The 46580-nt window shown below is 61.2% G+C and carries 46 protein-coding genes, 1 tRNA gene and 1 pseudogene; 23 read left to right on the forward strand and 25 right to left on the reverse strand.

Annotated elements, in window-relative coordinates; genetic code table 11:
• Both ACTCHC_RS08380 and ACTCHC_RS08385 read left to right on the forward strand, forming a co-directional pair.
• Positions 1–375 (forward strand): SDR family NAD(P)-dependent oxidoreductase (locus tag ACTCHC_RS08380; RefSeq protein WP_463022030.1); only part of this gene is annotated, 375 nt, incomplete at its 5' end.
• A 36-nt stretch (positions 376–411) separates the two neighbouring features.
• Positions 412–1218, forward strand: coding sequence for an SDR family NAD(P)-dependent oxidoreductase (locus ACTCHC_RS08385; RefSeq protein ID WP_463022031.1), 807 nt, complete (start codon positions 412–414; stop codon positions 1216–1218).
• Positions 1219–1244: 26 nt separating this feature from the next.
• Here the strand turns inward: ACTCHC_RS08385 and ACTCHC_RS08390 are convergent, their stop codons facing one another.
• From ACTCHC_RS08390 to ACTCHC_RS08420, 7 genes are all read right to left on the reverse strand, one after another.
• Positions 1245–1997, reverse strand: a complete 753-nt coding sequence (locus tag ACTCHC_RS08390) for an SDR family NAD(P)-dependent oxidoreductase (RefSeq protein ID WP_463022032.1) — start codon at positions 1995–1997, stop codon at positions 1245–1247.
• A gap of 33 nt (positions 1998–2030) precedes the next feature.
• Entirely contained in the window at positions 2031–2492 is a 462-nt protein-coding gene (locus tag ACTCHC_RS08395; protein ID WP_463022033.1) for a MaoC family dehydratase, read from the reverse strand.
• Positions 2492–3667, reverse strand: a complete 1176-nt coding sequence (locus ACTCHC_RS08400; protein WP_463022034.1) for an acetyl-CoA C-acyltransferase — start codon at positions 3665–3667, stop codon at positions 2492–2494. Before ACTCHC_RS08400 ends, ACTCHC_RS08395 begins: the two co-directional genes overlap by 1 nt.
• On the reverse strand, positions 3668–4588 hold the full coding sequence (locus tag ACTCHC_RS08405) for an SDR family NAD(P)-dependent oxidoreductase (RefSeq protein ID WP_463022035.1): 921 nt from the start codon (positions 4586–4588) through the stop codon (positions 3668–3670).
• Positions 4589–4678: 90 nt separating this feature from the next.
• Positions 4679–5953 carry a TetR/AcrR family transcriptional regulator gene (locus ACTCHC_RS08410; RefSeq protein WP_463022036.1) on the reverse strand — a complete coding sequence of 425 codons (1275 nt, stop codon included), beginning with the start codon at positions 5951–5953 and terminating at the stop codon, positions 4679–4681.
• A gap of 48 nt (positions 5954–6001) precedes the next feature.
• Positions 6002–7780 carry an acyl-CoA dehydrogenase gene (locus ACTCHC_RS08415; protein WP_463022037.1) on the reverse strand — a complete coding sequence of 593 codons (1779 nt, stop codon included), beginning with the start codon at positions 7778–7780 and terminating at the stop codon, positions 6002–6004.
• An 804-nt stretch (positions 7781–8584) separates the two neighbouring features.
• Complete coding sequence (locus ACTCHC_RS08420; RefSeq protein WP_463022038.1) at positions 8585–8908, reverse strand: hypothetical protein; 324 nt, start codon at positions 8906–8908, stop codon at positions 8585–8587.
• A 211-nt stretch (positions 8909–9119) separates the two neighbouring features.
• Between ACTCHC_RS08420 and ACTCHC_RS08425 the strand changes: the two genes are divergently transcribed.
• Genes ACTCHC_RS08425 through ACTCHC_RS08445 form a run of 5 tightly spaced genes read left to right on the forward strand, consistent with a single transcriptional unit; the run spans position 9120 to position 14278 of the window.
• Positions 9120–11498: a TonB-dependent receptor gene (locus ACTCHC_RS08425; RefSeq protein ID WP_463022039.1), complete on the forward strand. Its 2379-nt coding sequence runs from the start codon at positions 9120–9122 to the stop codon at positions 11496–11498.
• A 32-nt stretch (positions 11499–11530) separates the two neighbouring features.
• Positions 11531–12214: a Fe2+-dependent dioxygenase gene (locus ACTCHC_RS08430; protein WP_463022040.1), complete on the forward strand. Its 684-nt coding sequence runs from the start codon at positions 11531–11533 to the stop codon at positions 12212–12214.
• A gap of 1 nt (position 12215) precedes the next feature.
• Positions 12216–12995 (forward strand): tonB-system energizer ExbB, encoded by a 780-nt coding sequence (exbB, locus tag ACTCHC_RS08435; RefSeq protein WP_463022041.1) that lies wholly within the window; start codon positions 12216–12218, stop codon positions 12993–12995.
• A gap of 9 nt (positions 12996–13004) precedes the next feature.
• Positions 13005–13457 carry a TonB system transport protein ExbD gene (gene exbD, locus ACTCHC_RS08440; RefSeq protein WP_463022042.1) on the forward strand — a complete coding sequence of 151 codons (453 nt, stop codon included), beginning with the start codon at positions 13005–13007 and terminating at the stop codon, positions 13455–13457.
• Positions 13454–14278 (forward strand): energy transducer TonB family protein, encoded by an 825-nt coding sequence (locus ACTCHC_RS08445; RefSeq protein WP_463022043.1) that lies wholly within the window; start codon positions 13454–13456, stop codon positions 14276–14278. The genes exbD and ACTCHC_RS08445 overlap by 4 nt, the downstream gene beginning before the upstream one ends.
• A 184-nt stretch (positions 14279–14462) precedes the next feature.
• Here ACTCHC_RS08445 and ACTCHC_RS08450 read toward each other — a convergent pair.
• From ACTCHC_RS08450 to ACTCHC_RS08470, 5 genes and pseudogenes are all read right to left on the reverse strand, one after another.
• Positions 14463–14597, reverse strand: a pseudogene (locus ACTCHC_RS08450) (IS3 family transposase); the annotation flags it as partial.
• Positions 14598–14607: 10 nt separating this feature from the next.
• Positions 14608–14823, reverse strand: a complete 216-nt coding sequence (locus ACTCHC_RS08455; protein ID WP_463022044.1) for a hypothetical protein — start codon at positions 14821–14823, stop codon at positions 14608–14610.
• Positions 14824–15035: 212 nt separating this feature from the next.
• On the reverse strand, positions 15036–17483 hold the full coding sequence (locus ACTCHC_RS08460; RefSeq protein WP_463022045.1) for a CaiB/BaiF CoA-transferase family protein: 2448 nt from the start codon (positions 17481–17483) through the stop codon (positions 15036–15038).
• Positions 17484–18115: 632 nt separating this feature from the next.
• Positions 18116–18201: transfer RNA gene (locus tag ACTCHC_RS08465), tRNA-Leu, on the reverse strand.
• Positions 18202–18317: 116 nt separating this feature from the next.
• Positions 18318–18884: a tetratricopeptide repeat protein gene (locus ACTCHC_RS08470; RefSeq protein ID WP_463022046.1), complete on the reverse strand. Its 567-nt coding sequence runs from the start codon at positions 18882–18884 to the stop codon at positions 18318–18320.
• Positions 18885–18969: 85 nt separating this feature from the next.
• Here ACTCHC_RS08470 and ACTCHC_RS08475 point away from each other — a divergent pair, with 85 nt between their 5' ends.
• Complete coding sequence (locus ACTCHC_RS08475; protein ID WP_463022047.1) at positions 18970–19710, forward strand: rhomboid family intramembrane serine protease; 741 nt, start codon at positions 18970–18972, stop codon at positions 19708–19710.
• Between the two features lie 2 nt (positions 19711–19712).
• Here ACTCHC_RS08475 and ACTCHC_RS08480 read toward each other — a convergent pair whose 3' ends face one another.
• Positions 19713–20501 (reverse strand): inositol monophosphatase family protein, encoded by a 789-nt coding sequence (locus tag ACTCHC_RS08480; RefSeq protein WP_463022048.1) that lies wholly within the window; start codon positions 20499–20501, stop codon positions 19713–19715.
• Positions 20502–20607: 106 nt separating this feature from the next.
• A complete protein-coding gene (locus tag ACTCHC_RS08485) occupies positions 20608–21513 on the reverse strand; it encodes a LysR family transcriptional regulator (protein ID WP_463022049.1) in 906 nt (301 codons plus the stop codon).
• Between the two features lie 99 nt (positions 21514–21612).
• On the opposite strand from ACTCHC_RS08485, the gene metF reads away from it, so the two are divergent.
• A complete protein-coding gene (gene metF / locus ACTCHC_RS08490) occupies positions 21613–22479 on the forward strand; it encodes a methylenetetrahydrofolate reductase [NAD(P)H] (protein ID WP_463022050.1) in 867 nt (288 codons plus the stop codon).
• Between the two features lie 3 nt (positions 22480–22482).
• Positions 22483–22974, forward strand: a complete 492-nt coding sequence (locus tag ACTCHC_RS08495) for a PaaI family thioesterase (RefSeq protein ID WP_463022051.1) — start codon at positions 22483–22485, stop codon at positions 22972–22974.
• On the opposite strand, the gene ACTCHC_RS08500 is transcribed toward ACTCHC_RS08495, so the two are convergent.
• From ACTCHC_RS08500 to ACTCHC_RS08510, 3 genes are all read right to left on the reverse strand, one after another.
• The gene (locus ACTCHC_RS08500; protein WP_463022052.1) at positions 22971–24050 is read right to left on the reverse strand and encodes a DUF2235 domain-containing protein; all 1080 of its coding nucleotides are present in this window, start codon (positions 24048–24050) and stop codon (positions 22971–22973) included. The genes ACTCHC_RS08495 and ACTCHC_RS08500 overlap by 4 nt on opposite strands.
• Positions 24037–26334, reverse strand: coding sequence for a xanthine dehydrogenase family protein molybdopterin-binding subunit (locus tag ACTCHC_RS08505; RefSeq protein ID WP_463022053.1), 2298 nt, complete (start codon positions 26332–26334; stop codon positions 24037–24039). The genes ACTCHC_RS08500 and ACTCHC_RS08505 overlap by 14 nt, the downstream gene beginning before the upstream one ends.
• Before the next feature lie 175 nt (positions 26335–26509).
• Positions 26510–27106, reverse strand: coding sequence for a VPLPA-CTERM sorting domain-containing protein (locus ACTCHC_RS08510; RefSeq protein WP_463022054.1), 597 nt, complete (start codon positions 27104–27106; stop codon positions 26510–26512).
• Positions 27107–27350: 244 nt separating this feature from the next.
• Here ACTCHC_RS08510 and ACTCHC_RS08515 point away from each other — a divergent pair, with 244 nt between their 5' ends.
• From ACTCHC_RS08515 to ACTCHC_RS08540, 6 genes are all read left to right on the forward strand, one after another.
• Positions 27351–30368: a valine--tRNA ligase gene (locus ACTCHC_RS08515; protein WP_463022055.1), complete on the forward strand. Its 3018-nt coding sequence runs from the start codon at positions 27351–27353 to the stop codon at positions 30366–30368.
• A 137-nt stretch (positions 30369–30505) separates the two neighbouring features.
• Positions 30506–32452, forward strand: a complete 1947-nt coding sequence (gene thrS, locus ACTCHC_RS08520; protein WP_463022056.1) for a threonine--tRNA ligase — start codon at positions 30506–30508, stop codon at positions 32450–32452.
• A gap of 206 nt (positions 32453–32658) precedes the next feature.
• Complete coding sequence (locus ACTCHC_RS08525; protein ID WP_463022057.1) at positions 32659–32949, forward strand: BufA1 family periplasmic bufferin-type metallophore; 291 nt, start codon at positions 32659–32661, stop codon at positions 32947–32949.
• 59 nt (positions 32950–33008) lie between these two features.
• Positions 33009–33863, forward strand: coding sequence for an MNIO family bufferin maturase (bufB, locus tag ACTCHC_RS08530; protein WP_463022058.1), 855 nt, complete (start codon positions 33009–33011; stop codon positions 33861–33863).
• Positions 33860–34621: an HvfC/BufC N-terminal domain-containing protein gene (locus ACTCHC_RS08535; protein WP_463022059.1), complete on the forward strand. Its 762-nt coding sequence runs from the start codon at positions 33860–33862 to the stop codon at positions 34619–34621. The genes bufB and ACTCHC_RS08535 overlap by 4 nt, the downstream gene beginning before the upstream one ends.
• Positions 34618–35184, forward strand: coding sequence for a DoxX family protein (locus tag ACTCHC_RS08540; RefSeq protein WP_463022060.1), 567 nt, complete (start codon positions 34618–34620; stop codon positions 35182–35184). Before ACTCHC_RS08535 ends, ACTCHC_RS08540 begins: the two co-directional genes overlap by 4 nt.
• Here ACTCHC_RS08540 and ACTCHC_RS08545 read toward each other — a convergent pair.
• Complete coding sequence (locus ACTCHC_RS08545; protein WP_463022061.1) at positions 35163–35477, reverse strand: ArsC/Spx/MgsR family protein; 315 nt, start codon at positions 35475–35477, stop codon at positions 35163–35165. The genes ACTCHC_RS08540 and ACTCHC_RS08545 overlap by 22 nt on opposite strands.
• Positions 35478–35694: 217 nt before the next feature.
• On the opposite strand from ACTCHC_RS08545, the gene ACTCHC_RS08550 reads away from it, so the two are divergent.
• On the forward strand, positions 35695–35901 hold the full coding sequence (locus tag ACTCHC_RS08550) for a cold-shock protein (RefSeq protein WP_463022062.1): 207 nt from the start codon (positions 35695–35697) through the stop codon (positions 35899–35901).
• A gap of 6 nt (positions 35902–35907) precedes the next feature.
• Here ACTCHC_RS08550 and ACTCHC_RS08555 read toward each other — a convergent pair whose 3' ends face one another.
• The 3 genes from ACTCHC_RS08555 to thyX form a co-directional block, all read right to left on the reverse strand.
• Positions 35908–36204: a hypothetical protein gene (locus ACTCHC_RS08555; protein WP_463022063.1), complete on the reverse strand. Its 297-nt coding sequence runs from the start codon at positions 36202–36204 to the stop codon at positions 35908–35910.
• A gap of 72 nt (positions 36205–36276) precedes the next feature.
• Complete coding sequence (locus tag ACTCHC_RS08560) at positions 36277–36576, reverse strand: hypothetical protein (protein WP_463022064.1); 300 nt, start codon at positions 36574–36576, stop codon at positions 36277–36279.
• 172 nt (positions 36577–36748) lie between these two features.
• Complete coding sequence (gene thyX / locus ACTCHC_RS08565; RefSeq protein WP_463022065.1) at positions 36749–37657, reverse strand: FAD-dependent thymidylate synthase; 909 nt, start codon at positions 37655–37657, stop codon at positions 36749–36751.
• Positions 37658–37856: 199 nt separating this feature from the next.
• Here thyX and ACTCHC_RS08570 point away from each other — a divergent pair, with 199 nt between their 5' ends.
• Genes ACTCHC_RS08570 through ACTCHC_RS08580 form a run of 3 tightly spaced genes read left to right on the forward strand, consistent with a single transcriptional unit; the run spans position 37857 to position 40727 of the window.
• Complete coding sequence (locus ACTCHC_RS08570) at positions 37857–38879, forward strand: hypothetical protein (protein WP_463022066.1); 1023 nt, start codon at positions 37857–37859, stop codon at positions 38877–38879.
• A gap of 4 nt (positions 38880–38883) precedes the next feature.
• Positions 38884–40242, forward strand: a complete 1359-nt coding sequence (locus ACTCHC_RS08575; protein WP_463022067.1) for a surface lipoprotein assembly modifier — start codon at positions 38884–38886, stop codon at positions 40240–40242.
• Positions 40243–40298: 56 nt separating this feature from the next.
• Positions 40299–40727, forward strand: coding sequence for a VOC family protein (locus ACTCHC_RS08580; protein WP_463022068.1), 429 nt, complete (start codon positions 40299–40301; stop codon positions 40725–40727).
• Between the two features lie 12 nt (positions 40728–40739).
• Here ACTCHC_RS08580 and ACTCHC_RS08585 read toward each other — a convergent pair whose 3' ends face one another.
• Together ACTCHC_RS08585 and ACTCHC_RS08590 are read right to left on the reverse strand one after the other, a co-directional pair.
• A complete protein-coding gene (locus ACTCHC_RS08585) occupies positions 40740–41237 on the reverse strand; it encodes a MarR family winged helix-turn-helix transcriptional regulator (protein WP_463022069.1) in 498 nt (165 codons plus the stop codon).
• A gap of 71 nt (positions 41238–41308) precedes the next feature.
• Positions 41309–41569, reverse strand: coding sequence for a succinate dehydrogenase assembly factor 2 (locus ACTCHC_RS08590; RefSeq protein ID WP_463022070.1), 261 nt, complete (start codon positions 41567–41569; stop codon positions 41309–41311).
• Positions 41570–41679: 110 nt separating this feature from the next.
• On the opposite strand from ACTCHC_RS08590, the gene ACTCHC_RS08595 reads away from it, so the two are divergent.
• On the forward strand, positions 41680–42882 hold the full coding sequence (locus ACTCHC_RS08595) for a pyridoxal phosphate-dependent aminotransferase (protein ID WP_463022071.1): 1203 nt from the start codon (positions 41680–41682) through the stop codon (positions 42880–42882).
• Positions 42883–42888: 6 nt separating this feature from the next.
• The gene (locus ACTCHC_RS08600) at positions 42889–43299 is read left to right on the forward strand and encodes a hypothetical protein (RefSeq protein WP_463022072.1); all 411 of its coding nucleotides are present in this window, start codon (positions 42889–42891) and stop codon (positions 43297–43299) included.
• An 18-nt stretch (positions 43300–43317) separates the two neighbouring features.
• Here ACTCHC_RS08600 and ACTCHC_RS08605 read toward each other — a convergent pair whose 3' ends face one another.
• The gene (locus ACTCHC_RS08605; RefSeq protein ID WP_463022073.1) at positions 43318–44673 is read right to left on the reverse strand and encodes an MATE family efflux transporter; all 1356 of its coding nucleotides are present in this window, start codon (positions 44671–44673) and stop codon (positions 43318–43320) included.
• 62 nt (positions 44674–44735) lie between these two features.
• Complete coding sequence (locus tag ACTCHC_RS08610; RefSeq protein WP_463022074.1) at positions 44736–45512, reverse strand: SDR family oxidoreductase; 777 nt, start codon at positions 45510–45512, stop codon at positions 44736–44738.
• Between the two features lie 155 nt (positions 45513–45667).
• On the opposite strand from ACTCHC_RS08610, the gene ACTCHC_RS08615 reads away from it, so the two are divergent.
• A partial coding sequence (locus ACTCHC_RS08615) for an ATP-binding protein (RefSeq protein WP_463022075.1) occupies positions 45668–46580 on the forward strand: 913 nt, incomplete at its 3' end.

A 46580-nucleotide genomic window follows, 5' to 3' on the forward strand; every position in this document is an offset into this window, starting at 1 on the left:
CCCCATATGCGCGAGCGGAAATTCGGACGCATCATCAATACCAGCTCGGTCGCCGCGCTGGGTTCGATCGCCGGGACCAGCTATTGCGCGGCCAAGGGAGCCATCGAGGCGATGACCCGCACGGCGGCGGTCGAACTGGCGCGTCACGGCATCACCGTCAATTGTATTGCGCCGGGGATCGTCAACACCGGCATGTTTCAGGCCCAGCCCGAAAAGGCCCGCACCCATATGATCGACCGAACCCCGATGCGCCGCGGTGGTGAGCCGATGGAAATCGCTGCGGGCTATCGTTTTCTGGCCTCGGCCGATGCAAGCTTTGTCACCGGCCAGACACTGTATATCTGCGGCGGCGTTTCAGTCGGAGACTTCAATTGAACGGCCGCCTTTGGCCTGCCGGCGCGGGGATCAACGATGCTTGATTATGGCCTGAAAGGCGCGGCGATAATCATTGCGGGCGGCGCATCCGGCATTGGCCGCGCGATTGCCGGCCTTGCGGTTCAGCAGGGCTGCAAGGTCGGGCTGATCGACGTCAATGCCGCCAACCTGAAAACTGCCCTGGCCGAACTGGCCACAGGCGGCGCGACCGTGGCGGGACATTGCCTGGATGTCCGTGATGAGGCTGCCATTTGCGACGTGATCGCGCTGTTTGAAACCGAACTGGGGCCAATCGATGGCTTCGTGAATTCTGCGGGGATAAGCCGTCCGCGCCCGGCGGTCGATCTTACAGCCGACGATTGGGCGGCGGTGATGGATGTCAATTTGGCGGCATCATTTTTTTTATCGCGCGAGATCGGCCGACGCATGATCCCGCGTGGCAAAGGGTCGATCATTATAATTTCATCGATCGACGGGTTTGGCGGCCATGCCGCCCGCACGCATTATACGGCTTCGAAATACGGCATATTGGGGCTGGTGAAATCGCTGGCCATCGAATGGGGCCGCTTTGGCATCCGGGTGAATGCCCTGTGCCCCGGCATCGTTGATACACCGCTGCTGCGCGGTAATATCGCGGCCGATCATATTGAAAAGGTGATGGAGGACCGCATTCCCATGGCGCGCCTGTCCACAGCCAGCGATCAGGCCAAGGCCGCGTTATTTCTGCTGTCAGACGCGGCCGGCTATGTCACTGGAACCAGCCTGCTGGTCGATGGCGGGCTGACAGCGGGATATCTGACGCATCTTAACGGTGCCGATTGGGGAAACGGTGCGCCGGTATGATGATACCGCCGCGCTGAACCGCGGGCCTATAACGACGACAAAAGATGCCCACCATCCACCGGTAGATCAATGCCGACAATATGGCTGCCCGCATCCGAACACAGCAACAGCAACGGCCCTTCAAGCTGGCTCAGAACACCCAGTTTCTTGACCGGAACGCGGTCAATCATCGCCTTGCCCTCATCCGTTTCGAAATAGTCTCCTGACATCTCGGTTTCGAAATATCCGGGGCACAGGGCATTCACCCGAATGCCAAAAGGGGCCAGATCCAGCGCCATGATCTTGGTCATCTGAGACAGTCCTGCCTTTGATGCAGAATAGGCCACCAGACCATGGGACGCCCGCAACGCGGTTATCGACGAAATATTGACAATTGCCCCCTTGCGGCGGTCGGCCTTCATCTGTTTGGCGACGGTCTGTGCCACAAAAAACGCGCCACGCAGGTTCGTGTTCAGGGTCTTGTCCCAATCTTCTGGCGATACGCGCAGCGAATTGCCCAGCGTGGCCACACCTGCATTGTTCACCAGAATGTCGATGCCCCACGGCACCGACGCGATGGCGGCCTCTATGGAATCGGTATCCGTCACATCCAGCTTGATGGCCACAACCTCGGCCCCTGCCTGCGCCAGTTCGGTGCGCAGATTTTCCAACGCATCAACCCGCCGGGCGGCGATGGCGATACGGGCACCATACCGCGCGAACACCCGCGCAAAGCTGGCCCCCAGCCCGCTTGACGCACCCGTAATCAGCACGGTTTTACCTTTTATATCCTCAAACATCTGCGTCCTCTCAATTTTGTGCCGCCAGAACGCCTAGACGAACAGCAATATCAGCCACTCTGCGACCAATGCGGGCTTTTCCTGGCCTTCGATTTCGACGGTGACCCCAAGCACAAGCTGAACCTGATCCGCACCACGTTTGCTTAATGCCTTCAGGTCGAAATGCCCCCGGATTTGCTTGCCGGTTTGCACAGGCGAAAGCATCCGAACCGAATTGAAACCATAGTTCACCGACATATCGGCGCCCTCGATCTGCCCGACGGCATCGTCCAGCAGAAATGACAACATCGACAGCGTCAAAAACCCATGGGCGATGGTGCCCCCGAACGGCGTTTGCACCGCGCGTTCGGGATCGGTGTGAATATACTGCCAGTCATGCGTGGCATCGGCAAAACGCGACACGGTATCCTGATCCAGCAAGAACCACGACGACACCCCCAGTTTCTGACCGACCAGCGCCGTCAGCCCCGCGGCATCCAGACCCCTGCCCGCCATTACAGCACCTCGAACAGGCCAGCCGCGCCCATTCCGCCGCCCACGCACATGGTCACGACAACATATTTGACGCCGCGCCGCTTGCCTTCGATCAGCGCGTGGCCAACCATCCGCGCGCCCGACATCCCATAGGGATGGCCAATGGAAATTGCGCCGCCGTCAACATTCAGCAATTCGTCCGGAATGCCCAGCCTGTCGCGGCAATAGATCACCTGCACGGCAAATGCCTCATTCAACTCCCACAGGCCGATATCGCCGATGCCCAGCCCGAACCGTTTCAGCAATTGCGGCACCGCGAAAACCGGACCGATGCCCATTTCATCCGGTTTGGTCCCCGCAACCGCCATACCGACATAACGCCCAAGGGGTGCCAGCCCCCGCTGTTCGGCCAGCTTGGCCTCCATCACCACGCAGGCCGAGGCACCATCCGAAAGCTGACTGGCGTTGCCCGCAGTGATAAAGCTGTTTTCGCCCCGCACCGGCTTTAACCCAGCCAGGCCGTCCAGTTTCGTATCGGGGCGATTTCCTTCATCGGTGTCCAGTGTGACCTCTTGCTGCGACACAGCACCAGTGGCCTTGTCGACGACGGTCTTGGTCGTGGTAACCGAAATAATCTCATCGTGCAGCCGTCCGCCAGCCTGGGCGGCGGCGGTGCGTTGTTGTGATTTCAGGGCATATTCGTCCTGCGCCGCGCGGCTGATACCATAGCGCGCGGCCACGATTTCGGCGGTGTCGATCATGGGCATGAACATGTCGTCATGCATCGCCACCAGTTCCGGGTCCATATCCACACGCAGCCCGTCGGTCTGGACCAGCGATATGGATTCCACACCCCCCGCCAGCACGACATCCATGCGATCGACGATCACCTGTTTGGCGGCGGTGGCAATGGCCATCAGTCCCGATGAACACTGGCGGTCCATCGTCATACCCGGCACTGTGACAGGCAGCCCCGCCCGCATCGCCGCTGTGCGGCCTATCGTATGCTGAAACCCCTGCGGCAAGGCGGCACCGATGATGCAATCGTCAATCTCATCTGGCTGTATGCCGGCCCGCGCGACGGCGGCGCGGATCGCATGGGCCGCAAGACTGGGGGCCGGTGTTGCGTTAAAGGCGCCGCGATAGGCCTTGCCGATCGGCGTGCGGGCCGTAGAAACGATAACTGCATCGCGCATTCACATATCCTCTGTGCCAATGTTAAACCCGGCCTTGGCCAGCTCATGTTTGCTTTGGAACAGGGCATCGCCCGGCACGAACTGCCCCGACGCATCCTGTAGTTGCGCTAGATGCGCCAGAATTTTTTCACCCACATCGTCACCGGCACCAAAATGGGCGCCCTGCGTCAGCGTGATCTGCGAAATTTCGAAACTTCCCGCGCCCGCGCAAATGACAGTTTTCGAGGGCGCACCGTCCGACACCATCGCCAGAACCGCGGGGCTGACCAGCGACGGATCAAGCGCATCCAGCTGATCCTGCGGGATAACACCTTCCATCATGCGCGTGGCGGCGGTTGGCGCCAGGCAATTTACCTTGATGTTATATTTGGCACCTTCCAGCGCCAGCGTATTCATAAGGCCAACCAGTGCGGCCTTGGCCGCCCCGTAATTCGACTGGCCGAAATTGCCGAACAACCCCGACGACGACGTCGTGAAAACAATGCGGCCATAATTACGCGCGCGCATCCCGTCCCAGACCGCCTTGACGCAATGTACGGATCCCATCAGGTGCACATCGACAACCGCCCTGAAATCTTCAAGCTCCAGCTTGGCGAAGGTTCTGTCGCGCAGGATGCCCGCATTGGCCACCAGAATATCGACACTGCCCCAACGGCTTTCCGTTTCCGCCATCATCGCGGCCACCTGTTCGAAATCCGTAACCGATGCCCCATTGGCGACCGCGATACCGCCCGCGGCTTCGATTTCCGCAACAACGGCCTGTGCCGCCGAAACGGACCCACCGCGCCCGTCAACCGCGCCGCCCAGATCGTTGACAACCACTTTGGCCCCGCGCCGGGCCAGCAACAACGCGTGCTGTCGGCCAAGCCCGCCGCCCGCGCCGGTGACAACGGCAACCTTTCCGCTCAGGTCAATCTTCATACCATCCCCCCACTTTGCCGCCCCGGCGTCAGAACCACGTCGGAATCCACTGCAATTTCCCATTGCAATACCTGCTGTGTCGGACTCAAGTCAACTTTTTTGTTTATTGGTACCACTTTTCCAATAGGTGCGATTGACCAGCGCGGCAAGGTCACGCGCGAATTCGCGCCGGACCTGCGCAAGGTCGGCGGTGTTCGATCCTGTGGCCAAAATCCGGATCAATTTTCCAATGAAAAGCGCCTGTGCAAGCAGCCCGTCCAGCGGCCCGGCCCCGGCATCAAGCATCTGAAATACCCGCTGCCATGCGCGCGCCTGATCAGCGATGGCCGTCCAGACCTGCCCGCGCAGCGCGGGTGACCGGGATGCCTCCAGCCAGATCGCATAGCTTGCAATATTCTGCGGCCCGAACTCGGTCACTTCGCGCATAAAGATCGTGGCGGTGACGTCTATAAGTTGGTCCAGATCCAGCGCGCTCAACACATTGCCGGTGATGGTCTGCCGATAGCGCTCCTTGGAACTGGCAAACAGCGCAATTTGGGCTTCACGCAGCAGCGCCGCTGGCGTGTCAAAATAATAGGCAGGTGCTGCAGGCGTCAGACCCGATCGCCTGGCGATCAGGCGATAGCTGACAGCGCCGGGCCCCTCTTCCAGCAGAATGCCGATTGTTTCGTCGATAATGCGCTGTCGTGTCGCCTGCGCCTTGGGTGTGGCACGGTGCGGGCTGGGCTTGCCCTGTGCGGGCAGCGCGTCGGGTCGCGCCCAGCGCGTGAACGGGTCGGCATCATCTTGCAAAACCGCGTCCACATCGTCTGGATCAAGCTCCAGCGCCAGCACCATCAACAACAGGCCGATCGCCAGATCAATGCCCGAACGCGCGGTCGCGCCGGGGTCATGTTCACCATGTGCCTTTGCGATATTGGCCCAAAGCCTGTCCAGCATGGACGACCATTGCCGCGCCAATTGCATATTCTGTGGTTGGCGGACGGCATCCAGCAGGATTTCCATCCAGGCCAGATTGCCCGACCTGTGGCGGCCTGCCGAATTACGGATCAACCGCGCCATGAAATCCTGAAAATCCCGCGCACCTTTCGGCACGGCCCCGGCGCGATCTGCGGCCCTGGTCAGCAAATCCACATAGCTGTCCAGAATTGTGTTCGAAACATCGGCCACAATGTCGAATTTGCTTTTGTAATAATAGGTGGTAGCGGCAAGGGATACCCCCGCATCCTGCGCGACAGATCGATGCGTCAGCCTTGCAAGCCCCTGATCCGCAATTACTTTTGTTGCGGCGCCGACGATATTACGTCGGGCTTCGTGCGATCTGCCCTGCGTCGCGGCGCGCCCGCGCACCGGCAAATTCTGCATGCCGCGGGTCATATCGGCACAACGTTGCCCCGCAGGGGCGCGCCCCAGTCAGGGCCGAAACGCAAGGCAGGTATCGTCCAGCGCGGCAACCAATGCGAACTTCTGCACCGCCCCGGGCAGTTCATACCGAAAGAAATACCGACACGCGGCCAGCTTGCCACCATAAAACCCATCGCCCTGTTCCGCGCCCTCCGGTTGGCGCATCGCGATGGTTGCCTGCCACAGCCACAGCCACCCGACAACCACTTGCCCAAACGCGTCCAGATAGAGTGTTGCATTGGCAAGCCCCAGATTAAGATCATCACAGGCCGCCACGACCTGCGTGGTATTGCGAAGGGCGGCAATCGCGGCCTCCAGGTCGTCAGCCTCGCGCGACAGCCCCGGCACAGATCGGGCCTGCGCAATCGTCGCCTGAACACGGCCAAGCAGAATATCAACCGCCGCGCCATCCTTTGCCCGAACCTTGCGGGCCAACAGATCAATCCCCTGAATCCCATAGGCACCTTCGTGGATATGGTTCAGCCTGTTGTCGCGATAATATCGTTCAACCGGATAGTCGCGCGTGTATCCATACCCCCCCAGAACCTGAATGGCATATTTATTGGCTTCCAGACAATATTCCGATGGCCAGCTTTTGACGATGGGCGTCAGCAGATCCAGCAGCAATCCCAGTTCTGCCCTTTCAGCCTCGGTCTTGGCCACCTTTTGGCCATCCACCAGCAAGGCGGCAAACGCCACCAGCGCCTGCCCGCCCTCGGCCCAGGCCTTTTGTGCCAAAAGCATACGCTTGACATCGGCATGTTCAAGAATCGGCACCTGCGCCGACAGCGGGTCTTTGTTCTGCGGGTGCCGGCCCTGCGGTCGTTCACGCGCATATTCCAGTGAATGCAGATACCCAGCCTGCCCCAGCACAACCGCCCCGTGCCCCACCAGAATGCGCGCCTCGTTCATCATATGAAACATATAGGACAGGCCCTTGCCGGGCTCGCCCACGATTTCACCGATACACGCGCCACCCTCACCGAAATTGAGCAGACAGTTGACGGTGCCGCGCTGACCCATCTTGTGGTTCAGGCCGGCCAGCGTGACGTTGTTCCAATCGCCCAGACTGGCGTCTTCGTTCACGCGGTAGCGCGGCACCACAAACAGTGAAATTCCCTTTACACCCGGCGCACCCCCGGGAATTTTTGCCAGAACAAGATGCAGGATATTATCGGAAAGCTCGTGATCGCCGCCCGATATCCACATCTTGCTTCCGCTCAGGTCATATCGCCCGTCGCCGCGCGGCACGGCCTGGGTCGTGATATCTGACAGCGATGAACCGGCCTGCGGTTCGGACAGGCACATGGTTCCGAAACACCTTCCATCCAGCATGGCGGGCAGGAACCGCCGTTTTTGATCGTCGGAACAAAAGGTGCTGATCAGATTGGCATTGGCTGCGGTCAGAAAAGAATAATTGGCCAGGCTGATATTGGCGCCGCTGAACATGCCATTCGCCAGCGCGGTGATGATATAGGGAAGTTGCAGCCCGCCCGCATCTTCGTCCAGACCGCAGGCAAACATGCCCGCGTCGGCATAGGCCTGAATGGCCGCGCGCGCCTCGGGGATGATATCAACCTTTCCATCCCTGAATTTCGGCTCGTTCGCGTCCAGCTTGGCCGCCAGTGGCAAATAGTGTTTTTCGGCAAGATTCTGCGCTAAATCCAGCAGCGCGTCAAAGGTTGTACGGTCATGCTGCGCATAGCGCGGATGGGCTGTCAGGCTGTCGATCTCAAGCATTTCATACAGCAGAAAATCAAGATCGCGACGGTTTACAAAGGCTGACATAATCCCCCTCCGGTGATGAACGGCATTGCCTCGGATAAATCATCACTGCGGATCGCGCAAGTTTTTATGTATATGTACTACTTTTTCCGCCGCCGGACATTGCCCGGTGACGGCGCAAAATTCGTCACGAACCGTACGGCGGCAGACGCCATCACGTTGCAAAGACCTGCGCCACCCGGGGGATGCAAACTATGTCTGATCATCGCCCGTATAAAAGCGCGGATCGACCCGCTTTATCACCGGTCCGTCAAGCGCGAGCGCCAGACAGGACCCATAATGCGGCGGCTGCTCGGCAGTTTGCTGCTTCCATCGTCCTGGCGGCACCCCGATCTGGCATGTGAGCACACGGGACCCAGCAAGGGTCAATCTCAGCCGGCATTGTCATCTTCCGGTCTGCCTTCGTGCCCGATCTAGCCGGCAAAACGACATTCCTGTCCGCCTTGACGACAATCCCATCCGGCAAAATGGTCGGGTTTCTTGGCAAATTCCATCCCTGCACGTTGGTCACCTTGCGCCACCGGAGGGCCGAAAAACTACAATAATACATATATTATATTTATTTATCAAAGTATTACTTAGAATTTCGCCTGCATTTCTGGCGAGACCGGCTCGCTCTGGACTGGCTCCACAGCCAAGCACTTCCTGATTTCACCGCCGGTCCATGGTCACGCGCAATAGTCGCTTGCTTTCGGGCGTTTAGCGAGGTGCAGTTCCCTCGCGGACACATGGCGGGGTCGAAAAGCGCCCTAATACGGGCCCAAGCCTCTGTTTACGATTCCGGCGGTACGCGTATGTGCCTGCGTATCAGAGTGCTGCAAACGCCACGCGCTGCTCTGACCAGAGCGTGGGGAAGCCCGTCTTGATCAAATAGCCCGATGTCAGCCCCTCGGGCTGCTTGCCCGCCACAATCGCGTCAAGAATATCCGAGGCCAGCAGCGCGAGATCCACCACATCCTGCATACGCCGCTTTAATGTTCCCTCACGCTCTGCGATCTCGCCAAAGCTCTTGCCGCCAGTGATCATCGCCAGCCGGTGGCGGGCTTTGGCGATATTGCCGATCGGGCTTGCATCAATTGCGGCGAGGCTCTCCCCCAGATGCAGTTTCAGCTCGACGCCGCGCCGGCGCATCCGGAACGGGGCATCAATGCAATTGTCGCTATCGAGATCAATGAGCCCATCGCCAAAAACATTCTTGACTGTATTAGTCGGCTTTAGTAGTTCCGGTATCGAAGCAAGGTAATCCCCAGCCAGAACTTAGAAAACGCGCGAAGGCTCTGGCGGCCTGAAAGGATTACTTATGTCCAGTACGAAGATCCCCGTTTCCCTGCGGGGCGCAAACATGCCTGCGAGCAGCTCACGCCGATTTGCCCTGGTTGCGGCGGCGTCGATCAGTGCGGCCGCGCCAGTGGCAGCGCAGGATACAGCCAACACCGGCGTTATATTGCTGCCAACGGTCGAGGTGGAAACCTCCGAACCCGTACCCGCCCCCGGCGCAACGGCGCCACGGCAGGCGCAGACGGTCGCGCCCCGAACGGCCGCCGCGCAGCCCGACCCCGCGGCCCAATCCCAGCAGACGGCCACGCCGAAGGCGGGCACCGGCGGGCGGTCCGCCTATGCCGATCCCGAAGCACCTTACAATGCGCAAAGATCAGGAAATTCCCTGCTGCCGCAACCATTGGCCGAAACTGCACGCACTGTCACCGCCGTGACCCAGCAGGCGCTTGAGGACAAGAACGCCACATCTGTCCGGGAACTGGCGCGCACGACACCGGGCATCACGCTGGGAACTGGCGAGGGGGGCAATGCCTTTGGGGATGTCTTCTTTATCCGGGGTTTCCGCGCCTCGAACGACATGTTCGTCGATGGCCAGCGCAATGCCGGCGTCAGTGTCAGCGAAACCTTCAACGCCGAGCAGGTCGAAGTGACCAAGGGCCCGACAGGATCAATCGCCGGGCGCGGCACCACCGGGGGCGCGATCAATGTCGTGTCGAAATCGCCGCAGCATGAGGATTTCATCAACGCCAAGACGACCGTCGGATCGGCGGATCTGTGGCGGCAGACCTTCGATATCAACCATGTCTGGAACGACAGCCTGCGGACACGGCTGAACCTGATGGCACAGAAATCGGGCGTGGCCGGCCGCGACAACGTCAAGGATGACCGCAGCGGTATCGCCCTGGCCGCCGAATATGACGCAAGCGACCGGCTGATGTTTTCGCTGGATGTATCGCATACCGAATTCAGCGGCATTCCCGACTGGGGTGTTCCGTGGGATCCGACGAACGGCATTCCCTTTACCGAACCCGCTGCCGGTCGGCCAAAGCTGGATCGCAGCACCTTTTATGGCAATCCGGCGCGCGATTTTCACGATGCGACCCAGTCAGTTCTGACGCTGGGGGCGGAATATCAGCTGACACCGCAAATGCTGCTGACATCCAGGCTGCGCACGGCGCGCTCGGTCAATGACTATGTTGTGTCTGCCCCCGAACGCCCCGACACCACCGCGGCCGATCCTGCGCTCTGGACGCTGCAGGCCTCACCCAAGAACCGCAAGCAGACCAATGATATTCTGTCCAGCCAGACAGAGCTGTCCTTTGATGCGCAGTCGGGCCGCGTTCGGCACGAACTGGTTCTGGGTCTTGATGCAACGGCCGAACGGGTTGACCAGCAATCCTATCAGGGCCTGTCAACCGAGGTCGGCGGCGGCACCGCGCCCGATGTGGGCAGCCTGCAAAGCTGCACGGTGACCATATATGATCCCGATATCGGCAGCTGCGTCGTGCAGGCGCCGGTTCTGGCGCCGGACCTGACGGAAACCGATGTGAATTCGTTGTCGCTCTATCTGAACGATACGATGACCCTGCGCGATGATCTGATCCTGAACATGGGATTGCGGCTTGATCACTATGAGATCCAACGCAGCCGCGCATCGGGCGGGACGACGACGGTGCTCAGCCGGTCGGATACGTTCGTGAACGGCAATGTCGGGCTGACTTGGAAGTTGCGCGAAAACGGCATGGTCTATGCCTCTGTCGCGACATCGACCGACCCGATGGGGCAAAGTCTGGATGCGGGTGGCGGCAGCTATGGCGGCCTGGATTCGGCCAATGTCAACTTTCCGCCTGAACAGAACCTGGCGTTTGAACTGGGCACCAAGTGGACGCTTGGCGAACTGCTGCTGTCGGCGGCGGTGTTCGAAACGGTCAAGCGCAATGCCATCGAGACATCTGGCCGCGGCGCAACGGCCACGGCAAGCGCCACCGGCAAATACGCGATACGCGGGATCGAGCTGGGCCTGTCCGGCAATCTTACCGAACGGCTGAGCCTGTTTGGCGGCGCCAGCGTGCTGGACAGCCGGATCCTTGCCAGTTCCGATCCGGCCAATCTGGGGCTTGATCTGGCCAATATCGCCCATCAGCAGTTCAACCTTCTGGCCAAATATCAGATGAATGACCGCTGGAGCATCGGCGGACAGGCAACATGGCGCGGGCGCATCAAGGGCGGGACCATGGCCGCCAGCAACGGCAATACCCTGCCCGGCTATTGGCGTTTTGACGCCTTCACCGAACATGAACTGGTCGACAATGTCTTGCTTGCATTGCGCGTCGATAACCTGTTCGACACGACCTATTACGATGCGCTCTACCGCTCGGGCAGCCCGTTTGTCTATGTCGCGCCGGGGCGGTCCGTATCGGCCTCGATCAGCTTTACCTTCTGACCATTCCCGCAACAGCCACCGAAAGGGTCGCCATGCTGATCACAATTCCCGACATATTGGATACCGCTGAACTGCGTGGGATCCGAGAGATCCTTGATCAGGCCGAATGGCGCGACGGGCGCGAGACCGCCGGCACCCAATCGGCGCAAGTAAAGCGCAACCTGCAAATCCCGCTCGATTCACCTGTTCTGCCGGAATTGCAGGGGCGTCTGGTGCGCGCGCTGACATCCCACCCCACCTGGATGTCGGCCGCGCTTCCGGCGCAGATCCTGCCGCCGCTGTTCAACCGCTATGAAGGCGGACAGGATTTCGGGATTCATGTGGACAACGCAATACGGGTGGTGCCCGGCGAAGGGCGTCAGATCCGCACGGACGTGTCCTGCACACTGTTCCTGTCGGAACCCGAAGATTATGACGGCGGCGAATTGATCGTCGAAGGCCATTATGGCGCGCAAAGCATCAAGCTGCCCGCAGGCCATGCCGTCGTCTATCCCGCCACCAGCCTGCACGAGGTCACCCCCATCACGCGCGGGGTGCGGATCGCCTCGTTCTTCTGGGTTCAATCAATGGTGCGCGACGCCGCCCGGCGCGAATTGCTGTTTGATCTTGATTCGTCGATCCAGTCATTGACCCGCACATTGGGCACCAACGCGGCCGACGTCGTGCGACTGACCGGGATCTATCACAACATGATCCGCCAATGGGCAGAGGTCTGAGATGGCAGATGCATCAAGCAATGAGGCGATCATCGGCTGGAGCCGGGATCTTGGGTTGAACGGGCTGGCCGCCAGGATGGAAGCCGCAGCGCAAGGCGATGCCTTGACGCCGTTGTCGATGTTCATGGACGCCGACTGGGTGGTGAAGTCTGTCATGCTGGGCCTGTTCGCCGCATCAATTCTGGCCTGGGCGATCTGGTTTGCCAAGCTGGGCCAGCTTGCGCTGGCCAACCGAAACCTGGCGCGATGCTATGGGGCATTGGACACAGGCGGCACGCTCGACAGCGCAAACGCCACACGGGGTGCGATCGGGCGGATGATCGCCGCCGCGCAGGGCGAAAGATCCCTGGCCAGGGATCTTCCGGCCGAGGGTATCAAGGAACGCTGCGCGCTGGAGTTGACGCGGATCGAAGCCGGCGCAGGGCGCGCCATGCAATCGGGTGCCACCGTGATCGGCACCATTGGCGCCACGGCACCGTTCATCGGGCTTTTCGGAACGGTCTGGGGCATCATGAATGCCTTTGTCGGCATTGCGCAAAGTGGCACCACCGACTTGTCGGTCGTCGCACCCGGCATCGCCGAGGCCCTGCTGGCCACGGCCATCGGGCTCGTCGCGGCCATCCCGGCGGTCATCCTGTACAATCACCTCACGCGCGTGATCGCAGCCTATCGTGCCCGTTTGGGGGATGCCGCGGCGCTGGTATTGCGGTGCCCGTCGCGTGATCTGGACCGGGAACGCCACGCCCAGCGTCCCCAGCACCTGCCCCTGGCTGCCGAATAGGAACGCGCAATGGCTGTCAAACTTGCCGGTGCCGACGATGATCTGCCCGCGAATGCCGATATCAATATCACGCCTTTTATCGACGTGATGCTGGTGCTTTTGATCATCTTCATGGTCGCAGCCCCATTGTCGACCGTCGATGTGCCGGTCGAATTGCCGGTTTCCTCTGCCCAGGCTGCGCCTCGCCCGCAGGAACCGGTCATCGTCACGGTGACAAAGGATCTGAACATCCTGGTTGGCGAGCAAGAGGTCACGCTTTCAGACATGCCGATGGAACTGGATATCGTAACCGGCATAGATCGCGATTCCCGTATCTATATATCGGCCGACCGCGCGGTATCCTATGGCGACATGATGGCGGTCATGAATGCCATGCGCGGCGCCGGATATCTGAAGATCGGGCTGGTGGGATTGGCGGATGATCAGCCTGACAAGGGTCCGGCACAGGCGGTGCTGGAATGACTTTGGCCTATCGCTATGGCGCCGCTAGCGGCCCTGCCCTGATCGCGGGCGTGGCGCTCAGCCTGGGGGTACATCTGGCCGTGGCGAATTACGGCATTGGCGATGGGCCCCTGCCCGAGCCGGACCACCAAAGGCCCAACCTGCAAGGGCGCGAATTCATTGATCTGGCGCCGGTCGAAATGCTTGCCGCCGCACCGCAAAACGACCTGCCTGAGGGCCCGCCCGCCGATGACAGTCAGGCCGCCATTCAAAGCCCGGAAGAAACCGCCCGGGTCAAGGCCGCGGATACACCATTGCTGGCGCAGACCCCCTATCAGCCCGATGACCCGGAACTGAGCTTTCGTATCGCCACCCCGACACAAGAGGATGAAGAAAACCACGAGGCCACCCAGATCCCTACCGAAATTCAGGAAGAAACAGTGGATCAGGGCGCAGTCGAAAGCCGGGCCGCCGCCCCGGCGGCAAGCGCCGGGCAAGATCGCAAATCCGGCGCCACCGAAGAGGAAATCGGACTGTCCGCGCAGGACACGGCCCGGATCAACGCCTGGCAGAAAGAGCTGGTGCTGGCGATTGCCGCAGCCAAGACCTATCCCCGCGCCGCACGAACCGCGCGGGCTTCGGGCACTGTGACGGTGGCGTTCACGCTCGACCAGCGCGGCAGCATCCTTGGTGCAAGCATTCTGGAAAGCTCGGGATGGCCAGTGCTGGACAGCGCGGCCCTGGCGCTGGTGGACGGATTTGACCGATTGCCCGCGCCGCCTGCGGCGATGGGCCCCGGCCCCTTCGACCTGCGCATGCCTGTCAGCTATGTGTTTCGGTGATAACATGATCCGGCGCATCGCGCTCTTGTCGATCAGATCGCGCGCATCCGGGTGACATCTTTTGCGGCAAGACGGTTCGCAGAAACGGGTTTTCTGCGTTCCTTTTCTGATGGTTGTGGTCTTCTTCAGACATTCTTCATGGACTGGCAATAATGAACGATCGAACATAGGCACCGCCGCTGACCAGCCGTCGCATCTCGTCCGGCAGCAGACCGCCGTACTTGTTCTTCCAATTGAGACAGGTCGCCTGGCAGATCCACGCGAGGGGGCTGCCCTCTTCTGCTTGCTTCAGGCCAAACGCCTTTCGCGCTTGCTTCAATCCCTATCCTTCATGCGATTTCGCTCATCTCCCAGCCGAGAAATCCAAGCGGGAAAGTCCAGTTCCAGGCGGTCCAGCTTTCAGGGGACACATCACCCCATACAGGCCCGGCTTCAAGCTCTACGATCTTCTTGGACACCTCATCGGAAAATCTGACTTCAGTCAGCCCATCGGCTTTCAGGTTTTCCAGATTGACAACCTCTGCGGCTTCATAAGTCTCAAGCACCTTGTTGAGAGACCCGGGAACGTCGCGGGCCAGCAGATCCTGGTACTGCTGCGGCAGGCCGTCGTGGGCGGCTTGTCCTTACCCATCAGTTCATAGCCAGAAAACAGCAAACACTGTTGCAATATCCACCATGATGTTTTCGGCCGGGTGAGTGCGATAGACCGAAGCGATCAGTCTTTGACCAACTGATCGCTTCGGTTCATGGTGATTTTTCAGGTTCTGCGCGCCACCGGTTCTACAGCGAACGGCGCCGCATGGTTGAGCTTTTCAACGATGTGCTTTGTCGGCTGCAGCCCGCCAACAAGCGTCGGCTTGTCCAGATCGATCTTGCCCCAGAAATCTTTCGACTGCGGGGTGTTCAGGATCGGCGCTTCGCCGATTGCAACGACTTTCTCGCGCAACAGCTCTCCTATGCGGGGCTCGAACCCATGTTCGGACAGCACGTCCAGAGTGTCCATGCCGGGGCGACGCGCTGCAAGGACAGTCGCCGGCCGCTGAGAGGACTCGTATACCTTTAGGCCAATGCCAAAGGCGCGCCCGATCCCCGGATGTTCGACCGCGGCGATATAGCCATGTTGCGCCACATAGGCGTCATTCGCCAGCTCGGACAGACTATGGTGCCGCTGTGCACCAATGCCAGCCTCATTCAGGGCCGCCACACAGTCTTGTGCCGGTATCGTTGCGAACCTGGCCTCCAGCCAGGGTTCAAGGTCGCGCTCATCCGGCAAGGCCGCCCCGTCAAAGAGCGTGCAGTTTTCAAGCAGCCGCCTGCCGTCTGCACGTCTGGCCGACATATAGAACCACGCATCCGACGCGCGGTAGAGTCGGTTGAAAAGGTGCCAGCCGCGCGCCGCCGGTCCAGCCGGTTCATCCCAGACCCGGCCAGCATAGCCAACCATGAACGGCAGCTGGTGCAATGTGGCCGTGCGCGACAGGGCGCTGTTCACATCCTGACCTTCGCCGGTGCGATAGCGGTCCAGCAAGGCCAGCATGACGCCGAATGCATGCAGATGGCCCGAGGCATTGTCATTCAGATAGGTCGAAACAACCTGCGGATCGCCATCGCCCCCTGCACGGTGGCCCATCCCGGTAACCATCTGGCCCAGCATGTCATGCCCGCGATATTCGGCACGGAACCCTCCGCGCGAATGAAGGGACATGGTGGACACGATCACCGACGGATTGAACTTGCGCAATGTTTCGCTTGCCAGCCCCAGCTTTGCGGCTGCGGGCGGGGTAAAGTTATGGTGGACGATATCCGCATCCTTCGCCAGCGCATGCAGGACTTCCTGCCCCTTGGGGTTTTTCAGGTCCAGGAACATCATGCGCTTTCCGGCGCTGACGGTGCGCATGCCGATAAAGGCCACCTCGTCATCCGACAGCGGATCGAATTCGCTGTTCGCCACCTCGACGCGGTCGATCTTGATCACCTCGGCGCCATATTGCGCCAAAACCCGCGCGGTTGTGGGGCCCGCCAACAGGCTGGAACAGTCCAGAACCCGGATCCCGTCCAGCGGCAAGCCCAAGGCGCCCGTGGCCAGTTTCGGGTCCGCCAGCGGCGGTGCCAGCCAGTCAACTTTGGTGCCCGGGGCAGGGTCATTTTTTCCACGTCCCCACCGCACGCTTGGCCGGGTGCGCGACAGCAGCGCCGGATAGCCAGCCTGCACAGTGGGGCCGAATTCGGCATCGTCAACCTTGACCAGGGTCTCGCTTTCAAGGGCGTGCTTGTCCGACAGCCAGTCGGGCAGGCTTTGCACCAGACCGAAAGCACCCTTGATTTCCTCCTGGCAGATCCGCTCCCATTCGATGCCGGGTTTTTGCAGGATCAGCGCGTCAAGCTCTTTCGAAACCTCTGCCAGTTCTGCCGCGCTCATTTTCAGCAGTTTGCGACCGGGCAGATACCGGTCCAGCAATGCCTGTAGCCCGCGCAGAGGTGAATCAAAGTAAATATAGTTGCCGTCGGCCGCGCGGCGCATTTTCATGATTGGCGCAACGCGCGCCAAAAGCGCGCCATCAAAGCCGCGCGAGGCGGGCATTTCGGCATAAAAGCCGATGCCCTGAAAACAGGCCTCATACAGTGACGCCTCGATGATCTGACCGCGCCCGCTTTGAACGCGTGACAGCAACGCCGCCGCAATACGGTGCGCGGCGACGAAGGCGCCATAGTTTGACGCCAGCGGCAACGCGGTAAACACCGGATCGCCCGCCGCGAAATTCGGGCTTGGATAAAGGCCCGCGGCCGAGGCGACCACGCCTTCCCAGGCTGGCATATCCGCGCGCGGGTCATCGGATGCAAAGCCCGGCATGGCGCACCAGATCAAGCGCGGATTGGCGTCAAGAAAGCTTTCTGCGCCCAGCTTCAGCCTGTCCATCACGCCGGGGCGAAAGTTTTCGACCACTATATCGGCGGTTTCGACCAGTCGGCGCGCTTCGGCCCGTCCGGCATCTGTTTTCAGGTCAAGCGTGATAGACCGCTTGCCACGATAGAGCGCGGCATTCGCCGGATGATCCCAGCGCGGCCCGCCAGGAGGGTCGATGTGAATGACATCGGCGCCATTATCGGCAAGAAACATGGCGACCATCGGCGCTGCAAGGTACTGGCCGAAATCGACCACCCTGATCCCGTTCAATGCGCCCAATGTGGAACGACCGTCTTTCATATATACTCCCCCCTTTTTTCAAACATGGCCCGGCCTATACCGCCGCGTATGTGCGATCTATCCAGTTTCGGAATCGCGCAATCCAATGATGGAATCCCATTCCGATGTGAAACATGACAAGAACCGCAACAGATAGCAATGTTGGCTTGGCCAGCCGCTTCAACTGATGGTTTTCTGACGGTCCTCTGTCTTCCATAATCAACTCAAGTTACTGACAGCGCTTGAGATTATGGAAGACATTCGTGACGCCCCCGCCCGTATGAAACACAGCTTTCCCGCCCGCAAGTTGTGCCGGAGTATCTCGACGCGGCTGGGTGCCGGTGTTGACAGGTATTCCGGTCCAGGGTCTCGAAATCATGTGCACCCGTCGCCAAGGCCCTGTCTATTGCAAGATTGGCCGCAGCGTTCGTTATATCGTGATGGATTCCGGCCAATGGCCGCGCATGGTTCCAATGTCCACTGTCGGGAAAGGCGCAAACTTTGCAAAGCATGCCTCTGTCCATATCTGCCGCTCGATCAAGCCGCAGCGGACGACAGAATTCCGCCGTTGGGAACTCATCCGCGTTCGATCAGACCTTTGGCAAAGTCGAAGGCAGCCGTATCGACAACATGTTGTTTGAATGTGATTATGTTGGTGCGGGCGGTGGGACTCGAACCCACACGGGCATACGCCCCTCAGATTTTAAGTCTGGTATGTCTACCATTCCATCACGCCCGCACGGCGCCTTCGGCCCGCATGGGGCCGAGTAATGTCCTAGCGGGCGGTGCCTGGGATGACAATTCGCTTGTCGGGTCAGGCGTCGTTTTTCAGACGGCGGGAACCGATGCCGGGGCTCAGATATCCTTGTCTCTGGCTGGCTGCAGCAATCTGCGTTCGGGCAGCCAGGGGTTCAGCGCCAGCGCGCTGCGCAGCATGCCCTGTGCGGCCTCGTTGCGACCGGCGCTCATCAGGCTCAGCGCCAGCCCGGCCCGCGCGGCGAAGTGGTCAGGGCGAAGTTCCAGTGCACGCTCCAGATCGGGGATGGCGGCGGCATAGTCGCCGCGCAGAAAGCTGATAAAGGCGCGCTGGTTATATCCTTCGGCATAATCGGGACAATAGGCCACCAGATCATCCATGGCCTGCGCCGCAGCCGCCAGATCATGGGCCGCGCGGCGTTCCATCCCGCGATCCAGCAGCGCCTGCGCGTGGGGATCGGGGGCCAGCGTCCATAATTGCCACATCTGGTTGGTCAGGGCGCGTGCCGCTTCTTCGTCGGTGGCATTGCGCAGCGCCTGCAGGATCGGGCCAGCCTGTTCTGCGATCGGGGAGGCAGCGGGGCATGTCTGTTGCGGGGCGGTGTCGGCCAGCGCCGCCGTGGCGATCAGCATCGGACAAAAGACATATGCGATCCAGCTTTGCATGGGTTTATGCAGCCATGCCGGTTGTGTTTGGTCAAGCCTGACATTGGTCACTTGACCCGAATGTGATTGTGGGCAAGCGTGGCGCATGTTTCCGATCCGTGACCATAACCCATCGCTGCGCCGGCCCTATGTCACCTATGGGCTGATCGCGGCGAATATACTGGTCTTCCTGTCCTATTGGCCGCTTTTCGCGGACCAGGCCCAGCTTGGCAGCTTTTTCAGCAACTGGGCGCTGATCCCGGCAGCCCTGTCGCAGGGCCAGATGTGGCATGGGCTGGTCACCTCGATGTTCCTGCATGGGGGGCTGATGCATCTGGGCGGCAACATGCTGTTCTTGTGGATCTTCGGCGACAATCTGGAGGACGAACTGGGCCACCTGCCTTTTTTGGGCTTTTATCTTGCCTGCGGCATCGGCGCGGGACTGGCGCAATATCTGGCGGCCCCGTTTTCGATGATCCCCACGGTGGGGGCATCGGGGGCGATTGCCGGGGTCATGGGGGGCTATCTGCTGATGTTCCCAAGGGCGCGGGTCGATGTGCTGTTCATCTTCATCATATTCTTCCGGATTTTCCCGCTGCCGGCCTGGGTGATGCTTGGCGTGTGGTTCGCGCTGCAACTGTTCAGCGGCGCAGGCAGCAGTGCCGATGTCGGAGGCGTGGCCTATTGGGCGCATGCGGGCGGCTTCGTAATCGGGCTGGTTCTGATGCTGCCGACATGGCTGCGCAGGGGCGGGCCCGCCTATTGGGGCCGCACCCATGGCCATCCGCCGCATCCAGATGCGCGGTATCGGCGCACGACGATCCCGGTGATTCCGCGGCGACGCTAGGTTCAGCTGTTGCGAATGACCGCCGCAAAGGCATCATGCATGCCGGAATTCGCGGCAATCACACCGCCATCCTCGATTACGCTGGCGCCTTCGCGGATCGGGCTGACAAACCCACCAGCCTCGCGCACGATCAGGATGCCGGCGGCGATGTCCCACGGTTTCAGCCCGCGTTCCCAATATCCGTCATAGCGGCCGGCGGCGACATAGGCCATATCCAGCGCCGCTGATCCCCAGCGCCGCACCCCGGCACAGCGTGGCATCAGCCGGGCCATATCCTGCAGGGTATGGGGCAGATCGGGCCGCCCGCCAAACGGCACGCCCGTGGCGAAGATACATTCGATCATGGTTTTGCGCCCTGATACGCGCAGGCGTGTATCGTTGAGCCAGGCCCCCGCCCCCTTTTCGGCGATGAACATCTCGTCCTTGGCGGCGTCGAAAATCACACCGGCGACGATTTCGCCCTTATGTTCCAGCGCGATGGAAATCGCCCAATGCGGCAGGCCGTGCAGGAAATTGGTGGTGCCATCCAGCGGATCGACGATCCAGCGGCGGGTGGGGTCGGACCCGGCAACCGGTTCGCTTTCCTCGCCCAGCCAGCCATAGGTGGGGCGTGCGTCCATCAGCATGTCGCGGATGATCTTTTCGGCGGCGATATCGGCGCGGCTGACGAAATCGCCCGCGCCCTTGGAAGATACCTGAAGGTTCTCGACCTCGCGGAAATCCTTGACCAGGCTGCGCCCGGCCTTGCGGGCTGCGCCAATCATGACGTTAAGGTTGGCACTGCCTTGCATCGGGGTCTCCTGTGGTCAGGCAGCGCGTATACGCCGTGATGGCCCCGTTGCCAAGACCGGGCCGCCGGGGTCAATCCCGATTTTTCTGCGAAAAATCGCAACCCCGTCAGGCGCGTTGCAGTTTCACCGGTTCGGTTCGTGCCAGGCGGATGAAATGCGCGATGAAGGGCTTGGTGGCATCTTCGTCGCGGGTGGCGGCATACATGCGCCGGGTGATGCCCTGCGCGGTCAGCGGGCGGGTGATGAAATCGCTGTTGTGGCGCGCATCGCGCACTACCCAGTCGGGCAGCACGGCCACGCCCCGCCCGGACGCCACCAGCATCAGGATCACCGCCGTCAGTTCCACCTGCCGGACGGCACGCGGTTCGATCTTGGCGGGGGCCAGCAATTCGCTGAACACATCCAGGCGCGCGCGGTCCATCGGATAGGTGATCAGCGTCTGGTCGGCGAAATCCACGGCGTCGACAAACGGCTTGGCCGCCAGCGGATGGTTTGCGGCGGCCACGAACACCGGCGCATAGTCAAACAGCGGCGTAAAGGTCACGCCGTCGATGTCTTCGGGATCGGATGAAATCACCAGATCCAGCTCTTCGCGTATCAGCGCGGGCAATGCGCCAAAGGACAGGCCGGGGCGGATATCGACATCAACCTCGGCCCAGGATTTGCGAAACTCCTCAAGCACCGGCAGCAACCAGTCGAAACAGGCATGGCATTCCATCGCGATATGCAACCGCCCCGATTTACCCGAATGCAACGACCGGAATTCTTCCTCGGTCGCCGCCACCTCGGGCAGCACCCGTTCGGCCAGCCGCAGCAGCTTCATCCCCGCCGCAGACAGCTTCAGCGGCTTGGATCGGCGCACGAACAGCTCCATTCCGACCTGATCTTCCAGCCCCTTGACCTGATGCGACAGCGCCGATTGCGTCATGTGCAGCTGATCGGCGGCGCGGGCCAGCCCGCCCGCCTGATGGATGGCCCGGATCGTACGCAGATGCCGAAGTTCCAGGTGCATATCGCCGCCATTTTCATATTGGTGTTGAGAATTATGAATTTGTTTCACATCTAATTCCATGCGACAAGGCATGTCAGAAAAATCAGACCGGATGATAGTATGCCCGCGCCGCGCGTTTCCTTTGAATTCTTTCCACCTCAGTCGTTAGAGGCCAGTTTCCGGCTGTGGGATACCGTGCGCGCGCTGGCGCCGCTGCGTCCGGAATTCGTGTCGGTGACCTATGGCGCGGGCGGCACCACCCGCAAGCTGACCCATGACGCCGTGGCCACGATTCACGCCAATTACGGGTTGAATGTCGCCGCGCATCTGACCTGTGTCGATGCCAGCCGGGCCGAAACGCTGGATATCGCCCACAGCTATGCCGATGTCGGCGTGACCGAGATCGTCGCCCTGCGCGGCGACCCGCCCAAGGGCCAGGGCAGCTTTACCCCCCATCCCGACGGATTCGCGGATTCGGTCGAGCTGGTGGCCGCGCTGGCCGAAACCGGCAAGTTCAAGATTCGCGTCGGCGCCTATCCCGACCCCCATCCCGAAGCGCGCGCGCCGGGGGATGATGTGCGCTGGCTGAAACGCAAGATTGATGCGGGTGCATCATCCGCGATCACCCAGTTCTTTTTCGATACCGATGCGTTTTTCCGGTTCCGCGACGCCTGCGCCGCCGAAGGCATCGCCGCGCCGATCATTCCCGGCATTCTGCCCATCGAAAGCTGGACCGGCGTGCGCAAATTTGCCACTCGCTGCGGCGCGCTGATCCCGGCCAAGCTGGATCAGGCTTTTGATGATGCGATCGCCAAGGGGCGCGAGGCCGAACAGGCCATGGATTTCGCCACCGACATGTGCACCCGCCTGATCGCTGGCGGCGTTCAGGATCTGCATTTCTATACGCTGAACAAGCCACACCTGACCACGGCCCTGTGCAAGGCCCTGGGCGTCGAGGTCGATAAATCCGTTGAAAGGGTGGCCTGAACCATGACTGATCGCCCCATCGCCAAAGGCGTCGAAGACCTGCTTGGGGAAGAGGAACGCCGCGCCCTGACCGGGCTGGAATATCTTCAGGCAAACCTGCGCGGTGAATTGCCCGCCGCGCCGATCTGCACGCCCATGGGGTATCGTCTGACCGCAGCCGAAGAAGGCCGCGTCGTTTTTTCGGGCGCGCCCGGGTTTGATCACATGAACCCCAAGGGCGCGGTTCATGGCGGCTGGTATGGTGTGCTGCTGGACAGTTGCATGGGTTGCGCGGTGATGTCGCGCCTGCCGGCCGGCACCGGGTTCACCACGCTGGAATACAAGGTCAATATCATCCGCGCCATTCCTGCCGGAACCAGCGTCGATGCGATCGGCATCTGTGATCATGCGGGCCGGTCCACCGGCGTGGCCACCGGGCAGATCGTCGGGGCCGATGACGGGCGGCTTTACGCCACCGGATCGACCACCTGTCTGATCGTGAAGGGCCGGTTCTAGGCCCGGCTGGGCCCCGCCAGATCGGGATGCGGGTCGATCTGCCCCGCATCGCCATCAGGCCCACGCACCGAAGAGTGCAAGGATTCAGACGCATCCAGCCCGACCTTGCGCCGGCGGCGCAGCAGAAAAAACTTGCCCCAGCCACGCATCGTGCCCACCGACGGCGCGGTTACATCGCAGGGAAAGCGCGAGCGCCAGCCAGTGGGCAAAGGCACATTGCAGCTTTCCAGCCGCTCCAGCATCCAGACCAGCGAAATATTCGCAAGCGGGCGCGCCGCATCGAAACCAAGGATATGCCCGCCCACATCACCATGAGTGCCGCGAAACCAGACCTGTTCCAGCCGCCCCTGCCAGCCGGGGCGGCTGTGCCACATCACCGGTGCGAAGACCACGCGGGTTTCATCCAGGGCCAGCGCATGAAATCCGTGGCGCACATTGCTGCTCAGATCATGGCTGTGGAAGGCATGGTTGGGTTCGGTCAGCCGCCACAGCAACGGCAATCGCAGCCCCAGCGCCTTGACCGTATCCCACAGGCCGATCATCTCGATCTCGGTGCGGGGATAGCAAAAGGCGGCTGAAAACGCTGCCGAGGCCGCGCTGTGGGCACCGGCCTGATAGTGACGATAGGCCTGCACCACATTTCGTTCGGTCGCATGGCGGGTCTGCAGCAGGCCCACCATATCAATCACCCCCGCCAGCGAGCGCGCGGCATAGGCCCCGCGCGAAAAGCCCATCAGCACGATCCGGTCGCCGGGATGATAGCGCGACGCCAGATAACCATAGGCGCGCCGAATCTGCCGGTTGATGCCACGCCCGACGATCACGTGATGGGCGTGGCGCCAGTCCAGCCATTGAATGCCCGCCTCGTAATAGACTGATACATCAGCCTGAGGTGGCAATTCGCAAAGCAGTTTATAGGTCTGGCCGGCATGGGTTTCCATGCCCTCTTCCAGGGTCGACATGGTGCCGTCCAAAATCACGACATGGGTGATAGGATCGCGGGTAACAACGCGCCGGCGGGTTTCGGCGCGTCGTCTGCGCCGCAGCCAACCCCATATCCGTTCAGTCAGCCCCACCTTTCGCCTCGTTCAGCATCGCCCAGACCCGGCTTGGGGTGAACGGCATATCGGCCACGCGCACGCCTTCATCCCACATCGCATCCAGCGCCGCATTGGCCACCGCCGCCAGCGCCCCCACGGTACCGGCCTCGCCGCAGCCTTTCATGCCCAGTGGGTTGGCCGTCGATGGCACCGGTTCGGTCGTGAATATGACCGGCGGCATATCGGTGGCGCGCGGCATCGCGTAATCCATGAAGGTCGCGGTCAGCAACTGGCCTTCATCGTCGAACACAGCGCGTTCGCAGATCGCCTGGCCGATGCCCTGGGCGATACCGCCATGAACCTGACCCTCGACCAGCATCGGATGCACCAGATTACCGAAATCATCCGTGACGGTATATTTCACCACCTGCGTTTCACCGGTTTCCGGATCCACCTCGACCTCGGCCACGTGGCCGCCATTCGGATAGGAACGGCCCGGCAAGGCATAGCGCGCCTGATGCACCAACAGATCGGCGCGGTCTTGCGCGCGCGCCATTTCGGCGGCTTCCAGCAGGGACGGTGTCTGGTTGGACCCATCCGCGCGGAAGCTGCCTTCGTCGAATGAAACCGCCTCTGGAGTCACCCCCAGTTGTTCGGCAACAAACGGGGTAAAGGCCGCGACCATCTGCTCCACAGTGACCAGCGTGGTATTGGCCTGCGTGGTGACAGACCGCGACCCGCCCGTGCCGCCCCCGCGTTCAATCCGGTCGCTGTCGCCCTGCACGATCGTGATCCGATCCACCGGTATCCCGGTGCGATCGGACAGGAACTGCGCATAAACGGTTTCATGCCCCTGCCCGTTCGACTGGGTGCCGACATAAAGGTTCACACCGCCATCGTCACGAAATTCGATCTTGGCCCCCTCGGTGGGGTCGCCCAGAATGGATTCCACATAATAGCTCAGCCCGATTCCGCGCAATTTTCCGCGTTCTGCCGATGCGGCCTTGCGTGCGGCGAACCCTTCGACATCGGCTGTCTTTTCCAGCGTGGCCACGACGCGGTGAAAATCACCCACATCATACAGTTGATCCGAAACGGTGCGATACGGGAAGGCATCGCCCGCGATGAAATTCCTGCGGCGCAATTCCCACGGCGACACGCCCAACTGGCGCGCAGCATAGTCCATCATCCGCTCCAGCGTATAGATCGCCTCGGGGCGGCCAGCCCCGCGATAGGCGCTGGTCGGATTGGTATTGGTATAAACGCCTTTGACCCCCAGGAATGCATCCTGAATGTCATAGGTGCCTGTCAGCACCATCGAGAACAGATAAGACTGGATCATCTGCCCGTAGCCGGAATTATACGCGCCAAGATCAGACAGGTTTTCAACGCGATAGCCGATGATCTTAAAGTCTTTGTCAAAGGCCAGCGCCGCGTCGGACACAAGCGCACGCCCGCCGTAATCGCTCAGCATCGCCTCGGTCCGATCAGACATCCAGCGCACCGGGCGGCCCAGCGCGCGCGCCGCCAGCGCGACCGAAAAAAATTCGGGATAGGGCGAGGCCTTCATTCCGAAACCGCCACCCACGTCATTCGTGGTCACGCGGATATCTTCGGGGTCCATTTTCAGGTGCATCGCAAGGGCGGCCTTGATCGCCCAGACCCCCTGCCCGCCGAATGACAGATGCAGCCGCTTGCCATCCCATTCGGCAAAGGCGCCGCGCGGTTCTAGCGCGTTCACGATGATCCGGTGATCGTCGATACGGGCCTTGACCACGTGCGCGGCGCGGGCAAAGGCCGCGTTCACGGCCTCTTCGTCACCCAGCGCAAAATCATAGGCGACATTTCCCGGCGCCTCGGGGTGAATTGTCGGGCCACCGGGGTTCAAAGACAGCGATACATCCAGATCGTCATAGTCGAATTCGATCAGCTCGGCCGCGTCCTTGGCCTGCGCCAGCGTGTCGGCCACGATCAGGGCAATCGGTTCGCCCACATGGCGCACACGGTCGACAGCCAGGAAGGGGCGCATCGGCGCCGCGCCCTTGGTGCCGTCGCGATTGGTGTTCAGCGTTCCGGGCATGTTCAGTTCCGCGCCCATGTCCAAGGCATCCCGCGCCGTCAGAACCATATGCACGCCGGGGGCTGCACGCGCGGCCTCTACATCCAGCGTGGTGATCTGCCCATGCGCCACCGGCGAGCGAAAGACGAAGCCGAACAGCGCCCCTGCGGGCACGGTATCGTCAATATATTGCCCCCGGCCCGTCAGCAGGCGGTTGTCTTCAAAGCGGGTGGTTGTCTGGCTGTTTCCGAATTTGTTCATGATGACCTTCGCACTTTTCCGAAACCGACACTAAGGCATGACCGCGCCCTGTCCAGCCCCTGAAAACCTGATCATGTGAATTGGCGGCAATATTCCGGCGATGAAGGATCCGACCGGGCAAAACAAAAAGGCCGGGCAATGCCCGGCCTTCTGTATACCTGCTGGAAGCCTAATATCAGGCGGCCTTGCGGCGGCGACGGATCGCAGCCAGACCACCAAGCGCACCGACCATCAGAAGGCCGGCAGCCGGCAGCGGAACAGCCGACAGGGTGATTACGCGGATGTAATCGCCCGGGGTGCTGGCCCACAGATTGACCGACAGCGTGTTGCCATTAACGGCATAGCTGTCAACACGCTCCAGTCCGCGCTCCAGAATACCCAGATAAGTAACAGCCGGGGCACCCAGGAAATCCGACGCGCCCAGCGGCAGCGTTGTCGAGATCACACCCAGAATTTTGCTCGAGAATGTCACCGAACCGACGACCCGGGTATAGGCCAGCGGATCGACAAATACGTATTGGCTGGACACACGGGTGCCGGCCGAGATCACGCCGCCATCGACAGCCAGATCAGACGCAAGCGTCACACCGGCCTGTTCGTTCAGCGCGTAAAGGTTGTTGGTGTCGAAGTTATCCAGACCGATGGTCATCGGAGTGGCCGAGTTCAGCTCGACAAAGCTGCCACCCTGGGTAACGACGCCGCTTACAACTGACGCATCCGCCGCCGAGGCGAGGGCTGCAGCAGCAGCAACGACTGCAAGAAACTTTTTCATTTCACACTCCAAAAGCAGGTATTTCCTATGCCTCAATAGATACGCGGTTCTTCGCGCATTGAAAAGGGCTCAATACAATTATGGCGGTATTTTGACGTAAGAATGGCACAGGTGTTTCTGGCCGCACAACAATCGCGCAGATTGTTTGTAACTGTTCCATGAACCCCCTGAATCCTGCGGGGTCTTGGCCTGCGCGCCACGATTCGTTACAGCAAAGCGGCAATTATGTGGAACGGAATACCCGATGCCGATGGAAAAGACTTTTGACGCCACCGAAGCCGAGCCGCGCCTGTATCAGACCTGGGAACAGGCAGGCGCCTTTGCTGCCGGGGCCAATGCCTCGCGCCCCGAAACCTTCTGCATCATGATCCCGCCCCCGAATGTGACCGGTTCACTACATATGGGGCATGCCTTCAATAACACCCTACAAGATATTCTGGTCCGCTGGCACCGGATGCGCGGCTTCGACACGCTGTGGCAGCCCGGGCAGGACCACGCGGGCATCGCCACCCAGATGGTGGTGGAACGCGAACTGGCCCGCGCCGGCAACCAGTCGCGCCGCGAGATGGGGCGCGAGAAATTCCTGGAAAAGGTCTGGGAATGGAAGGAACAGTCGGGCGATACGATCATCAACCAGCTCAAGCGCCTTGGTGCCACCTGCGACTGGTCGCGCAACGCCTTTACCATGTCGGGCAACTTCCCCGATGCGGTGGTGAAGGTCTTTGTCGATCTTTACAACAAGGGGCTGATCTATCGCGGCAAACGGCTGGTCAACTGGGACCCGCATTTCGAAACCGCCATTTCCGATCTCGAGGTCGAGAATACCGAGGTTGACGGCCATATGTGGCATTTCAAATACCCGCTGGCGGGCGGGGCCACCTATGAATACATCGAAAAGGACGCGGACGGGAACGTCACCTTCCGCGAGGTGCGCGACTATATTTCCATCGCCACCACCCGCCCCGAAACCATGCTGGGCGACGGCGCGGTCGCGGTTCACCCCGGTGATACCCGCTATGCCCCCATCGTGGGCAAGCTGTGCGAAATCCCCGTGGGGCCCAGGGAACATCGCCGCCTGATCCCGATCATCACCGATGAATACCCCGATCCCACCTTCGGCTCTGGCGCGGTCAAGATCACCGGCGCGCATGACTTCAACGACTATGCCGTGGCCAAGCGCGGCAATATCCCCTGCTATCGGCTGATGGACACCCGCGCGCAGATGCGGACCGACGGCGCGCCCTATGCGCAGGCCGCCGAAATTGCGATGGCGGTCGCCAAGGGCGAAAAGACCCTGACCGAGGCCGAGGTGGACACCATCAACCTGGTCCCCGACGATCTGCGCGGGCTGGACCGGCTCGAGGCACGCGACAAGGTGGTGGAACAGATCACCGCCGAAGGTCTGGCGGTGATGGTCGATGAAACCACCACCGATAAAGAAACCGGCGAAGAAATCACCCGCCCGGTTCCCTTTGTCGAAGCCAAGAAGATCATGCAGCCCTTCGGGGACCGGTCAAAGGTGGTGATCGAGCCGATGCTGACCGATCAGTGGTTCGTCGACACTGCCAAGATCGTGCAACCCGCCATCGACGCCGTGCGCGACGGCACCGTGACGATCATCCCCGAAAGCGGCGAAAAGACCTATTACCACTGGCTGGAAAATATCGAGCCCTGGTGCATTTCCCGCCAGTTGTGGTGGGGGCATCAGATTCCGGTTTGGTATGGGCCGGGAAAAGAAGAAGTAGCAGATTGGAACGCAACAAGCTCTGGACAGAAGAAGCTTTTCTGCGCAGCTTCCGAAGAAGATGTGATTGCGTTAGCTAAAGACTACTATGGGCAAAGCGTTGAAATTGGCTTCCTCCGAACCGACGCCACTTCCAATGAACTGTCGCGCGGCGGAATGTATGGGATAGGCACTTCCGGCGATGCCGTTTCGTCAGTCGACTTGATCCGCGACCCCGACGTACTCGACACCTGGTTTTCCTCGGGCCTTTGGCCCATCGGCACTCTCGGCTGGCCCGAGCAAACCGAGGAGCTGAAGAAATACTTCCCCACCGATGTCCTCGTCACCGGGCAGGACATCCTGTTCTTCTGGGTCGCCCGGATGATGATGATGCAGCTTGCCGTGGTGAACGAAGTGCCCTTCCACACCGTCTATCTGCATGGGCTGGTGCGCGACGCCAAGGGCAAGAAAATGTCGAAATCCCTGGGCAACGTCATCGACCCGCTGGAAATCATCGACGAATACGGCGCCGATGCGCTGCGCTTTTCCTCGGCGGCAATGGCGGGGCTTGGCGGGGTGCTGAAACTCGACACCGCCCGCATCGCCGGCTATCGCAACTTCGGCACCAAGCTGTGGAACGCCGCCCGCTTTGCCGAGATGAATGGCGTCTATGACGGCACCACCGGCGCGCGCCCCGACGCCCGCCAGACCGTCAACAAATGGATCATCGGCGAGGTCGCAAAGACCCGGCAAGACGTCGACGCCGCCCTGACCGCTTACCGCTTCAACGACGCCGCCGATACGCTTTACAAATTCGTCTGGGGCAAGGTCTGCGACTGGTATGTCGAATTTTCCAAACCCCTGCTGCTGGACGGTGATACCGAAACCAAGGCCGAAACCGCCGCCACCATGCGCTGGGTCATTGATCAATGCCTGATCCTGCTGCACCCGATCATGCCCTTCATCACCGAAGAACTGTGGGGCGGTCTGGCGCAGCGCCCCAAGATGCTGATCCATGCCGATTGGCCCGATTATACCGCCGCCGATCTGGTCGATCCCGACGCGGACCGCGAAATGAACTGGGTGATTTCGCTGATCGAAGGCATCCGCTCGGCCCGCGCGCAGGTCCATGTGCCCGCCGGGCTGCATCTGCACATGCTGCAACTGGATCTCGACGCCACCGGCCAGGCCGCCTGGGCGCGCAATGAAACCCTGATCAAGCGTCTGGCGCGCATTGAAAGCCTGACCCCGGTCGACGCCTTGCCCAAGGGCTGCATCACCATCCCGGTCGAGGGCGGCACCTTCGCCCTGCCGCTGGCCGATGTCATTGATGTTGCCGAAGAAATCTCGCGCCTGCAAAAGACGCTGGACAAGCTGGCCAAAGAGTTGGGCGGTCTGACAGGCCGGTTGAAAAACCCCAAATTCGTCGAAAGCGCCCCCGAAGAGGTGGTCGAGGAAACCCGCGACCTGGCCGCGCTGAAGGAAGACGAGGCCGAAAAGCTGCGCGCCGCGCTGGCCCGTCTGCAAGAGCTTGGCTGATCTTCTTCTTGGCCTAAATATCCATTGCAACGGCGCCACCCGCGCGCCGTTGACAAATCGCCCCCAAAACCGCATTTCAACCAGACATAACCCGCAACCGGGCGTTCCGTAGGCGCCAAACAGACGAGGAGGCCGACATGGTCCAGATCTCCCTGACCTTCCCCGATGGCAATGCCCGCCAATACGATGCCGGGATTACCCCCGCGCAGGTCGCCGCCGATATTTCCACATCCCTGGCGAAAAAGGCGATCTCGGCCAGCGTCGATGGCAAGCACTGGGATCTGCAATGGCCGATCCCCGCCGATGCCGCCATCGCCATCCATACCATGCAGGATACAACGCAGGCGCTGGAACTGATCCGCCACGATCTGGCCCATGTCATGGCCCGCGCCGTGCAGCAGCTTTGGCCCGATGTAAAGGTCACCATCGGCCCGGTGATCGAAAATGGCTGGTATTACGATTTCGACCGGGCGGACCCCTTCACCCCCGAAGATCTGGGCGCGATTGAATCGGTGATGAAAGAGATCATCGCCCGCCGTGACCCCGTCACGACCGAGGTCTGGGATCGCGCCCGCGCTGTCGAATTCTATCGCGCCAATAACGAACCCTATAAAGTCGAACTGATCGACGCCATTCCGGGCGATGAACCGCTGCGCATGTATTGGCACGGCCATTGGCAGGATCTGTGTCGCGGCCCGCATCTGCAAAACACCGGTCAATTGCCTTCTGATGCGTTCAAGCTGATGTCGGTGGCGGGCGCCTATTGGCGCGGCGACAGCAAGCGCCCGATGCTGCAACGGATTTACGGCGTGGCCTTCCGCAACCGCGATGACCTCAAGGCGCATCTGCACATGCTGGAAGAGGCCGCCAAGCGCGACCACCGTAAGCTTGGCCGCGAGATGGAGCTGTTTCATTTCCAGGAAGAAGCCCCCGGCATGGTGTTCTGGCATCCCAATGGCTGGACGATCTATCGCCAGCTCGAAGATTACATGCGCCGCCAGTTGACCCGCGCCGGATATAAGGAAATCAAGACGCCGCAGGTGGTTGATCGGAAATTGTGGGAGGCCTCTGGCCACTGGGACAAATACCGCGAAAACATGTTCATCACCGAAATCGACGAAGAACATGCCAATGAAAAGCGCACCAATGCGCTGAAGCCGATGAACTGCCCCTGCCATGTTCAGGTGTTCAACCAGGGCCTGAAATCCTATCGCGATCTGCCGCTGCGGCTGGCCGAATTCGGGTCGTGCCACCGGTACGAGGCCCACGGCGCCCTGCACGGGCTGATGCGGGTGCGCGGATTTACCCAGGATGACGCGCATATCTTCTGCACCGAAGACCAGATCGAAGACGAATGCGCGCGCTTTATCGACCTTTTGTCGAACATCTATCGCGACACCGGCTTCGCCAAGTTCGAGATCAAGCTGTCCACCCGCCCCGAGGTGCGCGTCGGGTCGGACGAGGTTTGGGACAAGGCCGAATCCGCGCTGGAAAAGGCGATCCTGTCGGTGCGCAACGATTACACTATCGACCCCGGCGAAGGCGCGTTTTACGGGCCGAAACTCGATTTCAAGCTGACCGACGCCATTGGACGCGAATGGCAATGTGGCACGTTCCAGGCCGATTTCAATCTGCCCGAACGACTGGGCGCGAATTATATCGGCCCGGATGGCGAAAAGCACCGCCCGGTGATGCTGCACCGCGCCGTGCTGGGCAGCTTTGAGCGGTTCATCGGCATCCTGATCGAAAACTACGCCGGAAAGCTGCCGTTCTGGCTGGCACCGCGCCAGGTCGTGGTCGCCTCGATCGTGTCGGGCGCCGATGACTATGTCGCCGAGGTCGTGACCGCCCTGCAAGCCGCCGGCATCCGCGCCGAGGCGGACACCCGCAATGAAAAGATCAATTACAAGGTGCGCGAACATTCGGTCGGCAAGGTGCCGGTGATCCTGGCCGTGGGCGAGCGCGAGGTGGCAGAACGCACCGTCACCGTGCGCCGTCTGGGTGAAAAGCAGACTGAGGTTGTAACATTGGAGGCGATCACGTCGCAGCTGATCGAAGATGCCAAGGCACCCGACCAACGATAAAGCCGGCAAAAGAACCACTGAAAACTTCTGTGTTTTCAGTGGTTTTCCGCAATGCGGCGCGATTGATATTCATTTTTCCGGATTATTTCAGCCTATAACGCACGCGTGCAACACATCCATGTGAGTAGCAGTTGATTACGCCCCACGGCTAGGTCTGTTGGTGCCGCAAGACGCGGCGACTGGATACTGAACCAAGGGATAATCACATGTCTTACAACGTAAAAACACTCGCTGTCGCCGGTGCAATGGCTGCCGCCTTTACCGCCCATTTCGCCGCCCCGGCCGCCGCACAGCAAACCGAGAAATGCTATGGCGTCTCGATGGCCGGCCAGAATGAATGTCAGGCCGGACCGGGCACCACATGTGCTGGCACCTCCAAGGTCGATTATCAGGGCAATGCCTGGAAAATGGTTCCGGCCGGCACCTGCGAAAGCATGTCCCTGCCCGAAGGCCGCATGGGTTCGCTGACCCCGCTGGAGCGTGATCTGCCCGCATAAGCCGCCCCCTTGCCCCCGGCACCACCGCCGGGGGCAAGCTTTCCCGCAAGAGGTTCCGCATGCTTGACCGTCAGTTACATCCTGGCCTGCCCACCCGTCCCGGTATTGGTTTCAAGCCCCAGCATTTCGATGCGATCCGCACCGATTGCGGCCCTGTGGCATGGCTGGAAATTCATGCCGAGAATTACATGGGCGACGGCGGTCGCCCGCTGGCCATGCTGCGCGATCTGGCGACACGCTTTCCGATTTCGGTCCATGGCGTCGGCCTGTCGATCGGCGGCGAGGCACCGTTGGATCGCGACCATCTGGCGCGGCTGAAGCATCTGATCGGCTGGCTGCAACCGGCCAGCTTTTCGGAACATCTGGCCTGGTCCACGCATGACACGCATTACCTGAACGATCTGCTGCCCCTACCCTATACCGCCGCCACATTGGCGCGGGTTTGCACCCATATCGACCAGGTGCAGGATATTCTTGGCCGCCGGATGCTGCTGGAAAATCCGTCGACCTATCTGGCCTTTGCTGAAACCGATATGTCCGAAACAGAGTTCCTGGCCGAAATTTCCCAGCGCACCGGCTGTGGCCTTTTGCTGGATGTGAACAATGTTTTTGTGTCAGCGGTCAATCAACAAACCGATCCCTATACCTATATCAACGCCTTCCCGCTGGATGCAGTTGGCGAAATTCATCTGGGCGGGCACCATGCCGACAGCGCGGATGACGGCGTGCCATTGTTGATCGACAGCCACAGCGCGCCGGTCGTCGATCCGGTCTGGGCGCTGTATGACTATACGATTTCGCGCGGCGGCGCCCGTCCGACGCTGATCGAATGGGATACCGATGTGCCCGACTGGCCGGTTCTGGCCGCCGAGGCTGGCCGCGCCGCCGCCCTGCTGGACAGGGTGACGGCATGAGCACCGATCAGGTTTTTTTCACCAGGGCGTTGCTGGACCCGACAGCCGCCGTGCCGCCCGGCCTGACCGATCCCCAAGGCCGCCCGGCGGGCAAACGGTTCGACGTCTATCGCAACAACGTGGCTGCCAGCCTGTCGGATGCGCTGGAACTGGCCTTTCCGGTGGTGCGCGCGCTGGTGGGCGATGCGTTTTTCCGGGCGATGGCGGGGGTATTCTTGCGCGCCTACCCGCCCAACAGCCCGATCCTGATGCTTTATGGCGCTGACATGCCGGATTTTCTGGCCGGGTTTTCCCCGGTCGCGCATCTGGGATATCTGCCCGATGTCGCGAGACTGGAACAGGCGATGCGCGAAAGCTATCACGCCGCCGATGCCACCCCGATCGACCCCGGCGTGCTGGCGGGAATGCCGCCCCAAGACCTGTTGAACATGCGGGTCACACTGGCGCCCGCGCTGCGGCTGATCCGGTCCGACTGGCCCATCGCCGCGATCTGGCATGCCCATAATGACCCCGATGCCCCGAAACCGCAGATGCGGGCCGAAGACGTGCTGATTACCCGACCCGGATTTGACCCGGCCCCACGCACCCTTTCGCACGGCGCGGCGGCCTTTGTCGGGGCACTGATGGGCGGGGCCACCTTGGGCAGGGCGGCCGATGAAGGGTTGGCCGAAAATGACAGTTTCGACATTCCGGGGGCGATCGGCCTGTTGCTGGCAGGCGGCGCGATAACCGGCTTGCAACGGGAGGGACAGGAATGAACCGATTGATTTCACTACATAACGGGCTGTTTGACCGCCTTGTCACGCTGGCCGAACCGTGGCTGCTGCCAACGCTGGCGCGGTTTACCTTTGCGGCGACCTTGCTGGTCTATTTCTGGAATTCCGGGGTTCTGAAACTTGGTGACGGGCTGGCGGGTATCTTTACCCCGGCGCTGGGGGCCTATGCCACGATCTTTCCGCGCGTGATGGAGAGCCTGGGCTATGATATCGGCCAGCTTGGCATCTTTCACAAACTGGTCGTGATCGCGGGCACATGGGCCGAACTGATCCTGCCGCTGCTGATCGTTCTGGGGCTGGCCACGCGCCTGGCGGCGCTTGGCATGATCGGTTTTGTCGCGGTGCAGACCCTGACCGATCTTTATGGGCATGGCGCCATCAATGTCCCCGAAACATTGGGGGCATGGTTCGATCGGTTTCCCGACAGCCTGATCATGGATCAGCGGCTGTTCTGGTTCACCATCCTGATCGTGCTGGTCCTTCGCGGCGCGGGGCCGATATCACTGGATGGGCTGTTGCGCGCTCAGCGCCGCAGCGCCGCCTGAACATCAGACCCCCAGCCCAGATAAAGCTGTCCGTCCGCCTCGATCACGGGCCGCTTCATCAGGCTGGGATGCGCCTGCAACAGCACCAGCGGATCCTGGGCGCGCTGTGCATCATCCAGCCCACGCCATGTGGTTGAGCGACGATTGACCAGATCATCGCCAAAGGCCGCCAGGAACCGGCGCAGATCGCCGGGCGTCAGCCCGTCGGCCCGCACGTCGATGAATTCCGGCCCGTTCAGTGCTTTGGCCGCCTTGCGGCAGGTATCACAGTTTTTCAGCCCATATAGCCGCATAGCGCCCCCCGATTTGCGCGCAGTATACCGCCATAACCTGCGGTTGCGAGAGTTCAGACTTGATTTTCGCCCGATTCGGCCCCCAGAATTATGCGCGTGACGACAGAGTTTCTATGACGACCGCTCCTTTTTGGGCAGCCGGAAGACTTGGAAGACCCTGGCTGTGACCTGCCCGTGGCAATGACGCAGACGGGTAACTGCAAGAGGAGATACGGGAATGCCCACCGGCACCGTAAAATGGTTCAACACCACCAAAGGCTTTGGCTTTATCGCGCCAGATGGCGGCGGCAAGGATGTGTTCGTGCATATTTCTGCGGTCGAACGCGCAGGTCTGACCGGCCTGGCCGACAATCAGAAAGTATCTTTCGAGATGATCGAAGGCCGTGACGGGCGGCAATCTGCAGGCGAGCTGAAAAAGCTGTAAGTTGTTTCAGGCCGGGTCATCCTTGGAAACGGGGATGGCCGGGCTCCAGTCTTCGCCCATGGCGACGATGCAGCTTTGCCCGTTGGCATAGGTCATGACCAGCGTCCAGTCTCCTGTGCGCTCTGACGTCCAGACCTCCAATATCCGTTCCATATCCCGTATGCCGGTGGCGATGCGCGTTTCCCCGAATTGCCGCGTCAGTTTTTGTGACATCTCGTCGCGCGGCGCGCAGACTATATCGGCAATCGGCGTGGCCATGGCTGGCGCGGTCAGAACCAGAAGCAGAACAGGGATGCGCAGCATAGTCGGACCCTCCGCGGTGGGACTGGTCCGATTGTAACACCAATATGACGGCCTGTGGATTGTTTTCTGGGCCTACCAGCCCAGATCCTGATATCCACCGCCACCATATTCGCTGATGATCCACACCCGGCCGGTATAGCCCGCCGGAACGGCATCCACCCGAACGAAATTGAACGTTGGCTCACCGCCGCAGGCAATACCGGATGCCGTCTGAACCGGCACCATTCTGTTCGGGCACAGATTGACCGATTTATATGGCCGGGGTGGTGTGCTGTTGAACACCGCCGGCGCCGTATCGGACCCCGCCAATGCCGAACCCCCGCCAAGAATCAAAGAGCCGCACAAGGCGGCAGCATATGTTGCGTAACGCATATAGCCCCCATCAAAATGTTGTGCTGCTCGAAAAGTTTTTTTAATTAACAAAAGGTTAAGGGGCTGGCAGGCCAAGAGTCAATGTGGCGAAATTGTGGCGGCACATTGCCGCGACAATTCCGGCCGATAGCCGGAACTGTTTCCCATTCTAGTCGAAAATGATGGGGTCGCCTCAGGCCTCCAGCGCCTCGTTGAACTCGCGCCACTCGCGCGCGCTCATCCCCGATGTCTCCTGGGTCACGGTCTCGCCCTTCAGCATGCGGCGCAGGCAATCCACGGCCTTGCCGGACAGGGTCAACCCGCCCAAACGGTAATCTTCGAAGGCGCGATAGGCGGCGGGCACCCAATCGGCCACCACACTGCAGATCGCATCGGCATAAACCCGGATTTCATACTGGGCATGGGCATCGGCACGCAGGCGCAGAAAATGGAACAGATTGTGCAGGTCTACCTTCCAATACCATTGGGTATAGATATTGGCCGGCAGATTCATCCGCGCCAGTTCGCGCGCCAGCCCCTGCTGGCCATCCTCGGATATCATCGCTTCGTAATGGTCATAGGCGCGATTGGCATCTGTTTTCAGAATATCCAGAACGCGCGCCGCCTCTTGGCCTGTCAGCGCATCGCCACGCCCCTGATTGTTCACCACCGATTGCGCGGCCAGATGTTCGGGCGCGGGAATATAGAATTCGCGATCCAGGATCGAATAGCGGGCGGAATATTCGTTCACATTGGCGGTGCGGTGCCTGATCCATTGGCGCGCCACGAACACCGGCAGTTTCACATGCAGCTTGATTTCGCACATCTCGAACGGGGTCGAATGCCAATGGCGCATCAGATAACGGATCAGCCCTTCGTCATTGGAAACCGATTTGGTGCCCTTGCCATAGGATACCCTTGCGGCCTGACAGATCGCCGCATCGTCCCCCATATAGTCGATCACGCGCACGAAACCGTGGTCCAGCACGGGTATCGCCTTGTAAAGATGCGCCTCCATCCCGGCAGAGGTGGCCCGCAACGTGGGTTGGGGGGCGGCGCGCTGGGCGTCTATTTCAGCCTGCTGTTCTGCGGTGATCGGCATTCTATATTTCCTTGGCACGGGCGGTGAGTCGGCCATCACTATATATATGGGTTCGCCACCTTGGAACCACGATATGCGGTAAAATCGCCTTGCGCCTGTCGGGCTTTTCAGCAACGGGCGACCCAGATCAGATTGCAAGAGATTGACTTTTGCCTGCACCAGCGGATTCTTGGCACAAACAGGAACGGGCGGGCAGTGCATGAAACGGTATGGCTTTGTATTGGCTTTTGGCGGGCTGCTGGCCGCATGCAGTGGCGGCGATGGCACAAATCCGGTGACAAGCGGCCCCTCGGGCAACACCAATACCAATGTCAGCCTTGCCCTTCTGCCCGGAACCACCAACCCATCTGAATCACAGGGCATCTATCGGATCGAGGATTCGACGGGCGGCAATCCCGGTGATGGCTATGCCCAATCGATCAGCTATAACGCGGCCACCGATGAATTCTATGTCGACAACCTGGCCTTCGATGGTGACAACGCCTATTCGCGCGACGCGGCCGTGCCCAATCTGGGGCCATTCGCCGTTTATGAAAACGACAGCCTTTTCAGCGATCCGTTGACCGGCGTGCCCATCTCGCAATTCCCGCACAAGGCCATTTACGCACGCAGCACCAATACCGCCGGCGGCGCCCCCACGACCGAATTTGCCGTGGTTCGCACGGGGGCCTATGTCAATTACGGCTTTGGCGGCTTCCTGTATCGTCGCAACATCGGGGTCAATCTGCCCTCCAGCGGGCAGGCGAATTATTCCGGCCAATACGCGGCCTTGCGCGATTTCCAGAATCAGTCGGGCCTGGAATACGCCACCGGCGACATGCAGGCCTCGATTGATTTCAACGATTTCAACAATGGCAGCGCGATTACCGGTGTGGTCTATAACCGCCGGATTTTCGATGCCAACGGCACTGATATCACCGCCGGCATGTTGACGGCGCTTTCAACTGAATATGGCGGCACATTCGTCGCGCTGCCCTCGCTCAACTTCACGGTCGGGCCCGGTGTCATGGACAGGAACGGCGAAATCTCGGGCGATCTGAACAGTTTCGTGCTGGACACATCCGCCGGGCTGACCCAATTCGAAAGCGGCAAATATTACGGCCTGCTGGCGGGGGCCAATGCCGATGAAATCGTCGGCGTGATCGTGGTCGAGGCACAAGACCCGCGCGCCACCGGCGTGACCGTGCGCGAAACCGGCGGCTTCATCCTGTATCGGCCCTGATCACATGCGCTGGCTTTGCCGCGCGCTGATCGCCGCGATATGGATGGGGCTGTCGCATCCGGCGGTTGCCCAACCCGTTACGCTAAACCCCGACGAGATGCGCGCCGCCGTCCGTTATGCGCTGGATGTGCATGACGACAAGACCGCGCTGGCCCTGTCGCAGGCCTTGCTGCGGCGCGATCCCGATGACGGGTTCGCCCTGATCGCCCGCGCCCGTGCGGCCCGCAATCTGGGGCAGTTCGATCTGGCCATCGGTGCGGCGCGCCGTGCCTGGCGCATTGCCCGGACCGACCCCGATCGCTTTGCCGCCGCGATGGTGATGGCCCAGGCGCAGGCCTCGGCGGGGCGGCGCACATGGGCGCAGCTTTGGTTGCGCCGGGCGGCCCATTACGCGCCCACCCCGCAAATGGCCGCCATTGCCCAGCGCGATTTCGGCTATGTCCGCAGTCGAAACCCCTGGAGCACGCAGATCACTCTGGGCATCAGCCCGTCATCGAACATCAATAACGGGTCGAAATCCGATACGATCGTGATCGGCGGCCTGCCCTTCGCGCTGAGCGGCGGCGCAAAGGCGCTGTCGGGGACCGAACTGCGCTATGGGGTCGATACCACATATCGATTTCGCACCAGCGGTGTGACCCAGTGGCGCGCGGGAGTCGCCGTTGAAGGGCGGGCCTATGCCATGTCGCAAGCGGCCCGCGCGCAGGCCCCGACCCTGTCGGGGGCCGATCTGGCGTTTCAGTCGGTCAGCCTGATGACGGGTGGCAATATTCCGATCGGCCAGAGAGGTGATTTTCTTGACGGTGAATTACGGGCGGGCAAGACTTGGTATGGTGGATCGACCTTGTCGGATTTTGCGCAGGCCAGTATCGCGCGCGTCTTCGCCTTGACCCCGCGCAACCAGCTGCGCCTGTCGGTGCAGGCTGACCGGCAGTGGCGCCATGATGGTCCATTGAACGGGTCCGATACGCTGGCCACCGGGCTGGACTGGTCGCATCGGCGCGAGAATGGCGATCAGTGGCAGGTGTCCGTGGCCCTGCGCGATACCAGTTCGGCCTCGGCAGCAATCGCGCATCAGGCCGGCCTGGCCACCCTGACCTATGCATGGGGGCGTCCGATCGGCAGTGTGGCCCTGTCGGTGACGATGGGCCTGGAACAGCGTGATTACGACAGGCCGCTATACACCAGCGCCCCCCGCCGGGATCATCGGTTGTCGATTGGTCTGAATGCGGTGCTGCCGGGCCTGAATTACTATGGTTTTGCCCCTGAACTGGGGCTGCGGGTAGAGCAGAACAATTCTAACGTCTCGATCTATGAAACCGAGGCCGTGGGCCTGACGTTGGGGTTCCGGTCGGTCTTCTGATTGGCCGCGCGGCGCGCTATGCTGGGCTAGATCAATCAGGGGATTTGGAGACGTTCATGCAGATCAAATATCTTCACACGATGGTCCGGGTGAAAGACCTGGAAAAATCCATGGCTTTTTACGAATTGCTCGGGCTGCGCCAGACACGGCGCATTGATAACGAGGCCGGGCGGTTCTCGCTGGTCTTCATGGCGCCCCCGGGCCAAAGCGAATGCCCGGTCGAGCTGACCTTCAACTGGGATGGTGATGACGGGTTGCCTTCGGACAGCCGCCATTTTGGCCATCTGGCCTATGAGGTCGAAGATATCTATGCGCTGTGCCAGCACCTGCAGGATAACGGCGTCACGATCAACCGCCCGCCGCGCGACGGGCGCATGGCCTTTGTGCGCAGCCCCGATAATGTGTCGGTCGAACTGTTGCAGGCGGGGGGTGCCAAGGCCCCGGCCGAACCCTGGGCCAGCATGGAAAACACCGGCCACTGGTAGCGCGCAGCCTGCCTAATAGATATAGCGGATCTGGTCGGTCCAGTATCGTTCCATCCGGCGCAGGAAGGTCGTTACATCCTCCAGCCCGTCGCGGCCGATGATACCCTTTGCGTCCAGCCCTTCGGCATGGCGCATGAACAGATCGGCGATCTGGTCACGCACGGCGCGGCCCTTGGCCGTCAGGCGCACCCGCACCGACCGGCGGTCGATTTCACAACGCTGATGATGCATGAAGCCCAGATCGACCAACTTTTTCAGGTTATAGGAAACGTTCGAGCCCTGATAATAGCCGCGGCTTTTCAATTCACCCGCCGTGACCTCGTTATCGGCGATGTTGAACAGCAGCAGCCCCTGAACGGGATTGATTTCGATGATGCCGACGCGTTCGAATTCGTCCTTGATCACGTCCAGCAACAGCCGGTGCAACCGCTCGATCAGCGCCAGCGTTTCCTGATAGCCGCTGACAAGCCCACCGGCCGTCTGTGCCGGGATCGGGGTCTGAATACTCATATCTTACTCCATCCGTTCGCCCGGACAGGGATAGGCACGAGGTTCAAAGATTCGGTTAAATTTGCGTGGCCTCAGCGCGCGCCGGCATGGCGGGCCATTTTCGCGATGATCCCCGCAAATCTGTCGGGGGGGGCGACCTGGCCGGTAACCCACTGATACAGGTCCTGGTCGTTCTCCTCCATCAGGGCGTCCAGTATATCCAGATCGGCCATGCCCATGCTGGCAAGATGGGCGTCTGCAAAGCCGCCCATGATCATGTCCATTTCCTTCGTGCCGCGATGCCAGGCCCGCATCGTCATGCGCTTCAGTCGGATCTCATGTGTTTCGGTCACGGGGGCGGTCGTCCTTTTTCAATTGCGGCGGGCGTGTCATGAAAGCTTCTTGTGGCTGGTTTGCGCGCACCCTATGAGAGGTTTCACCCAAATTCAAACCCGAGGCATCCATGTCTTTCCTGTCTGCAACCCTGTCCCGTGTCAAACCCTCGCCCACCATCGCGGTGACAAACAAGGCGCGCGAACTGGCCGCCGCCGGCAAGGACGTGATCGGCCTGGGCGCGGGCGAGCCCGACTTCGACACGCCGCAGAACATCAAGGATGCCGCCAAAGCCGCGATTGATGCGGGCAAGACGAAATATACCGCCGTTGATGGTATCCCCGAGTTGAAGGCCGCGATCTGTGCCAAGCTGAAGCGGGACAACGGGCTGGACTATGTCCCCGCACAGGTGACGGTGGGCACGGGCGGCAAGCAGGTGCTCTATAACGCGCTGATGGCCACGCTGAACCCCGGTGACGAGGTGATCATTCCCGCCCCCTATTGGGTCAGCTATCCCGACATGGTTCTGCTGGCCGGCGGCACACCGGTGATTGCGCAGGCGTCGATGCAGACGGGGTTCAAGCTGACCGCAGATCAGCTTGAGGCCGCGATTACGCCCAAAACCAAATGGTTCATCTTCAATTCGCCGTCAAACCCGACCGGGGCGGGCTATACTTGGGATGAATTGAAAGAGCTGACCGATGTGCTGCTGCGTCATCCCCATGTCTGGGTGATGACCGATGATATGTATGAACATCTGATCTATGGCGATTTCGAATTCTGCACGCCGGCCCAGGTCGAACCGCGCCTGTATGACCGCACGCTGACCTGTAATGGCGTGTCCAAGGCTTATGCGATGACCGGCTGGCGCATCGGCTATGCCGCTGGCCCCAAAGATCTGATCGCCGCGATGGGCAAGATCCAGTCGCAAAGCACGTCGAACCCCTGTTCGATCAGCCAATGGGCCGCGGTCGAGGCGCTGAATGGCCCGCAGGATTTCATCCCGGTCAATAACGCGCTGTTCCAGAAACGCCGCGATATGGTGGTGGATATGCTGAATGCCGCCCCCGGCATCACCTGCCCGGTTCCCGAAGGCGCGTTCTATGTCTATCCCTCCATCGCGGGCTGTATCGGCAAGACCACACCGGCCGGTGTGAAAATCACCGATGACGAGGTATTCGCCACCGCCCTGCTGGAAGAGGCGGGCGTGGCCGTGGTGTTCGGGGCGGCCTTTGGGCTTTCGCCAAACTTCCGGGTCAGCTACGCTACGGCAGATGACGCCTTGCGCGCGGCCTGCACCCGCATTCAGGACTTCTGCGCCAAACTAAGTTGAGGTCCAATGCCCGCCGATCTGCCCGACTATTACTTCCGCACCCGTGAAAACGGCGCGCTGGTGTTTCGGATCGACACCGAGAACCGGCAGCGGCGGCTGGATATGGATCAGATCGCAGTGGTCAACATCCGCAATGGCGAGATCAAACCGCATGGCGACCGGGTTCTGTCACCTGAAGATATCGAGGTGATCGAAGGCTGGATCACCGATCGCCGCGCGGTTCTGGAAGAGCGCGATATCGACGATATTCTGCGCGCGGTCGATCACCTGAACCTGACCGCCGGCTGGGTTCAGACCAGGGCAACCGACGAACAGCTTGAACTGGTGACAGATGCGCTGTTGCTGGCGATGCATGATCTCAGAACGGTGCTGGTGCGCAAAAAGGCCGACCGGCTGTTGCAGGGCGACAAGGGCTGACAGCAGGCATAGGCGCCTTCAGGGTGATTGCGGGCCCGTTCCATCTGCCCGCAGGGGTAGCCAGAACCGCGCCATCATCAGCCCGGCCGCAGAAAACAGGCCCAGCGCCAGACCCAGCCAGATGCCGACCCCACCCCAGCCCAGCCCGAAGCCCAGCCCGTAACTGACCGGCAATCCGATCAGCCAATAGCTGACCAACGCCATGACCATCGGCACGCGCGTGTCCTGAATGCCGCGCAGCAGCCCCAGCGCGATGACCTGCATCGCATCGCCCAACTGGAACAGCGCCGCCGCCGCCAGCAGCACCGTGCCAATCGCCATGACCTGCGCGGTCTGCGGGGCGGCCGCGTCCAGAAAAAACCCGATCAGCGTCTTTGGCAGGGTCAGGAAGACAACCACCGTCATCGCCGCGATGGCCGCCGACAGCGCCATCGCCACCAGCGCCCCGCGGCGCAGCCCAAGGGCGTCGCCCTGCCCGCGCGCCCGCGCCGCGCGCACCGTCGCCGCACCGGACAGCCCCAGATGCAGCATGAAGGTCGTCGCCGCTATCTGAATCGCGATCCCGTGCGCGGCCAGCGGCACCGTGCCCAGCCACCCCATCATTACCGCCGCCAAAGCGAATACCGCGATCTCGGACAGGTTTGTCACGCCGATGGGCCAACCCAGCCGGAACACCTGACCGAAAGCCTGCCAGTCGGGCCGCCACAGGCGTGCGAAAATGGCATGTTCCGGCGTGACGCGGATGACATAGGCCACCAGCGCCAGAACCGAGGCCAGATTGACAGACACCGATGCAATCGCCGCGCCGCGCACGCCCAGTTCCGGCGCGCCCCAGTTGCCAAAGATCAGCGCGTAGTTGAGCAAGATGTTCAACCCGACCGCACCCAGCGTGACAAAGAGCACGATCCGCGTGCGTTCCAGCGCCGACAGGAAGTTGCGCAGCACCAGCACCAGCAGCGCAGGCAGGATCGACCAGCCCTGGATCGCAAGATAATCCTGTGCCGTAGCCGCCACCGCAGGGTTCTGACCCAGCACCAGAAACAACGGTTCGGACCAGATCATGACCGGCAGGGTCATCACCCCGAAGCTGACCGATATCCACATCCCCATTCGGGTAACGCGGCGCACCTGGCGGTGTTCGCCCCCGGCGGCCGCCGTGGCCACCATCGGCGTCACCGCGAAGGCAAAGCCTGCCCCGAAGATAAACAGCATGATGAACAATCCGCCGCCCAGAACCTCGCCCGCCAGCGCGCCGATATCATAGCGGCCCAGCATGATCCCATCAGTCAGGGTGATCGCATATTGCGCCAGTTGACTGCCGATCAGCGGCAGCCCCAGCCGCAGCAAAGCCGCGGCATGGCGGGGATATGTCATCGCGGTGTCCATCGCCTTCGCTTAGGGCGGCGCGCTGACAACGGCAAGCCCGATGAGCCGTCCTAGCGCCCCCGTGTGGTTGCCCCGCCATCCACCGTCACGATCGTGCCACTGGTATAACCGGCCCTGTCGCTGGCCAGAAACGCCACCTGATCGGCGATTTCCGCGACCTTTGCCGCCCGGCCAAAGGGATAGCCGCCCTGCAATTCCGCCCAGCGGCTGGCATCGCCCCATTTGTCGCGGGCGCGCGCCTGCATCAGCGTGCGGATACGATCGGTTTCCACCGGGCCGGGGTTCACACCCACCACCCGGATGCCGTGATCAGGGCTGCGCCCGCCCAGCGCGCGGGTAAAGGCCATCAGGGCCGCATTGCCCGCGCTGCCCGCGATATAGCCCGCATCGGGGCGTTCCCCGGCCAACCCGATGACATTGACGATCACGCCCCTGCCGCGTTCCTGCATCGCCGGATAGAACTGGCGGCACATGTCGATATATCCGAACACCTTCAGATCCCAGGCTTGGCGCCAGGTCGCGTCATCCACCGTGAACAGATCGCCCCCCGGAATGGCGCCGGCATTGTTGACCAGAATATCAACCGCGCCCACGACCGCCGCCAGTTGGCCGGGCGCCCCAGACTGCCCCAGATCGGCGGCATGGGCGGTGACATCCACCCCATGTGCCGCACGCAATTCATCTGCCAAAGCCGCCAGCACATCGCCGCGCCGCGCCACCAGATGCAGGTTCACCCCTTCGGCCGCCAGTGCCCGCGCAATACCTGCCCCGATCCCCTTGGATGCCCCCGTTACCAGCGCCACGCGCCCCGTCAGACCCAGTTCCATATTCGCCCCCCTGTTGCTGGCCTATCCTTTCAGGGAAATGCGGGCGCGCCAATACCGATTGCAGCACTCGCCCGACGTAACATCCCGCCGAACCGCTTCCATCGGACCGCAACCCCTGCCATACTGCGCCCCAACCAAAAGCAAAGAGCAGCAGCATGGCCGAAGACCTCCTCTCCGGGGCCGATCCCGAACTTTATGACGCCTCCTCCATCGAAGTGCTGGAAGGGCTGGAACCTGTGCGCAAGCGCCCCGGCATGTATATCGGCGGCACCGATGAACGCGCGCTGCACCATCTGGTGGCCGAGATTCTGGACAATTCGATGGACGAGGCCGTGGCGGGCCATGCCAACCGGATCGAGGTTGACCTGCATGCCGACAATTCCATCACCATCCGCGATAACGGCCGCGGCATGCCGTTCGATCCGCATCCCAAGTTTCCCGGCAAATCCGCACTGGAGGTGATCCTGTGCACCCTGCATGCGGGCGGTAAATTCAGCGGCAAGGCCTATCAGACATCGGGCGGGCTGCACGGCGTCGGTGCCTCCGTCGTGAACGCGCTGTCCGATCACCTGCGGGTCGAGGTGGCGCGCAACCGCGAACTGGTGGCGCAGGAATTTTCGCGCGGCATCCCCCAAGGCCCGCTGCAAAAGATCGGCCCCGCCCCCAACCGGCGCGGCACATCGGTGACCTTTCACCCCGATGAACAGATTTTCGGCAGCCATCGTTTCAAACCCGCGCGGTTGTTCAAATCCATCCGCTCCAAGGCTTACCTGTTTTCGGGCGTGGAAATCCGCTGGAAATCCGCGATCGACGATGGCGAAACCCCGGTTGAGGCGACATTCCACTTTCCCGGCGGACTTGCCGATTACCTGACCGACACGCTGGGCAAGATCGCCACCTATGCCGACAAGCCCTTTGCCGGGACCGTGGATTTTGCCGAAAAGTTCAACACGCCGGGCAAGGTCGAATGGGCGATCAACTGGACGCCCGCGCGTGACGGGTTCACGCAATCCTATTGCAACACCGTGCCCACCCCCGAAGGCGGCACGCATGAGGCAGGCTTTTGGG

This window comes from Actibacterium sp. (assembly GCF_055134745.1).

Bases quoted from the DNA above. Each gene is read 5' to 3' on its own strand.
- ACTCHC_RS08385 (WP_463022031.1), top strand. From the start codon at position 412: ATGCTTGATTATGGCCTGAAAGGCGCGGCGATAATCATTGCGGGCGGC.
- ACTCHC_RS08390 (WP_463022032.1), bottom strand. From the start codon at position 1,997: ATGTTTGAGGATATAAAAGGTAAAACCGTGCTGATTACGGGTGCGTCA.
- ACTCHC_RS08395 (WP_463022033.1), bottom strand. From the start codon at position 2,492: ATGGCGGGCAGGGGTCTGGATGCCGCGGGGCTGACGGCGCTGGTCGGT.
- ACTCHC_RS08400 (WP_463022034.1), bottom strand. From the start codon at position 3,667: ATGCGCGATGCAGTTATCGTTTCTACGGCCCGCACGCCGATCGGCAAG.
- ACTCHC_RS08405 (WP_463022035.1), bottom strand. From the start codon at position 4,588: ATGAAGATTGACCTGAGCGGAAAGGTTGCCGTTGTCACCGGCGCGGGC.
- ACTCHC_RS08410 (WP_463022036.1), bottom strand. From the start codon at position 5,953: ATGCAGAATTTGCCGGTGCGCGGGCGCGCCGCGACGCAGGGCAGATCG.
- ACTCHC_RS08415 (WP_463022037.1), bottom strand. From the start codon at position 7,780: ATGTCAGCCTTTGTAAACCGTCGCGATCTTGATTTTCTGCTGTATGAA.
- ACTCHC_RS08420 (WP_463022038.1), bottom strand. From the start codon at position 8,908: ATGCGCCGGCGCGGCGTCGAGCTGAAACTGCATCTGGGGGAGAGCCTC.
- ACTCHC_RS08425 (WP_463022039.1), top strand. From the start codon at position 9,120: ATGCCTGCGAGCAGCTCACGCCGATTTGCCCTGGTTGCGGCGGCGTCG.
- ACTCHC_RS08430 (WP_463022040.1), top strand. From the start codon at position 11,531: ATGCTGATCACAATTCCCGACATATTGGATACCGCTGAACTGCGTGGG.
- exbB (WP_463022041.1), top strand. From the start codon at position 12,216: ATGGCAGATGCATCAAGCAATGAGGCGATCATCGGCTGGAGCCGGGAT.
- exbD (WP_463022042.1), top strand. From the start codon at position 13,005: ATGGCTGTCAAACTTGCCGGTGCCGACGATGATCTGCCCGCGAATGCC.
- ACTCHC_RS08445 (WP_463022043.1), top strand. From the start codon at position 13,454: ATGACTTTGGCCTATCGCTATGGCGCCGCTAGCGGCCCTGCCCTGATC.
- ACTCHC_RS08460 (WP_463022045.1), bottom strand. From the start codon at position 17,483: ATGAAAGACGGTCGTTCCACATTGGGCGCATTGAACGGGATCAGGGTG.
- ACTCHC_RS08470 (WP_463022046.1), bottom strand. From the start codon at position 18,884: ATGCAAAGCTGGATCGCATATGTCTTTTGTCCGATGCTGATCGCCACG.
- ACTCHC_RS08475 (WP_463022047.1), top strand. From the start codon at position 18,970: ATGTTTCCGATCCGTGACCATAACCCATCGCTGCGCCGGCCCTATGTC.
- ACTCHC_RS08480 (WP_463022048.1), bottom strand. From the start codon at position 20,501: ATGCAAGGCAGTGCCAACCTTAACGTCATGATTGGCGCAGCCCGCAAG.
- ACTCHC_RS08485 (WP_463022049.1), bottom strand. From the start codon at position 21,513: ATGCACCTGGAACTTCGGCATCTGCGTACGATCCGGGCCATCCATCAG.
- metF (WP_463022050.1), top strand. From the start codon at position 21,613: ATGCCCGCGCCGCGCGTTTCCTTTGAATTCTTTCCACCTCAGTCGTTA.
- ACTCHC_RS08495 (WP_463022051.1), top strand. From the start codon at position 22,483: ATGACTGATCGCCCCATCGCCAAAGGCGTCGAAGACCTGCTTGGGGAA.
- ACTCHC_RS08505 (WP_463022053.1), bottom strand. From the start codon at position 26,334: ATGAACAAATTCGGAAACAGCCAGACAACCACCCGCTTTGAAGACAAC.
- ACTCHC_RS08510 (WP_463022054.1), bottom strand. From the start codon at position 27,106: ATGAAAAAGTTTCTTGCAGTCGTTGCTGCTGCTGCAGCCCTCGCCTCG.
- ACTCHC_RS08515 (WP_463022055.1), top strand. From the start codon at position 27,351: ATGCCGATGGAAAAGACTTTTGACGCCACCGAAGCCGAGCCGCGCCTG.
- thrS (WP_463022056.1), top strand. From the start codon at position 30,506: ATGGTCCAGATCTCCCTGACCTTCCCCGATGGCAATGCCCGCCAATAC.
- ACTCHC_RS08525 (WP_463022057.1), top strand. From the start codon at position 32,659: ATGTCTTACAACGTAAAAACACTCGCTGTCGCCGGTGCAATGGCTGCC.
- bufB (WP_463022058.1), top strand. From the start codon at position 33,009: ATGCTTGACCGTCAGTTACATCCTGGCCTGCCCACCCGTCCCGGTATT.
- ACTCHC_RS08535 (WP_463022059.1), top strand. From the start codon at position 33,860: ATGAGCACCGATCAGGTTTTTTTCACCAGGGCGTTGCTGGACCCGACA.
- ACTCHC_RS08540 (WP_463022060.1), top strand. From the start codon at position 34,618: ATGAACCGATTGATTTCACTACATAACGGGCTGTTTGACCGCCTTGTC.
- ACTCHC_RS08545 (WP_463022061.1), bottom strand. From the start codon at position 35,477: ATGCGGCTATATGGGCTGAAAAACTGTGATACCTGCCGCAAGGCGGCC.
- ACTCHC_RS08550 (WP_463022062.1), top strand. From the start codon at position 35,695: ATGCCCACCGGCACCGTAAAATGGTTCAACACCACCAAAGGCTTTGGC.
- ACTCHC_RS08555 (WP_463022063.1), bottom strand. From the start codon at position 36,204: ATGCTGCGCATCCCTGTTCTGCTTCTGGTTCTGACCGCGCCAGCCATG.
- ACTCHC_RS08560 (WP_463022064.1), bottom strand. From the start codon at position 36,576: ATGCGTTACGCAACATATGCTGCCGCCTTGTGCGGCTCTTTGATTCTT.
- thyX (WP_463022065.1), bottom strand. From the start codon at position 37,657: ATGCCGATCACCGCAGAACAGCAGGCTGAAATAGACGCCCAGCGCGCC.
- ACTCHC_RS08570 (WP_463022066.1), top strand. From the start codon at position 37,857: ATGAAACGGTATGGCTTTGTATTGGCTTTTGGCGGGCTGCTGGCCGCA.
- ACTCHC_RS08575 (WP_463022067.1), top strand. From the start codon at position 38,884: ATGCGCTGGCTTTGCCGCGCGCTGATCGCCGCGATATGGATGGGGCTG.
- ACTCHC_RS08580 (WP_463022068.1), top strand. From the start codon at position 40,299: ATGCAGATCAAATATCTTCACACGATGGTCCGGGTGAAAGACCTGGAA.
- ACTCHC_RS08585 (WP_463022069.1), bottom strand. From the start codon at position 41,237: ATGAGTATTCAGACCCCGATCCCGGCACAGACGGCCGGTGGGCTTGTC.
- ACTCHC_RS08595 (WP_463022071.1), top strand. From the start codon at position 41,680: ATGTCTTTCCTGTCTGCAACCCTGTCCCGTGTCAAACCCTCGCCCACC.
- ACTCHC_RS08600 (WP_463022072.1), top strand. From the start codon at position 42,889: ATGCCCGCCGATCTGCCCGACTATTACTTCCGCACCCGTGAAAACGGC.
- ACTCHC_RS08605 (WP_463022073.1), bottom strand. From the start codon at position 44,673: ATGACATATCCCCGCCATGCCGCGGCTTTGCTGCGGCTGGGGCTGCCG.
- ACTCHC_RS08610 (WP_463022074.1), bottom strand. From the start codon at position 45,512: ATGGAACTGGGTCTGACGGGGCGCGTGGCGCTGGTAACGGGGGCATCC.